Below are 56,193 nucleotides of genomic sequence, written 5' to 3'. Positions count from 1 at the left end.
GCCGTTCTGCATCATCGCGAGCTGGAAGGCGATCACCAACCGCGTCCGCGAATACATGATGGCGTTCCTGATCCTGGAAACGCTGATGATCGGCACCTTCTCGGCGCTCGATCTCGTGCTGTTCTACCTGTTCTTCGAGGGCGGCCTTATCCCGATGTTCCTGATCATCGGCGTCTGGGGCGGTCCGCGCCGGGTCTACGCGTCGTTCAAGTTCTTCCTCTACACGCTGCTCGGCTCGGTGCTGATGCTGCTCGCCATCATGGCGCTGTACTGGAATGGCGGCACCACCGACATCCCGACCCTGATGCACACCGCCGTGCCGCGCTCCCTGCAGACCTGGGCGTGGCTCGCCTTCTTCGCCTCGTTCGCGGTGAAGATGCCGATGTGGCCGGTGCACACCTGGCTCCCCGACGCCCACGTCGAGGCGCCGACCGCGGGCTCGGTGGTTCTGGCTGCGATCCTGCTGAAGATGGGCGGCTACGGCTTCCTGCGCTTCTCGCTGCCGATGTTCCCCCTGGCCTCGCACGACTTCGCGCCGCTGATCTTCACGCTCTCGGCCATCGCCATCATCTACACCTCGCTGGTCGCCCTGATGCAGGAGGACATGAAGAAGCTGATTGCGTACTCGTCAGTGGCGCATATGGGCTTCGTCACCATGGGCATCTTCGCCGGCACCATGCAGGGCGTCGCCGGCGGCATGTTCCAGATGATCTCGCACGGCATCGTCTCCGGCGCGCTGTTCCTCTGCGTCGGCATCGTCTACGACCGCATGCACACCCGCGAGATCGCGGCCTATGGCGGCCTCGTCAACCGGATGCCGCTCTACGCGCTGACCTTCATGATCTTCACCATGGCCAATGTCGGTCTGCCCGGCACCTCCGGCTTCGTCGGCGAGTTCATGACGCTGCTCGGCACCTTCAAGGTCTCGATCCCGACCGCGTTCTTCGCGACCTTCGGCGTGATCCTGTCGGCCTGCTACGCGCTGTGGCTGTACCGCAAGGTCGTGTTCGGGGCGCTGGTCAAGCCGTCGCTGGCGAGCATGAAGGATCTCACTTTCCGCGAGTGCGTGACGCTGTTCCCGCTGATCGCGCTGACGATCCTGTTCGGCGTCTATCCGAAGCCGGTGCTCGACATGTCGGCCGTCTCGGTCCAGCAACTCGTCAATAATTACAACACCGCTGTGACGGCCGTGAAGGCCGCCGCACTGCTCCAGTGATCGGGCAGGTCAGGATATCGCCATGAGCTTTGAGACTGCAGGTTATCAACTGGCGCCGGTGCTGCCCGAGATTGTGCTCGCGGTCGGCGCCATGGCACTCTTGATGCTGGGGGCCTATCGCGGGCAGGAGACCACCAAGACCGTCACGACGCTTTCGGTCCTGCTGCTGGTCGTGGTCGGCGTGCTCGTCTACGCACAGCCTGCGGGCAAGCACGTCACCTTCGGCGGCAGCTTCATCGTCGACGATTTTGCCCGCTTCATGAAGATCCTGGCCCTGATCGGCTCGGCGGTGACGCTGGTGCTGTCGACCGAGTTCCTGTCGGACCCGTCGCGCCGGATCTTCGAATACGCCATCCTGGTGCTGCTCTCGACGCTCGGCATGATGGTGCTGATCTCGGCCGGCGACTTGATCTCGCTCTATCTCGGCCTCGAGCTGATGTCGCTCGCGCTCTATGTCGTGGCGGCCTCGAACCGCGACAACGCCAAGTCGACCGAAGCCGGCCTGAAGTACTTCGTGCTCGGCGCGCTGTCCTCGGGCATGCTGCTCTACGGTTCCTCGCTGGTCTACGGCTTCACCGGCACGGTCAGCTTCACCGGCATCGCGGCGGCCGCGACGGTCTCGAATATCGGCCTGGTGTTCGGCCTGGTCTTCCTGCTCGCCGGCCTCTGCTTCAAGGTCTCGGCCGTGCCGTTCCACATGTGGACGCCTGACGTCTACGAGGGCGCCCCGACCCCCGTGACTGCCTTCTTCGCCTCGGCGCCGAAGGTGGCCGCGCTCGCGGTCTTCACCCGCGTCACGCTGACCGCATTCCCCGGCATCGTCTCGCAGTGGCAGCAGATCCTGGTGTTCGTGGCGATCGCCTCGATGGCGCTCGGCTCTTTCGCCGCGATCGGCCAGACCAACATCAAGCGCCTGATGGCCTATTCCTCGATCGGCCACATGGGCTTTGCCCTGGTCGGCCTCGCCTCCGGCACGGTCGAGGGCGCGCAGGGCGTCTTGATGTACATCGTGATCTATGTGGCGATGACGCTCGGCTCGTTCTCGGTCATTCTGGCGATGAAGCGCAACGGCCAGGCCGTCGAGAAGATCAGCGATTTCGCCGGTCTGTCGCGGACCAATCCGCTGCTCGCCTTCATGTTCGCGATGCTGCTGTTTTCGCTCGCCGGAATCCCGCCGCTCGCCGGCTTCTTCGCCAAATGGTACGTCTTCGTCGCCGCCATCAAGGCGAACCTGTTCACGCTCGCCGTCATCGGCGTGTTGACCAGCGTCGTGGGCGCCTACTACTACCTGACCATCGTCAAGACGATGTACTTCGACGAGCCGGCCGGTCAGGTCGATCCGGTGCGCGTCGAGGTGAAGACTGTGCTGGCTGTCTTTGGCCTGTTCAACATCCTCTTCGCGCTGTTCGCGGGCCCGGTGGTGAGCGTCGCCTCCGCCGCGGCAAAGTCGCTGTTTTAGGATGGGGTTCGCGCTCGGTCCTCGCGCACTCTCGGCGGGCTACAAGCTCGCGGCTTTCGAACGGACCGGCTCGACCAACACCGACGCCATCGAGCACGCGCGGGCCGGCGAACGCGGCCCGATGTGGTTCGTCACCTCCGACCAGACCGCCGGTCGTGGCCGGCGCCAGCGCGCCTGGATCGCGCCAAAGGGCAATCTCGCCGCGAGCGTCCTCGAGGTGCTGGATATTGCGCCTGCAGTTGCCGCCACCATCGGGTTTGCGGCGGGGCTTGCGGAAGAGGCGGCGCTGGAGAAGGTCAGCCTCGAGGCCGCGCTCCGGCTTGGTCCTGAGCGACCCAGATACGCCCTGAAATGGCCGAATGACGTCCTCGCGGGCGGCAAGAAGCTGGTCGGCATTGGCCTCGAAGCCGAGGCCGTCGGCGATCGTCTCGCCGTCGTCGTCGGCATCGGCACCAACGTCGTGGCGGCGCCGGAGAGGACGCCGACGCCGGCCGTGTCGCTGGCCGCACTCGGCGTCCAGATCAGCGCGGAAGAGCTGTTCTCGGCGCTGTCCGACGCCTGGGTCGAGTTCCTCGGCATCTGGGACAATGGCCGCGGCTTTGCGGAGATCCGCAAACTCTGGCTAGAGCGCGCCTGCGGCCTCGGCGAACGGGTCGCGATCAACACGGGAACGATGACGCTGGAAGGCATTTTCGACACCATCGACGACACCGGCTGCCTGATCGTCCGCACCGTTGACGGCCGACGCCTCCCGGTGGCGGCCGGCGAGGTGTTCTTCGGCTCGGCCGCCTCCGTGGGAGCTGCGTGATGGCGAAGCCTGACGAACTGGTATTTGCGCCGCTCGGCGGCGTCGGCGAGATCGGCATGAACTTGTCGATCTACGGCCTCGGCAACCGTCAGCAGCGCGCCTGGCTGGCGGTCGATCTCGGCGTCTCCTTCGGCGACGAGGAGCATCTGCCGGGCATCGACCTGATCATGCCCGACATCAGCTTCCTGGAGAAGGAACGCAAGAATCTGATGGGCCTCGTGCTCACCCATGCCCATGAGGACCATTTCGGCGCCATCATCGACCTCTGGCCGAAGCTGAAATGCCCGATCTATGCCACGCAGTTCAGCGCGGCGCTGTTCGAGGCCAAATGCGCCGCCGAGCGCAATGCGCCGAAAATCCCGGTGACGGTGGTGCCGTCGGGCGGCCGCGTCGATATCGGCCCGTTCAACGTCGAGTTCATTCCCGTCGCGCATTCGATTCCCGAGGCGCACGCGCTGGCGATCCACACTGACGTCGGCACGGTGCTGCACACCGGCGACTGGAAGATCGACCCGACCCCGACGCTCGGGAGCCCGACCGACGAGAAGCGGTTGCGCGAACTGGGCGAGGAGGGCGTGCTCGCCCTGATCGGTGATTCCACCAACGCCGTGCGTGACGGCCGCTCGCCCTCGGAAGCCGAGGTCGCGCGAACCATCATCGATCTGGTCAAGGCCGCCAAGGGCCGCGTCGCGGTGACGACCTTCGCCTCCAACGTCGCGCGCATCAAGGCCGTCGCCGCCGCGGCCAGGGCTGCCGATCGCGAGGTCGTCGTGGTCGGCCGCGCCATGGAGCGCGTGGTGCAGGTCGCGCGCGAGACCGGCTATCTCGACGGCGTGCAGAACTTCCGCTCGCCCGAGGTCTACGGCCATCTTCCGCAGGACAAGGTGCTGGCGCTGTGCACCGGCAGCCAGGGCGAGCCGCGCGCGGCACTGGCGCGCATCGCCAATGACGACCATCCCGAGATCACGCTCAACCGCGGCGACAGCGTGATCTTCTCCTCGCGCACCATCCCGGGCAACGAGAAGGCCGTCGGCTCCATCATCAACAATCTGGTGCTGCAGGGCGTCGAGGTCCTTACCGACCGCGACCATCTGGTCCACGTCTCCGGCCATCCCCGCCGCGACGAATTGCGCGACATGATCGCCTGGACCAAGCCGCAGCTCCTGATCCCCGTCCATGGCGAGGCGCTGCACCTGAACGAGCATGCCAAGCTCGCGCGCGCCGCCGGCGTGCCGCGCGTCCTGGTCGTTCGCAACGGCGACCTGATCAAGCTCGGCCCGGGTGATCCCGGCATCATCGGCGAGGTGCCCTCCGGCCGGATCTACAAGGACGGCACGATCTTGGAGGACTCCAAGTCCCGCGCCGTGGTCGAGCGTCGCCGCATGGCTTTCTCCGGCTGCGCCTTCGTCGCGGTCGCGATGACGGAGCAGGGCGAGCTTGCCGACGATCCCGAGGTCGATCTCGTCGGCATTCCCGAGAAGAACCGGGACGGCGAGCCCTTCGACGACATCGTCTTCGACGCCGTGGTCTCCACCATCGAGGGCCTGCCGAAGGCGCGCCGCCGCGATGCGGATGCCCTGGCTGAGTCGGTGCGACGCGCTGTCCGGGCCGTCATCAACGAACATTGGGGCAAAAAGCCCCCCTGTCTGGTACACGTCCTGACGGTGTAGTTGAGCATGGTCTTCGGATCATGCGCTGAGGGAGAAGAAACATGCTGGGTCGCCTCAACCACGTCGCGATCGCGACCAAGGACGCCGTCAAGTCCGCCAAGATCTATGGCGCCGCGTTCGGGGCGCAGATCTCGGAGGCGGTCGCGCTGCCCGAGCATGGCGTCACCACCGTGTTCGCGACGCTGCCCAATACCAAGATCGAGTTCATCGAGCCGCTCGGCGAGGCCTCGCCGATCGCGAAGTTCCTCGAGCGCAATGCCGACGGCGGCATCCACCATATCTGCTACGAGGTCGTCGACATCATCGCCTCGCGTGACACGCTGGTGAAGGAGGGCGCGCGGGTGCTCGGCGACGGCGTGCCGAAGATCGGCGCCCACGGCAAGCCGGTGCTGTTCCTGCACCCGAAGGACTTTTCCGGGGCGCTGGTCGAAATCGAGCAGGCGTAGGGCGCCGGATCATGGCCATCCAGATATCGACCGCGCTTGCGATCTACTTCGTCATCTGGTGGATCGCGCTGTTTCTGACGCTGCCGTTCGGCGTGCGCAGCCAGCACGAGGACGGCGTCGGCGCGCCCGGCACCGACCCCGGCGCACCGGTCCTGACGCGGATGAGAGGCAAGCTGATCTGGACCACGATCATCTCGGCGATCATCTACGGGATCGGCATCGCGGCCTATCATGCCGGCTATCTTTCGATCGAGCGCTTGTCCAGATTGATGGGAATGCCGTTCTAGACGTTTTTGCCGACAATATTGCTTTGGGGGAAACGAATGACTTTTCAGCGGATCGTCATCGCGCTTCTGGTGCTGATCGTCGCCGGCCTTGGCGCCATCGGCTATTTCGAGTGGAAGATGGCCGTGCAGGTCCGAACGCTGAAGGCGTTCGTCGAGGGCTCTGTCTTCAACGAAGCCGTGATGGCCTGCGAGCAGGCCAAGAGTTCGACGCCGTTCAAGTGGAACGGGGGCAAGAGCACCTCGGTGATCGGCCTCAACTCGGTCAAGCTGGACAAATACACCGTCAGCGCCAGCTACACGCTGGTGGCGGACAGCGTCTATTGTGATTACGATCCCATCAAAAGAAAGGCCGAGATCGGCTCAAGCTTCCTGGAGCGGGAGTAACGATCCGGCCATGCCAAGAGCATGATCCGGAAACGTGCGAAGCGGTTTTCCGATAAGATCGTGCTCAAATATCATGGGGTGGGATCGTCATGGCCGACGCGGGGGACTACCGGATTCTGCATGAGGCGGCCTTGCGGGACTATCTCGCGGGCATATCCGACCTGAAGGCACTGCTCGGTGGCGAGCCGGCCGCCTGGGAGATCACCGAGGTCGGCGACGGCAATCTCAATCTCGTCTTCATCGTCAAGGGCACGCGCGGCGGCGTCGCCGTGAAGCAGGCGCTGCCCTACGTTCGCCTCGTCGGCGAGAGCTGGCCGCTGCCGCTGTCGCGGGCCCATTACGAATATCTCGCCTTGTCGAAGCAGGCCCAGCTCGCGCCCGGCCTCGTGCCGGCCCTGCTGCACCACAACGAGACGCTGGCGCTGACGGTGATGGAGCTGCTCGAGCCCCACATCATCATGCGCAAGGGGATGGTCGCCGCAACGCAATATCCCGGTTTCGTGGACGACATCACCACCTTCATGGCGCGCACCCTGTTCTTCACCTCCGACCTCGCCCTGTCGGCGGCCGAGAAGAAGCAGGGCATCGCCGCCTTTGCCGGCAACCACGCGCTGTGCAAGATTACCGAGGATCTGATCTTCACCGATCCCTACCGCATTGCCGAGCAGAACCGGTGGACTGCGCCTTATCTCGACCGCCTGGCCGCAGGGCTGCGCGATGACATGGAGCTGCATGTCGCGATCTCCCGGCTGAAGCTGAAGTTCATGGCAAGTCCCGAGGCGCTGCTCCACGGCGATCTCCACACCGGCTCGATCATGGTGACGGAGAGCCAAACGCGGGTGATCGACCCCGAATTCGCGTTCTACGGCCCGATGGGATTCGACGTCGGCGCCGTGCTTGCGAACCTCCTGATGGCCTATTTCGCCTCCGCCGGCCACGAGCGCACGCCGGGTGAGCGGCAGGCGTTCGAAAGCTGGGTACTGGAGACGGTCGAGCAGGTCTGGAACGAGTTCGCCCGCAAGTTCCTCGATCTCTGGCGCGCTGGCGCCACCGGCGATGCCTATCCGGCATCGCTCTTTGCCGGCGAGAAGGGCGCTGCATGCCTGGAAGCCGAGCGGCAGGCTTACATGCAGCGGCTATTCACTGACACCGTCGGCTTCGCTGCCGCCAAAACCCTCCGCCGTATCTTCGGCCTGGCCCACAACATCGACTTCGAGCTGATCGAGGACCCGCGGAGGCGGGCGATCAGCGAGGCGCGCGCGGTGCGGCTGGCGAGGGCGATGATGGTGGAGGCGGGGGCATTTCCGAACATCTCGGACGTCACCGGCGCAGCGCGAAAACTGCGCGATTGGCAGCCGGAGTTTGCGAACGGCTAGGGGCCGATGCGCTTCAATAAAGCCGCATCGGCAGCAGGACGCCGTCCGTGCCGGCCAGCAGGCCCCAGGTCTCGTTGGCCGCGACCTCGAACTCCCGGCTCTGGACCGTGCCGCCCTCGATCTTGAGGGTGACCTTGTACTTGCCGGGCGGCAGATCGATCTTTTGGCTGTCCGGTATTTCGGCTGCGGCGGAGTCGGAGTGCGCCAGTTTCTCGCCGGCGTGCGCCGCCAGCTTGATGGTCTGGTCGGCGACGGTGATGACCGCCACCTCGTCCGACTTGTTGCCGAGCATCAGCTTTGCCTGCCTCGGCCTCGGCAGGAGGCCGGCATTCGCGATACCCGGCTTGCGCAGCGAAAGTTCGGCGATTGTCCTGTCGTCCTGACGGGAAAGCCGGACCAGGACCGGTCCACGGGCCGTCGTGAAGGTGATCACGGCCCGGTCCGGTTCGACCACCGTCTCGATCCAGCCACGCTTGCCGAGCTCGGCGCGATAGAAGCCGAGCACCGCCGTGAGATCGCGCGGGGTCTCGGCGTAGACTGACGCGATGAACGGCGAATTCTTCGCCGTAGCGATGCTCCAGCTCTCGGGCAGTGGCAGGCCGGTGCCCTGGGAAACCCTGGCTTCGAAACCCGCACCTGCGCCCCGCGCGACCGCTCTGACGGGGATGCTGAGCAGTCGTTCGACGAAATTATCCGGAGTGTCATGGCCCCGGACCGCCCACCACGTTTCGTCAAGATAGTCGTTCACGCCGGTGGTGCGACTCCAGCTGAACCGGATGCTGTCCGCCTCGCTGTACCGGCCGAGGCTGGCCGCGACCGGGCTTGCCAGCACGGCCGTGGCGGCGAGCAGTCCGCCCGCGAGCAAGATACCTAGCGTTCGGCGATTCATTTTTTCCGCGATCCCTGGGGCTCAGATAACGATCCTGAGCTTGGTCGCGTTGATCACGAAAAATGTTCACTGCCCTTGGTCGCTCATGATGCACCGCAATCGGCGGCTTGCACCGCTTGGGACGCAACCTGGCCTCCGAGGGTCTCGCGAGCGCCGCGTTCCGGAACCCGTCGCCATCAAAACGAAGCTTGCGTTCGACGGGCTACGAATGATCAAATCCCTGATCGGAATGCCTGCGTTGTTGGGGGACACATGATGTTCAGGATGATCGCGATCGTCGCTGGTTTGGGGCTGGCGCTCGCCACCTCGGCGGAGGCCCAGGCGCCGCGCAAGGGCGGAACCATCCGCATGACGGCGCCCTACGGTTCGAGTTTCACGAGCCTCGATATTCACACCACGCAGCGCGCCCAGGACGAGATCTACGCCAAGGCGCTGCATCGGTCGCTCTACATCTGGAATTCCGCGGAGGGCAAGCCGGTTCTGGAGCTCGCCAAGGAGGACGTGGTCTCGGGCGGCGGTCTCGTTCACACCTTCAAGCTGCGCGACGACGCCTATTTCCACAACGGCCGCAAGATGACCGCCGACGACGTCATCTGGTCCTACAACCGCATCATGGACGGCACCAAGGCCTATCCCGGCGCGCGCTTTGTCCGGGTGATCGAGGGCGCGGCCGCGGTCGAGAAGGGCCAGGCCAAGGAGATCTCCGGCCTGAAGAAGATCGACGACTTCACCCTCGAAATGAAGCTGACCGAGAAAGTCGATCCGGGCTTCTACTTCTTCACCGCGCTGACCTCGATCTATCCGGCCGACGAGGCCGCCAAGGAGAGCTTCATCCAGAAGCCGATCGGTCTCGGGCCGTTCAAATTCGTCGAGCACGTGCCGGGATCGCGCATCGTTCTGGAGCGGTGGGACCGGTTCTACAAGCCCGGCAAGCCCTACGCCGACAAGGTCATCGTGTCGATCATGGGTGAGGCCGCGGCGCGCGATGTCGCCTTCCGCAACAAGGAGATCGACACCTCGGTGCTCGGGCCCGCCCAGTATGTCGCCTATCAGTCCGACGCCGACCTCAAGGGCACCATCGTCGAGGTCGCCGAGGTCTTCACGCGCTATATGGGCATGAACCCCTCGTTCAAGCCGTTCACCGACAAGCGCGTCCGGCAGGCGATCAACTACGCGATCGATACCGACCTGATCATCAACAAGCTGGTCAAGGGCAAAGCCTATCGCGCCACCAGCTGGCTGCCGTTGACATCTCCAGCCTACGACAAGGCGATGAAGCCTTACCCCTACGATCCCGCCAAGGCCAAGCAGCTGCTCGCGGAGGCCGGCTATCCCTCCGGCTTCGAGTTCGAATGGACCACCAGCCAGAATGAAAGCTGGGGCCTGCCGATCGTCTCGGCCGTGATCCCGATGCTGGACAAGGTCGGCATCAAGGCGAAGGTCAAGCAGGTCGAGACCGCGGTGCTGGCCGAGGTGGTGCGCAGCGGCGACTACCAGGCCTTCATCTATTCCCAGGCGACCGGCCCGGATCCCCAGGCCGCGCTCAAATGCTTCCACTCCTCGACGCCGCAGCCGGCCTGCAACTACATGAACTACAAGAATGCCGATTTCGACAAGCTGATCGATGCGGCAGGGCAGGCCGACGATCCCGCAAAGCGCACCGAGCTGCTGCAAAAGGCCAATGCGCTGCTCTATGAGGAAGCGCCGGTCTGGTTCTTCAACTACAACAAGGCGGTCATGGCGGTGCAGCCGTGGCTCAAGGGCGTTCAGCTCAATGCGACGGAGCTGACCCATCAGAACGTCGAAGACCTCTGGGTCGACGAGACCTCGCCCGCGAAGTGACACGCGCTCTCGCGCTCCCTCCATCGCGACGAGCGGTGGGGGGAGAGAGGAAAAGCCTGGATGCTCTCGTTCCTGCTCCGCCGTCTTCTGCAAACCATTCCGACCGTGCTCGCTGTCGTGCTGCTGGTCTTCGTGCTGTTCAGCGTCGTTCCCGGCAGCATTGTCTCGAGCATGAGCGACGACAGCGATCCCCAGGTCGAGCTGCGCATGAAGAAGCAGCTCGGCCTCGACGATCCCCTCTATTGGCGTTTCGGCGCCTACATCGCCAAGCTCGCGACCGGTGACTTCGGCACCTCGTTCCGGACCCGCGAGCCTGTCACGACCATGATCGCCAAACGGGCCTGGCCGACGCTGCAGCTCATCTTCACGGCCATGACGTTTGCGATTTTGATCGGTGTTCCCCTTGGTTTCATCGCAGCGCTGAAACCCGGGGGCATCGTCGATACGCTCGCCATGGTGCTGGCGGTGTCGGGCCTTTCCATTGCCAAATTCTGGCTCGGGCTGGTGCTGATGTATCTGTTCGCGTTGAAGCTCGGCTGGCTGCCGAGCTTCGGCTATGGCGATGGAGGGCTGAAATATCTGCTTCTCCCAGCCGTGACGCTCGGCGTCTCGCCGATGGCGCTATTTGCCCGCACGACGCGCGCCGCGGTCCTCGAGATCATGACCGCTGATTTCGTCCGCACCGCGCGCTCGAAGGGCATGAGCGAGACGCGTGTCGTGAAGTGGCATGTGATGCGCAACGCGCTCGTCATCATTCTCACCACCGTCGGCCTTCAGTTCGGCGGGTTGATGGGGCAGGCGGTCGTGGTCGAGAAATTGTTCTCCTGGCCGGGCATCGGTTCGCTGCTGGTCGACAGTGTGCTCCAGCGTGACATTCCCGCCGTCCAGGGCTCCATTCTCGTGGTGGTGCTGGCCTTTCTCGCGATCAATCTGCTGATCGACGTGCTCTACGGCGTGATCGATCCCAGGATCAGATACGCATGAAGCTCCGCGCCAATCTCATCATCGGCGGCGCGCTGTTCGCGCTCGCGATCCTGGTCGGCCTGCTCGCGCCCTGGCTGGCGCACACCGATCCCGTCCTGGACGCCAACCTCATGAACGCGGAGGAGCCTCCGAGCTGGACCTGGTGGTTCGGCACCGACGACCAGGGCCGCGACATCTATTCCCGCGTCGTCTACGGCGCGCGCGTCTCGCTGACCGTCGGTATCGTCTCGCAGCTCATCAACAGCGTCATCGGCGTCGCGCTGGGCTTGAGCGCGGGCTATTGGGGCGGCTGGTGGGACGATGTCGTCAACGGCCTGACCAACCTGATGCTCGCGATCCCCTCGCTGATCTTCGCGCTCGCCATCATGGCAGTGCTTGGCCCCGGCCTCACGAGCCTGCTGATCGCGCTCGGCCTGACCAACTGGTCCTTTACCTGCCGGATCGCACGGGCTTCGGCGCTGTCGCTGAGGAGCCAGGGCTATGTGCAGGCGGCGACCGTGCTCGGCTACGGCGATCTGCGGATCATGGTCACGCAGCTCTTGCCGAACATGTTAGGGCCGATCGTCGTCATCGGCACGCTCGGCATGGGCAGCGCGGTGCTGTCCGAAGCCGCCTTGTCGTTCCTCGGCCTCGGCGTCCGCCCGCCGTTTCCAAGCTGGGGCAGCATGTTGTCGGATGCGCGCGAGCAGATCACGACGGCGCCGTGGCTCTCGGTCTTTCCGGGCCTTGCCATCTTCCTGACGGTGCTCGGCCTGAACCTGCTCGGCGACGGCCTGCGCGACATTCTCGATCCCCAGTCGCGGAGCCGGCGGACATGACCGGCGCGCCGCTGATCGAAGTCGAGGATTTGCGTATCGATCTCGACGACGGAGCGAGGTGCGTTGCGGCGGCCGAGGGCATTTCATTCCGCATCGATCGAGGCGAGACATTTGGGCTGGTCGGCGAATCCGGCTGCGGCAAGAGCATCACGGCGCTCGCCTTGATCGGCCTGTTGCGGCAACCGTTGTCGATCGGCGGCGGCGTCATCCGGTTTGAGGGGCGGGAGATCCAGCACCTTTCCGCGGCCAGGCAGCGGGACCTGCGCGGCAATCGCATCGCCATGATCTTCCAGGAGCCGATGACGGCGCTGAACCCGGTCTCGCCGGTAGGACGGCAGATCGCCGAGATGTTCGTGCTGCACAAGGGCAAGAGCTGGCGGGAAGCCAACCAGCTCGCGGTCGAGGCGCTGGCGAGCGTCCGCGTCCCCGCACCGGAGCGGCGCGTCAACGATTACCCGCACCAGCTGTCCGGCGGCATGCGTCAGCGCGTCATGATCGCCATCGCCCTCGCATGCGGTCCGGACCTCCTGATCGCCGACGAACCGACCACCGCGCTCGACGTGACCGTGCAGGCCGAAATCATCGAGCTGATGCGCAATCTGTGCGCCGAGAGGGGGACGGCGATCCTGATGATCAGCCACGATCTCGGCCTCGTCGCCAATGTCTGCCGCCGTGTCGCCGTCATGTATGCCGGCCGCATCGTCGAGGAGCGCGGCTCCGCCGATATTTTCCGGGCGCCTTCGCATCCCTATACGCAGGGCCTGGTCGCCTCGCTGCCGCGGCTGGGCAGTCGGGCCGCGCTTGGCCGCACCAGGCTCAAGGAGATCGCGGGCGTGGTTCCAGCCATCACGAATTTCCCGGATGGCTGCCGGTTCAATCCGCGCTGTACGCAGGCCACCGAGATCTGCCGCACGGTTGCGCCGCAAACGGATTTGCTGGAGGCCGGCGGTTTCGTCCGGTGTTACCACCATGCATGAGCCGCAAGCCATGCAAGGGGAAGCGAGGCCGGACGACGATCTCATTCTCAGCGTCGAGGATATCGCGGTTCATTTTCCGATGGGGGGCGGCTGGCTCGGCCGCGGCCGGCGGGTGCTCCGTGCCGTCGACGGTGTCGATCTCAGGCTGAGACGAGGCGAATGCCTCGGCCTCGTCGGCGAGTCCGGCTCGGGCAAGTCGACGGTCGCATTGTCGATCCTGGGTCTGTTGACGCCGACGCGCGGCCGCATCGTGCTGGACGGGCAGGTGGTGACGAACAGGCAATCCGGCGACCGAAAGTCGCTGGCCCGCACCGTGCAGATCGTCTTTCAGGATCCCTACGCCTCGCTCAATCCGCGCCAGACCGTCCGCCGCACGCTGGAAGATCCCCTGCGTGTGCATGGCGTGACCGCAAAAAGTGAGATCGAGGACCGTGTTGCGACGATGCTGCGGCACGTCGGCCTGCGGCCGGAACAGGCCGACCGCTATCCGCATGAATTCTCCGGCGGCCAGCGCCAGCGCATCGGGATTGCGCGCGCCCTGATCCTCAATCCCAGGATCGTCATCTGCGACGAGCCCGTGTCGGCGCTCGACGTCTCGATCCGCGCCCAGATCATCAACCTGCTGCTGGAATTGAAGGACACGCTCGGTCTTTCCTACATCATGATCAGCCACGACCTCGGCGTCGTCGAGCACATGAGCGACCGCGTCGCCGTCATGTATCTTGGCCGCATCGTCGAGAACGGCCACTGGCGCGAAATCTTCGAGCGGCCGGCGCACCCCTATACGCAAGCCCTGATCGCGGCCATCCCCGATCCGCTGCGTCATGCGCCGCTAGCAACGACAGGGGGCGACCTTCCCAACCCGCTCAATCCGCCGAACGGATGCGCCTTCAGCCCGCGTTGCCGGTACGCGGAGGCCGTGTGTCGCCACGAGCCCGGTCCGGTGCTGGAAACGCGCGCCGATGGACATGAGGTGAGGTGCTGGCGGGCTGACGAGATTGCGGGGCAGGCGGCATTGGCCTCGACCGGAGGCGGGCATCCCTAGGGATGGAAGACGCGTCCGTCGAGGTCAAAAGCGTCGCTCCAGTGGGCCGCTAGTCACGTCCGGTCTGTCCTGACAGGCGGACGATTTTTGGGATCCGCCCATAGGCCATCGCCTGGGGGTTGATCCTTGGCGCGGTCCAATCGCATACCGCCCCATTTTCATGTGTGCTACATGGTTGGGTAGCAAGATGTAGCAGGAAAGGCAGATCATGACTGACGATCAGGTCAATCTCGTCGTTCAGCACCTTTGCGAGCAATTGCACTTGGCGCTCCGGTTGAAGGGCAGCGAAGCACATCCACCAAACGCCAAAGATATTGGATTCGATCCGGCCTCTGTGAGAACCGTATTGCTGACCGGCTTGCGTTCGGCGGGTGTCACGACCCACCACGAGGCGGTCGGGAAGAGCGAAGAGCCGCCGTGGTCCTAAACACAAAACGCGGGACAGAAGCCCCGCGCCGATGTCTCAGCTGGGTCAGCAGCAGACAAATCCACGACAGCGTCCATAGGTCCGTTAAGGGCCAACAACCGACGTTCGATATATCGTCCGTTCGCATCTCGGAACCGCGTCGCGGACGCCGTAGTTAACTGCTCGATTGTATTCGCTTGACAAACGGCGGTCTCCACTGACCATCGAGGATGTTGCTCCCGCCCAGTAGACGCGGATGTAAAGCGAGAACTGGCCACTCGCAGGCGGCCAGTTGCTCTCTTTGTCTACGCTCGGTGATTTTGGGACCGGCGCGCAGCGTCAACGAACCGTCCCGACATTGAACGTTCGCTTCGCAGGGAACGTTGGCGGCATCTTGCCGCTCGCCTCAGCGCCAGGTTGCCGGTTCGCAGGGAGGCCTATTGAACGGACCTCCGGCATAACTGCCGACGTCTGGAGCCCGGACACAGTGAACGACGTTGGAGGTAGGGACGACTGCACCGCTTTTGTCGCGCCACGCCGACCTACGCCAGCTTGCCGGTTCGCAGGGAGGCTTATTGAACGGCCCTCCGGCAAAACTGCCAACGTCTGGAGCCCGGATGCAGTGAACGACGCGGGACGGATGGACGGCTGCGCCGTTTTGGTCGTACCACGCGGCCATGGCCGGATTAGCGAACATGGCCGCGGCGATCAGTCCTACCGAAGCAAGCTTCCTCATTTGCGCGTCTCCTTATGTGTCAATGATTGAACGACTGACTATCCTTTGCGGCTCATTCCTACCGAAGAGACTGCAAGCAACATTTGGCGGTATCGACTATGCACATCATCAAGGTTGATCTATATCAACTTCGCCCGAATACGGCGGCTGATGACCGTTCTGGGTCAAACTACGAAAAACTCAACCTGAGCAAATTCAGTCCGCTATGCCCTATTGATCGGACCTCAATGAGGCGTGCCGTCACTTCGCTGATGGGCCCAATTGCAGACAAGCTTTGTTGAGGAGCCTTCGAGAAGCTCATCAAAAATCAGCGCCGAGGTCATGCGCTACGGCAGCTACCGACCGCCTCGCCACGCAGTTAGGCGCGGGATCCAACGCGGCACATTGATGCAGAACGCTTCGTATTCCGCGCCGAATGACCTTTTCAGCGTCGGCTCTTCGTAGCCCACGACAAAAAGGTGGAAAGCGAGCCAGACGACTGCGCCGTAGGCGAATAGCCCCCAATCGCCGAACAGGAGCGCCTGGCCGAAAATGACGACGGCGACCGCCACGTAGATTGGATTGCGCACATAGCGATAGAGGCCGGTAACGACGAGATGTTGGGGCGGGGCGATCGGCGCCGGCGTGCCGAGCCCCTGCAGTGCGAAACGCGCGAATGAATCCACGAGCTCGGCTAAGCCGGCAAGAATTAGCGCGGCGCCGACGAAGCGCGTGAGCTCGACGCCGAGAAACGGCAACCTGAACTCCCAGCGTGAAATCCACCACGGGACCACCCCAGCCACCACGCAGGGCGCGAACACGAAGAAGATGGCGGTGCCGATGACAGCAGCAGTTCTTGGCATAGACACGATCCGTTCCCTGCTATTTTAACACACCGCACCGGGAGCGCGTCAGGTCCGCCTTGGGTCATGAACGACAAAGCTTGAACTGAGCACAATAGGTCTGCTTTCGGGCAAATTGCCACCAATCCGCGCTCGTTGTCCTGACAATGAGTGCAGCTAGCGCGCTACGGCGCGGAAGGCCCGGCGCGGACAACACCGGTGTTTCTGCTATAGTGCGATGTTCGAACTTGCGGGGCGGCTGCTTCAAGGGTTGAAATCATGCACAGAGCATCTGGATCATTACTACTTGCCTTCGTTTTTATTCTATTTGCTCCGCAAGTGCGGGCGCAGCAGATTCCGGCCGAAACCGTTCAGGGAATGCTTGCGGCCCAGATACGCACGCAAGGATTCACTTGCGAAAAGCCACTCGGCGCAAAGAAGAACACGAAGGCGTCTCGACCTGATCGCGACGTTTGGGTTCTTAGATGCAGCAACGCCATGTATAAGATCACGCGGGTTCCCGATATGGCGGCGAAGGTCGAACCGCTGCCGTGAGCTCGGTGGTCTCTACGGGACCAGCGCCATGATGGACTTGTGCCGGTGTTTTGCCTGACGTCTCAAACGTCCTAGCGGCGAGGGCTCAAGCCATGCCTCACGGTCGCCTTAGCTTCCGCTGATGCCGACCAGACGCGGGCGGCGGTTTGCAAGCGGGTTCTCGGCTGGCAGGGCGCGCAGCCAGTCGCGGAAGCTGACGATCTCGGGGCAATCCGCGGTGCCTTCAGGCGCGATCAGCCAATCACCGAGGCCTGATCCCTCATTGACCCGGTCGCAGCGATAGCCTGGATGGCGGCCGAGACCGCGGGCGATCAAGAGGTCGACCTTGCCCTCGACCAATTCGTGCAGGCCGGCCGGCTGCAGCACCCGCAAACCGATCTCCGCATGCGCGCTGCGAAACTCCGCCAATTCGAGCCGGCGCAGGTCGAAGCTGCCATGGACCCCCAACTGCAGCAGCACCGCGCCCGCCGGCTTCAACTGCGAGGTAGCCTCCGCAATGTGACGAAAACCTTCGGAGACCCCGGGCAGATAGGCCTGACCGGCCGCGGTGAGAATGAGCTGCTTATGCAGCCGCTCGAACAGCTGCACGCCGAGGCGTGCCTCCAGCGCCTTCACCTGCTGTCCCACGGCGGCAGGTGTCACGTGCAGCTCGTGCGCGGCCAGCTTGAAGCTGAGATGCCGGGCGGCGGCCTCAAAAGCGCGGAGCGCGTTGAGCGGGGGAAGGGCGTAGGTCATCGCAGCACAGTTTGACACCGATGGGCCTTGGCCTTGCAATAGATTTTCTTGCGCTGAACCGCAGCAACAATGCTTTGATCGGCGCCGTCATCGCCGGATACGGTCGGCCCGCAATCCGGAGACTCCCCATGCCCCGTCGTTTAGATCATCTCGTCATTTGCGTCCGCGATCTGGAGCAGGCTGCGCTGGATTGGCAGCGGCTTGGCTTCAACCTCACACCGACCGGTGTGCATCCGTTCGGAACCAGCAACCGCCTGGCGCAGTTCGCCGACAATTTTCTGGAGTTGCTGGCCGTCACCGATAATGCGTTGGTGCCGCCAGCCACGCCGGGCCATTTCAGCTTCGCGGCCCACAACCGCGATTTTCTTGAGACCGCCGAGGGGATGTCGATGCTGGTCTTGCACAGCACCGACGCCCATGCCGATGCCGTGCGTTTCAGGGCCGACCGCATCGGCGATTATGCGCCGTTCGATTTCGGCCGCGACGCGGTGCTCCCGGGCGGAGGCACGGCGCGCGTCGCGTTTTCGCTGGCCTTTGCCACCGATCCCGCCATGCCCGGGATCGCGTTCTTCACCTGCCAGCAGCGTCACCCGCCGGAACTGTTCTGGAAGGCGCAGTATCAGCGTCATCCCAACGGCGCCCTCCGCGTGGTCGAGGTGGTGATGTCGGCGGCGGAGCCGGTGGCGCATCGAGATTTCCTCGAGCGCCTCACGGAAAGCGCGGCCGAGCTTGCGCCCGGGCGGCTGACGATTGGTGAGCGCGGCAATCAGATCACCTTGCTCGGCCCGTCCGAACTGGCGCGCCGGCTACCGGGCCTCGCGAACAGCGCTTCGCCGCGCTTTTGCGCGGCGCGTCTGGCGGTCGCTGATCTGGATGCGACAGGGCGAACACTGAAACACAACGGCGTCGGCTTCGCGATGACCGGTGCCGTGCTGTTGGTGCCACCCGCCACCGCGCATGGTCTGGCGCTCGAATTCGTCGAACAGGAGGCAAGCTGACATGGCTCACATCGTCAACCACAATCCCGCAACGGTCCATCCTCCCGCCGGCGGTTACAGCATGGGACTTGAATTGACGCAGCATCGCCGACTGTTGTTCGTCAGCGGCCAGGTGCCCGAGAAAACCGACGGCACCGTGCCCGAAGGTTTCGAGGCGCAATGCGAGCAGGCCTGGCGCAACGTGATCGAGGTGCTCGCCGCCGCGGGGCTTGGCGTCGAGCATCTGGTCAAGGTCACCACGTTCCTGACTGACCGGACTCAAGTCGTGACCAACCGCACCATTCGCAGCAAGGTGCTCGGCGAACATCGGCCGGCGCTGACGGTCGTGGTCGTCGAGACCGTCGACAGCAAATGGCTGCTAGAGATCGAGGCGATCGCCGCGGAATGAAACCGGCTTCGCCAACCCTGCAATGAGCCCTCAGGTGTCCAATGGCTGAGAACATCCATCCCTTCTACGAGACGCATCGGAGCGCCATGGAGACCGCCATGCGCGATCGGCTCGAGTTTGCCGAAGCGATGTTGCGCGAGCGCACGCATGTCACCGACATCGACGGGATCAGGCGGGAGGTGATGGACGAATTCGAGATTGTCCTCACCCAGATGCCCTATGTCGGCGGCGCGGCAAGCCGCATGAGCGATTTCTTCATGCGCCTGATGGGATTCATGGCCATCAGCCGGGTGCTACGACGACACGGCGTGCCGGTGCCTGTGATTGGCGAGATCGAGCGAGACACCTACAAGGCGCAATTGCTGACCGTATCAGAAGCGGAGCGTCTCGCCTCAGGGCGGCAATTCATGTCGCCGGAGAACCAGGACTTGCTGCGCGAGCAGGCGGCAGGGAGCGTCACAAAGGCTCATCAGGAAGAGTTTCCGGAAGACTTCGTCTACGATTTCGTAGAGCCGGGTCCGCAAGACAGCTTCGAATTCGGCATCAACTACAAGGCCTGCGGCTTCTGCAAGCTCGCAGCGCGCCACGGGGACAAGGACATCCTGCCGAACATCTGCGGCCTCGATTTCGTCGCCTACGCAGCGCGAGGCATCCGTCTGGAGCGCACACAAACATTGGCGGGCGGCGCGAGCCACTGCAATTTCCGCTTCTCGCGGCTACCGCCGGATGAGGCTTTGAACCCATAAATCGGCCGCGCTGGCGGCTCGCGAAAGTCCGCTATGCCCCGGTAGCGATCAAATTGCGCATCGCATGCTTTGAGCCAGATCAAGGTAGAACTTCAGGCCGGCCATATCCTCAATGCTTGCCGACGTGGCGATGCAAAGTAGTTTGCGGCAGTGTGTCCGTCCTTGCGCTGGATCACGACATTGCAAGGAGATCGCCGATGATGGAGCCGCGCAATCGAGTTGTTCAAGTCAGCCTCTTCGGTGATCCCAAGAGGCTGGAGGTGGTCGACGCTCCCTTGCCGACCGCCAGCCGGGGCGAGATACGGGTCCGTGTACTTGCGTCGAGCCTCAACTACACCGAGGTGTTGATCAGGCGCCATCTATACCCGCAAACGATGGGCCCCCGGCCGCCGTTCGTAATGGGCTACGACGTGGTCGGGGCAATCGACCAGCTCGGTGAAGGCGTGCACGACTTTCGGATTGGCGACCGCGTGGCCGACATGACGGTGGTCGGGTCAAACGCCGACTATCGAACGCTTCGGGCGGACGACGTGGTCCGCGTGCCGGAGGGCGTAGACGCGGCGGAGGCGGCCACGTTGATCTTGACCTGGACGACCGCGTACCAGCTTCTGCACCGCGCGGCCCGGGTCCAGCGAGGCCAGCGCGTGCTCGTGCACGGCGCCGCCGGCGCCGTCGGCCAGGCGCTGCTCATGCTCGGGAGACTGGCCGGCATCGAGCTGTGGGGCACCGCGCGCGGCGAGCACATGGCGCTCGTCCGAGAGCTAGGGGCAACGCCGATCGACTACCAGCATGAGGACTTCACGCGGGTCCTGCCGGGCGGGTTCGACGTTATCGTCGACGGCGTTGGCGAAGACGGCTATCGCCGCTCATACGCGGCGCTCAAGCCAGGCGGCCTGCTCTGTGCCATCGGTTTCTCGGCAAGCGTGCAAGCGCAGCGTCGCATGCTCCCTATCGTGATGGAGATCGCGCGCCTTTACCTGTGGAGATTGTTGCCCGGCGGCAAGCGGGCCCGGTTCTACTCGGTAAATGCCATGCGGGCGCGACATCCCACCTGGTTCAAGGAGGACTTGGAGCGTCTGTTCGGGCTTTTGGCAACTGGTGCCATCCGGCCGCGCATCGCCGAGCGGATCTCCTTCGACGAGGTCGCCGATGCTCACCGTCGCCTCGAGACTGGTGGCCTCGAGGGCAAGCTCGTGCTGTGCCCGGATCTCTCGTCGCGACACAACCAGCGCGCCGCCTGAAACGGCGCTCCAGACATGTATCCGCGGATAGATTCCTGGATTGCTTCGCTGCGCTCGCAATGACGGAGTTTGGGTCGCGGTCCTGAGCCCATCGGCCTTAAAGGCACGGCGCCATGATGACGTTGTGCTCCTGTTTTGCCCGACGTGTCAAACGTCGTTGCGGCGGGGGCTCAAGCCACCTCGCGCCAAATTCTTCAATGATTTGTACTGTGCATGGGGTTGTTTTCGCGTTTTTGTTTTGAGGGCTGCCTACTCCGCCGCTTTTTCCCTGAGCCGCTGCGCGTAGACGTTGATGACCAGCGCCGCGAGCAGGATCAGGCCGCGGATCAGGATCTTCAGGAAGCTGTCGATGTTGACGTGGTCGAGGCCGTTATTGAGGACGCCGAGAACGAAGAGCCCGACGATGGTGTTGCCGATGCCGCCGCGGCCGCCGAACAGGCTGGTACCGCCGACGACGACGGCGGCGATGGAGTCGAGCAGATAGGTGTCGAACTCGTTCTGCTGCGCGCTGCCGAAATGGGCGACGCCGAGCATGCCGCCGATCCCCGAGCACACCGCCGAGATCACCATGACGGCGCCGAGGATGAGCTTGACGTTGAGGCCGGAATATTCGGCCGCCTCGCGGTTGCCGCCTACCATGTAGACGTAGCGGCCGAAGCGCGTGTAGGTCAGCACCAGATGGCCGCCAAGCAGCATGATCGCCGCGACGATGACGATCCAGGGGATCCCGCCGATCGAGCCCGAGCCGAGCGTGGCGATCAGGCCGGGCACCTTGTAGGCGATCTGGCCGCGCACCAGCAGCGCCGAGACGCCGGCCGCGATCTGCATCATGGCCAGCGTCATGATGAAGGAGGGGATGCCGATCACGGTCAGGCCGAGCGCGTTGACGAGGCCGAGCAGCGCGCAGAGCAGGATCGACAGGATGATCGCGACCGCGCCGGGCAGGGGGATGTTGGCGATGTTGACGTAGGATTCCTGCAGCGTGAAGTAGGCGACCGCGATGCCGGTGACGTTGGCGATGCTGGCGATCGAGAGGTCGATCTCGGCGCAGAGGATCACGAAGGTGAGGCCGACCGCGATGATGCCGGTCACCGACACCTGCGTCAGGATGTTGCCGAGATTGTCCAACGTCGCGAAGGAGGGGCTGGCAAGGGCGAAGAAGGCGGAGAGGAAGATCAGGGTGAGGAACGGCGCGATGTTGCGCATCTGCGAGCGCAGGAAGGGCGCAACGCCGCGCGGCCGCTGACCCGCCGCCAAAGCCGTCTCACTGCTCGCCATGGTGCTTCTCCGTCACGCCGCTTCCAGCAGGCGGTCCTTGCTGACCGGCTCGTTCTTGAATTCCCGCACCAATGCGCCGCGCTTGAGCACGAGGATGCGGTCGGCCAGCGACAGCACCGTTTCCGGCTCGGTCGACAGCACGATGACCGCGAGCCCCTTGGCGCGGAGATCGCGGACGATGTTGATGACGTCATTCTTGGCGCCGACATCCATGCCCCGGGTCGGCTCGCACAGCACCAGCAGCTTCGGCGGATAGGTCAGCCATTTTGCCAGCGCCACCTTCTGCTGGTTGCCGCCGGAGAGCATGCCGAGGTCGAGACCGACCACCGGCGGCCTGATCTGCAACTGTTCGACCTGGCGCTTGGCGATGTCGCGCTCCTGCGCTGGCTTGAGCAGCAGCGACGAGATGCGGTCGAGAATGCTGATCGAGATGTTCTTGTAGACCGGCTCCTGATGAAACAGCATAGCGCGCCGGCTCTCCGGCACCAGCGCCACGCCGGCGCGCCGCGCCGCCGCCGTGCTGGCGAAGGTTTTTGGCTTGCCCTCGACGGCGAGCGTGCCGCCGTCCGGCTTCAGCTTGCCGAACAGGATGCGCGACAGCTCCTGCTGGCCGCAGCCCATGAAACCGTAGATGCCGAGCACCTCGCCGGCGCGCGCCTCGAAGGAGATGTCCTTCAGGCTGCGGGCCAGCGACAATTGGTCGACCTTCAGGACCACGGAGCGTTCGCTCGACCGTGGCAGCATGAGGTCATCGGTGTAGCTGTGCTCGAGCGCTTCGCCGCCGCGGCCGATCATGGCCTCGATCAGAGCGCCCTTGCTGGTCGCAGCCGCCGCGGTCTCGGCGACCTTCCGCCCGTTGCGGAACACGGTCACCGTGTCGGACACGAGCAGGATGTCCTCGATGAAATGCGAGATGAAGACGATCGCAGTGCCTTCCTCGCGCAGCCGCCGGAGCGTCGCGAACAGCCGCTCGACCTCGGGCGGGGAGAGGGCGGAGGTCGGCTCGTCCAGGATGACGATGCGGGCGCCGGAGAACAGCACCCGGGCGATCTCGATCAGCTGCTGGAGCCCGATCGGGAGGTCGCCGAGCCTGGACATCGGATCGACGTCGATGCCGAAGCGGGCGAGCTGCTCGCCGGCCTCGCGCGCCATGCGCCGCCATTGCACGAGGCCGAACCGGTTGGTCGGCTGGTTGCCCAGGAACACGTTCTCGGCGACGGTGAGATCGGGCGCGACGCTGAGCTCCTGATGCACCATGGCGATACCGGCCGCGTGTGCATCGCGGGCGGAGCGGAAATGCGTCTCCTTCCCGTCGATCAGGAAGCGGCCGGAGAATTCGCTGTGCACGCCGGCGATGATCTTCATCAGCGTGCTTTTGCCGGCGCCGTTCTCGCCGACGAGACCGTGGATCTCGCCGGGTGAGAGCGCGAAGTCGACACCACGAAGCGCCTCGACGCCGCCGAAGCTCTTCGTGATGCCTTGCAGTTCCAGGATGGGCGAACGAACCTCAGGCATGGAGGCTCAGATCAGGAAGTGATCTTCCATCCATTGCATGCCGGCGGCGTTGGCCTTGGTCACGACCGGGCCGTCGGTGATGACGTGCTTGGGAATGCCCTGTCCGCTCTTCTCGCCGCCGACGACCGCGGAAACACCCGCGATGATCGCGCCGCCGTGGATGCGGCAGGACGGATTGCGCACTGTCGCGAACATGCGGCCCTCGCTCACCGCCTGGATCGCCGGTGGCATCGCATCGACGCCGCCGATCAGGATGTTGGTGCGATTGCGCGCCTTCATGATGTTGGCGGCGGCGAGCGCCATGTCGTCATTGTGGAAGAACGCCGCGTCGATCTGCGGATATTTGGTCAGATAGGTTTCCCAGAGGCGCGCGGTTTTCGACACGTCCCAGTCGGCAGGCTGGGTGTCGAGCACCTCGATGTTCGGGAACTGCTTGACGACGGTGTTGAAGCCCTTCGCACGGCCTTGCGCCCCGGTATGGCCGAGCGCGCCCTGCGTCATGATGATCTTGCCTTTGCCGCCCATGGCGTTGCACAGCGCCTGCGTCACCGAGGCGCCCATGAACTCGTTGTCGGGGGCAAGGAAAGAGTGGACGTTGATCTGGTCGAGCGGGGCAATCAGCGTGTCCATGTCGATCACCGGCGTGCCGGCATCGATCATCTTCTGCACGGGCTGGGTGAGGGTGCCGATACCGAAGGCCTGGATCGCGACGAAGTCCCACTTTTGCGAGGCCATGTTGTCGATCGCCGCGCGCTGCTTCACCGCATCGAGCTGGCCGTCGAACCAGGTCACCTCGACATTGAACAGCTTGCCCCAGAATTCCGCCGCCTGCTTGCCCTGGGCGCACCAGGTGGCCTGGAGGCCCGCATTGGAGAAGGCCGCCTTCAGCGGCTTCTCGGATCGTCCGACCTCGGCTGCAAGGGCGGGGTTTATACCCATGCTGCCGAGAAGGGCAGTCGCGGCGCCGGCGGTCGCCGCCGCCTGAAGAAGATCGCGCCTCGTCGTCGAGAAATCTTTCGTCCCGGACATCGCTCGCTCCCATAAAATTTTCGTCGGCGCGTCATTGATTGCGCGACCGATGTCCGAAAGTCTCTCACAAGAGTTCCTGCCACTCAATCTGCAATCGATCGCGAGATCGCCGCAGCTCGTGTTGGTGCAGCGCAAAGCGTCAGGCCGGAATAGTGGCGAAGGCGTCGATCTCGACGAGCAGCTGGTCCCAGGCCTGTGCGATTTCCGGCGACCATTCGTCGCCGAGGAGGTCGCGCAGCGCATCCCTGATGACGGCGAAGAACGCGATGAACAGCTCGCGCGGGGTGCCGTAGCCATCGTGCGAGGCGACCTCGCAGGCGATCAGCCTGAAATGGCCCCGACGCTCACCGGCGAAGTCGAGGATCGCCTCGATCGTCAGCGCAAGCATTGATCCCATCACCAGCTCGCTGCCCTGCGAGCGGAACATGGTCTGCGTTTCGGGATGCTGTTCGAACAGCCGTTGGTAGACGAGCGGCGTGAGATCCGCGCAGCGCGAGGCTGCGAGTTCGAAGCTGTTTTCGATTGGATTAGAGGGAGCGCTCATCGGCATCGAAGCCATGCGGGCAAAAGAAGCCTTGCGGGCAAAAAAAGAGCGGGGCCCTAGCCCCGCTCGAAAATTGTGTCGACCCTATTATCCCCGATTCTAAGATTTGCTCTTGATTGACGGGGCGACGCTGCGTTTTGCGCGCCAGGGGCTCCTCCCGAGACTTGGACCACCAGACTTCGACCTCGCGGCCAGCCTGAGCAAAAGGGATGCTAGATCAACTTTTCTCACTTGTCATCATTTTCGGCAACGATTGTTCAAAATTAGAGCAGCTGACGAAATGATCGGGCTGTTTGCCCCGTAAGCATATGACAAATATAAGAAATCTGTGGACGAGGCGGGTTGCCGGACTGCCTCAAATGCCGGACGTCCCATCCCGTGGGGCGGCAGGAGCACAGTTTTCGAGAAATTTGCGCTGCGCCAAGAAGCCGGCGGAACTGACCTCGACTCAGGTCTCGGCGAGGTGTTTAGTTCGTAGGCGAACGAATGGCTCGGCGGATGCGCGCACGGCTGCAAAAATTCCTACCCCTGGTCCTGCTCGCTTTGGCGATGCAGGTGCTGGCGCCGATTGCCGCCTGTCTGGCGGCCGGCCAGGCCGTGGCCGATCCGTTGTCTGCCGGCGTCATCTGCCACAGCGCCAGCGAGCAGGGCGGTCTGAACGACCAGACCGGCGCGCCGACCGCACATGGCGCCGCGTGCGCGCTGTGCTGCCTGGCGCAGGCAGGCGCATCGCTCGATTCGCCGCCGCACGTTGCACTCGCCATTCCCTTCCGCCACGCCGCGCGCGTGGTGTGGCATGCGGCGGATGTATCCGCCGTCGCGATCCATAAGGGCACAAGCGCCCAGGCGCGCGCACCACCTCAATTTTCCTGACGACCCTCGTGATTGCCGCGGTCCGTCCGCTGGCGATCGATGCTGTCGAAGGGCCGGAGAGAAAGCCGGCGTCAGGAATGCCCCATGTTACGTTGTCATGCCCGCCGTGGCGTGAGCGTCGTCGCGGTCCAGGCCGCGCTGCTTGCGTCGTCGAGCGGAGTCTTTGCCCAAAGCACGAACACGGAGCTGCCGGCGGTGACCGTTGAGGCGCCGCAGACTGCCCGTGCCAAACCAGTCACCCGGCCTTCGCAACCGCGATCCGCTTCGGCCGGCCGCGTAGCGAGGCCCGTTTCGCCGAGTGCGAGCGTCGGCGCGTCGACCCCAAACCGGGCCGTGACGGCCAGCGCGGCGCGAGACGGTCTCAATCAGGCGCCAACCGGCCAGACCGAGACGACCATCTATCGCAGCCAGTTCGACAACCGGCCGGCGGTTACCGTGGCCGACGTGCTGCGCGAGAGCCCCGGCATATCGGTGAAGCAGGGCAACGGACCCCGCGATATCGGCATCTCGATCCGCGGCTCCAACGCCCGCAATGGCTTCGGCATCCGCAATCTCGTGATCTTCGACGACGGTTTTCCGGTGACGCAGCCGGACGGCCTGTCGCGCAGTGACCTGATCGATCCGCGCGCCTATGCCGCCATCGACGTGATCCGCGGCCCCTCGTCGGCGCTCTACGGCAATTACGCGACCGGCGGCGCGCTCAATTTCCGCACACGGCCGGGCGGCGCGATCGACGGCGTCGAATATGGCGTCGACGGCGGCAGCTACGGCTATCTCAACAATTATCTCGCGGCCGGCAAAAAGGTCGGGAACTTCGAGGGCTCGCTGTTCGCAAGCGACACGCGAGGCGACGGCTATATCGGCAATAGCTGGTTCAATACGCAGACCGTCAACTTCCTCGGCACGCTCAAGGCGACGCCGGACGATCGTTTCACGGTCAAGATCATCAACAACGATCTCAGCACGCGGCTGCCGATCCGGCAGTCGCTGAACCAGTACTATCAAAACCCTTTCCAGCAGGGCTGTGCGACCGGCGTCTCGGCCGCCGCCGGATGCGGCACGGTCACACTGTTCAACAACGGCTTCAATGCAACCGCTGGAACCGACAAGGAGACGGCCGTGCAGGCCGGGCTTGGCCGCAACGACCGCCGCACCATCGTCGGCGGCCGCTGGGAGCACGATTTCGACAACACCACGACCTGGCGCAACCAGTTCGTGTTCGACGACAGGAACATCAATCAGCCGACCGGCACGACCAGCGCGATCGGAGATTTTCCCTCGTACAATTTCATGAGCGACGTCACCAAGCGGGGCGAGATTCTCGGCCTGGAATCGACCACGTTCTTCGGTGCCTTCTACAACACCCTGACGGCCTCGAGCGACACGCGGAACGTCATGCCGGGGGGCAATGCCACACTCGGCAGTCTGTCGAGCAATCTTTATAGCCAGACGACCAATTACGGCGTTCGCGCGCGGGAAGAGCTCAAGCTGACGACATCCTTGACGGCTGTCGCAGGCATCGGCTGGGAAACTACCGTTCTCAAGGGGATCAACACTGCGTATGCGTACGCTGGCCCCACTGGCATTACCACGACGACGCTGACGACCGCGGACAGGCAATTCCAGAACACTGCGCCTGAACTAGCGTTGCTCTATACGGTGAACAACGAGTGGGTGCTCAGGGGGCGGGTTGCTACGGGGTACGGCACTCCGCAGGTTTCGAACCTGTTTGTCCTGCCGAGTGGGCTGTCGGGCAACAATACCCAGCTCCAGGCTCAGAAAAATCTGGGCTACGACCTCGGTTTCGACTGGACACCGAACAACACGCTCAAAGTCAGCGCGACGGGCTTCTACGAGTTCTTCCGCGACGAACTTGTATCGCAGGCAACACCTGTCAATTCACCTAACCCGAGCTACACGTTCAACGCGCCGCGCTCGGAGCATCGCGGCATCGAGCTTGCGGCCGATTGGAAGTTCTATCCGGGCTGGAGGTTCATGGCGGCGTACACCTACCTCGACGAGGTCTATACCGAGTATGTCGAGAACATCACCAATGGCGCAGTGTTCAGCTTCAACCGGGCCGGCAACAAGATCCCCGGCATTTCGCCCAACGAGCTGACAGCCCGCGTTGGCTACGACGAGTTTGCGGGGCCACTGGCAGGTCTCGGTGGCTTTGTTGAGGTCCAGTGGAAGGACTCCTTCTACATGGACAATGCAAATCTGTTGAAGGCGCCGGGTTATGAGCTGGTCAATCTGAACGTCCACTACAAGACCGATCTGGTGTCCGACACTTTCAGATCCCTGAACCTGTTCCTCGAAGTCAGGAATGTTTTCGACCGCACCTACGTCGCGTCGGCAAACAACATCGCCAATACGGTGACGGCGGCCGGCCTTCAAAATCCTGCGAGCGTGCTCGCAAACACGACGGGATCGATCTACGCGGGCTCGCCGCGCCTGTTCGTTGCGGGTATGAAGGTGGCATTCAGATGATCCGGGCTCTCGAAGGGAATAGGGCCATGGTCCGAAGTGGCTTGCTTGGGATAGTCGCTCTTGCATTCCTGCAAGGGGCGGCGCTCGCGCAGATGCACGGCCAACATGCCTCCGAAGCGGCGTGCGAGGAGCCGACGCTGCGCTGCGCAACCAAGGTGACGCCCGCATTCGGACCGGACGGAACGCTGTGGCTGGCCTGGATGGCGGGCGGGCAGGTGTCGGTTGCGAGTTCGCCGGATGCGGGGCGCAGTTTCTCGGCGCCCACCCAGGTCACGACGAAGCGGCTGAACCTTGATTGGGGACCGGATGCGCGGCCTAAGATCGTGGTCGACCGCAAGGGCGGCATCGCGCTCGCATTTTCGATCTTCAGGGATGAGGCCTTCAACGGACAGGTGCTCTACACGCGATCCAGCGACGGCGGGAAGAGCTTTGCGGAGCTGAGGCCCATCACCGCCAACAATGAGAGCCAGCGCTTTGAGGCGCTGGCGCTCGATCAGGACGGAACGGTCTTTGCGGCATGGCTGGACAAGCGCAATCGCGTTCCCGCGAAGGAGGCGGGACGGAGGTACGAGGGAGCGGGGCTGTTCTTCGCCTCGTCGCGCGATGGCGGCGCCACCTACGCGGAGGCGAAGCTTGCGCGTGACAACACTTGCGAATGCTGCCGGTTGGGGCTGACATTCGCGGCGCCCGGGCGGCCGGCCGTGATCTTCAGAAATATCTTCGAGGGCGGCGTGCGCGATCACGCGGTCATGACCTTCGCCGACGTCTCGACGCCGGGGGAAATCCATCGGGTCAGCAATGACGACTGGCAGATCAACGCCTGCCCGCATCACGGACCGAGCCTCACCGTTGCGCCGAACGGGACCTATCACGTCGCCTGGTACACGAACGGCAAGGCGCGCAAGGGACTGTTCTACGCCCACTCGCGCGACGAAGGCCGCACCTTCTCTGCACCCATGGCGCTGGGGCAGCCGGGCCGCAATCCGACGCGTCCTTACGTGCTCGCAAGTGCTGTGGGAACGGTGATGGTCTGGAAGGAGTTCGACGGCGAGAAGACCTCGGTCCAGATGATGATTTCCCGCGACGATGGCGAAAGCTGGTCGCCGCCGAAGACGATATCGAGCACGACCGACACATCCGATCATCCCTTGCTCGTTTCCAATGGCCAACAGGTCTATTTGTCATGGATGACGAAAGCGGATGGCTATCGGCTCACAGCAATCGAGGACCAGCCATGAGACGTCGATTTGCAGGCATTCTGGGTCTGGGTCTCCTGATCGCGTCAACGGCTACGCTGGGAGCAGCGCCGGCCCTGAAACCGTTCGAGCGCGGCACCTGGCAAGGCGTCCTTAGGGGTCATGCGGGCCGCCCGACGCTCGTGCATTTCTGGGGCGTGACCTGCGGGCCCTGCAAGGTCGAGCTGCCGCTGCTCGGGCAGTTTGCGAAGGACCATCCCGGGATCGACGTGGTCACGATCAGCGCCGATCTCGTGCCGAACTTGCCGGCGGCAACGCAGTCGATGCTTGACAAGGCGGGGCTGTCGTCGACCGAGAACTTCATCTTCAACGACGGTTTTGTCGAGCGTTTGAGGTTCGAGATCGACCCCGCCTGGCAGGGCGACATTCCCCGGACCATGCTCATCTCCCGCGACGGGACAATCACGACGATCGAAGGCTCGGCCGAGATGGCCGATCTCGAAAAATGGTCGGGCCAACAGCTCGCCACACACTGAAATTCAATCTGCAAACGGGAATACCGATATGAAGACCATGTTGAAAGATGTGCTGCTCGCAGCGTTCGCTCTCGCACTCTGCGCAGCACCAGCGGCGGCCGAGGACGTCAAGGCCGGCGATCTCGTCATCTCGCAGGCCTGGAGCCGGGCGACGCCGGGCGGCGCCAAGGTCGCCGGCGGCTATCTCACCATCGAGAACAAGGGGACAACGGCGGACAGGCTGGTCAGCGTTTCCGCCGACATCGCGGGGAAGACCGAGGTCCATGAGATGGCGATGGACAACGGTGTGATGAAGATGCGTCCGCTCGACAAGGGGCTCGTGATCGATGCCGGCAAGACGGTGAAGCTCGCGCCCGGCGGCAATCATCTGATGCTCCAGGAGCTGAAGGGTCCGTTCAAGCAGGGTGACAAGGTACCGGTGACGCTGGAATTCGAGAAGGCCGGCAAGGTCGCCGTCTCCCTCGACGTCCAGGGCGTCGGTGCGCAGGCGCCCGGTGACGGCGGGCACATGATGAAGAAAATGCCGGATCATTCGGGAATGAAGATGTGATGAAACAGATCAAGTCTCCGATGACCTCGCGTCGATCCCTCACAGGCCTTGCGCTCGCGATGGCTGCGTTGCTGTCGGTTGCCGCCACACCGCTTGCGGCGGCGACGGACGACGACAGCTTTTTCACGCACCTGCACACCGAGAAGGCCATGGCCAATGTCACGGTCTCGCCGGGCCGCGCCGGCCCGGTCGAGATCGCCATCCAGCTCGAAACCACGGACGAGACGCCACTCACGGCCAAAGCCGTGTCGGTGACGCTCGTGGACACGCAGTCCGGCCGGAAGCTCGCGCCGGTCGAGGCTTCGCGCGACGGCGAGGACGGCTGGCACGTGAAGGTCGCGCAATTGACGCCCGGACGCTGGATGCTGGGTCTCGGAATTTCGATCTCCGAGGCCGATCATGTCAACGTGGAATCGCCGATCCTGATCAAATGACGAAGTCGAAGGGGCCAAACATGTCGAAGAAATCCTGCCTGTTCCTGATCGCCGCCGCGCTGGCCGTGCCGCCTGCATCGGCGCATATCACGCTCGAGACCAAGCAGGCGACGGTTGGTTCCTACTACAAGGCCGTCTTCGCCGTGCCTCACGGCTGCGCGGGTTCGCCCACGGTGAAGATCAGGGTGCAGATTCCGGAAGGCGTGATTGCGGTGAAGCCGATGCCGAAGGCGGGCTGGAGCGTCGATGTCGTCGAAGGCAAGTACGCCAATGAATACGACTATCACGGCAACAAGCTTGCCTCCGGCGTCAGGGAGGTCGCCTGGTCCGGCGGCAAGCTGCCGGACCACAATTACGACGAGTTCGTCATCAGCAGCTTCCTGACAGACAGCCTGAAGCCGAACACGACGCTGTATTTCCCTGTCGTCCAGGAGTGCGAGACCGGCGTCAGCCGCTGGATCGAGATCCCGGCGGACGGGGCAGGGCATTCGCATGAGGGCAAGTCGCCGGCACCGGGCGTGAAGCTCCTGCCAAAGCCCTGATGCGCTTTCTCGCCGCGCTCGCGACGCTCCTCTGCGTTGTCGGCTTCACGACCGGCGCGTCTGCGCATGCGGCGCTGGTCGCAGTCGAACCGACGAGCGGCAGCATGCTTGCGAGCGCGCCGAAGGCGGTGGAGCTGCGCTTCAACGAGGCGGTGACGCCTGGTGCAATCCGCTTGATCGACGGCGCGGGCAGGGCGCGGGACGATGCGCGCGTCAGCGCGTCGGGCGAAACGATCTCGGTCGTGATGCCGCCAGACCTGCCGCAGGGCACTGCGGTCGTCAGCTACCGCGTGATCTCGCAGGACGGCCATCCCGTCGCGGGATCGGTGATCTTCTCGATCGGCATGCCGACGGGGACGCAACCTCCCGCCAATGCCGATCGCGGGTTGAACGTGCTGATCTGGCTTGCGCGGGTCGGTCTTTATCTCGGGCTGTTCGTCGGTGTCGGAGGCGTGTTCTTTGCGCGCTGGGTTGCGTGGTCGACGACGGGCATGACCGTTCCACGCGTAGCGCTCGCCATCGGCATTCCGAGCGCCGCTGTCTCTCTCGGGGTGTTAGGCTTGGATCTTCTCGGGCTGCCGCCAGCGGCTCTCGCGACGGCCGCCCCCTGGAAAGTCGCGTTCGCGACCAGTGCCGGCCCCGCGCTGCTGGTTGCGATTGCTGCGATGCTGTTCGCGTTGATGGCGCTGCGCAGCGCATGGTACGCGCGCGCTCTTGCGATCATCGCGCTGGTCGGCGTCGGCCTGTCGCTTGCCATGACCGGGCACGCCGCAACGGCCCCGCCGGAGGCTTTGACCCGGCCGGCGATCTTTCTCCACGGCCTCGGCGTCACCATCTGGATCGGTGCTCTCGCGCCGCTGGTCGCGCTGGTGTCGAAGCCGACGACTGCGACGCTCCCCGTCGTGAACCGCTTTTCCCGCATCGCTGCGCTGGCGGTCGGCGTGCTGGCCTTGACCGGCCTCGCACTCGCGATCGTTCAACTCGAAAAGCCGGTCGCGCTGGTCGAGACCCGCTACGGACTCATCCTCTCGATCAAGCTTGCATTGGTCACGGGGTTGCTGGCCCTTGCCGCGCTCAATCGGTTCAGGCTGACACCGGCCCTGGCCCTGGCCCGGGACGAGACAGGGACGCCCGCGCTCAAGCGCTCGATCCTGCTGGAAGGCGCGATCGCACTCGCCATCCTTGCCGTCGTCGCCGGCTGGCGCTTCACCCCGCCGCCGCGGACGATCATTCCCGAGACGCCTTTGGCGATCCACATCCACAGCGACAAGGCGATGTTCCAGGTTCTGGTGTCTCCTGGGAAACCCGGCGTCGACGATTTCGTGCTCCAGCTCATGACCGGCGAGGCCACGCCGCTGATCGCGAAGGAGGTGACGCTGACCCTGAGCCTGCCGGAGCGCGGCATCGAGCCGATGGAGCGGGGCGCCTCGCTCGAGCCGGACGGCTACTGGCACGTGCGCAAGGTCGAGCTTCCCTTCGCGGGCCGCTGGCATGTGCGGATCGACGCGCTGGTGACCGATTTCGAGAAGGTCACGCTGGAGGACGAGCTCGATCTGGGGCTACCTTAAAGCGCGCCGGTGCAGTTCATGCTGAACCTGAAGGCAACGGAAAAATGACAGGAATTTCGTCGCCTTAGCGGCTTTTCCTCATTCCCGGTCTTGTGTTTTCGTTCCCAATCCGCTTTCACTGCAGGCGATCACTGATTCCCAGAGTATTGCCATGCGGCTGTCGCGATTCTTTCTGCCCATCCTGAAGGAAAATCCGAAAGAGGCGGAGATCGTCTCGCATCGGCTGATGCTGCGCGCCGGCATGATCCGGCAGGAGGCGGCCGGTATCTATGCCTGGCTGCCGCTTGGCTTCCGCGTGCTGAAGAAGATCGAGCAGATCGTGCGCGAGGAGCAGGACCGCTCCGGCGCGCTGGAACTGTTGATGCCGACGCTCCAGCTGGCCGACCTCTGGCGCGAGAGCGGCCGTTACGACGCCTACGGCCCGGAAATGCTGCGCATCGCCGACCGCCACAAGCGTGAGCTGCTGTACGGGCCGACCAACGAGGAAATGATCACCGAGATCTTCCGCGCCTACGTCAAGTCCTACAAGAACCTGCCGCTCAACCTTTATCATATCCAATGGAAATTCCGCGACGAGCAGCGTCCGCGTTTCGGCGTGATGCGTGGCCGCGAGTTCCTGATGAAGGACGCCTATTCCTTCGACCTCAACGAGGCGGCTGCGCGGATCTCCTACAACAAGATGTTCGTCGCCTATTTGCGCACCTTCGCGCGGATGGGGCTGAAGGCGATCCCGATGCGCGCCGAGACCGGCCCGATCGGCGGCGATCTCAGCCACGAGTTCATCGTACTTGCGGAGACCGGTGAATCCGGCGTTTTCATCAATCGCGACGTGCTGGACCTGCCGGTGCCGGGCGAGGACGTCGACTATGACAGCGACCTGACACCAATCATCAAGCAATGGACCTCGGTCTATGCGGCGACGGAAGACGTGCACGACGCCGCGCGCTTCGAGCAGGAAGTGCCTGCGGACAAGCGGGTGAACACCCGCGGCATCGAGGTCGGGCAGATCTTCTATTTCGGCACGAAGTATTCCGATGCGATGAAGGCACTGGTTGCGGGCCCCGACGGTGTCGATGTGCCGATCCATGGCGGCTCCTACGGCGTCGGCGTCTCGCGCCTGCTGGGCGCCATCATCGAGGCCTGCCATGACGATGCCGGCATCAAATGGCCGGAGGCGGTGGCCCCGTTCCGCGTGTCGATTCTCAACCTCAAGCAGGGCGATGCCGCGGTCGATGCGGCCTGCGAGAAGCTCTACGCCGAGCTCACCGCCAAGGGCGTCGACGTGCTCTACGACGACACCGACCAGCGCGCCGGCGCCAAATTCGCCGCCGCCGACCTGATCGGCATCCCCTGGCAGATCATGATCGGGCCGAAGGGCCTCGCCGAAGGCAAGGTCGAGATCAAGAAGCGCAGTGACGGCTCCCGCGAGACGATGTCGCCTGCGGACGCGGTCGCCCGGCTGGTCGGCTGAATATTGTTCATCGCGCGATATCGCGGCCGCCAATCCGGCCACAATTGACCCCGAATCATGGGATTATCGAGCGATGGATGAGACCATGACCGAGACCAAGCAAACCGCGCCTTTTGCGCCATTCGAGTGGATGCTGTCGGCGCGCTATCTGCGGGCGCGCCGCAAGGAGGGATTCATCTCGGTCATCGCCGGGTTCTCCTTCCTCGGCATCATGCTCGGCGTGGCGACGCTGATCATCGTCATGGCGGTCATGAACGGCTTCCGCAAAGAGCTGCTCGACAAGATTTTGGGCCTCAACGGCCACATCCTGGTGCAGCCGCTGGAATCGCCGCTGACCGACTGGAAGGACGTCGCCGACCGCCTCAGCCAGGTCCAGGGCATCCGGCTGGCAGCGCCCGTGGTCGACGGCCAGGCGCTGGCGTCCTCGCCGTGGAACGCCTCGGGCGTCCTGGTGCGCGGCATCCGCTCCGACGACCTCAACAACCTCACCTCGATCGCCAAGAACATCAAGCAGGGCTCGCTCGAGGGCTTTGACGACGGGCAGGGGGTCGCGATCGGCCGGCGCCTGGCCGACCAGCTCTCGTTGCATGCCGGCGACAGCGTGACGCTGGTGGCGCCGAAGGGCGCGGTCACCCCGATGGGCACGACGCCGCGCATAAAACCCTACAAGATCGTGGCGGTGTTCGAGATCGGCATGTCCGAATACGATCTCGGCTTCGTGTTCATGCCTCTGGCTGAAGCTCAGGCCTATTTCAACCGCAGCAACGACGTCACCTCGATCGAGGTGTTCACCACCAACCCCGACAAGATCGACGCCTTCCGCAAGGCGGTGACGGAGGCCGCGGGCCGGCCGGTGTTCCTGGTCGACTGGCGGCAGCGCAACTCGACCTTCTTCAACGCGCTCCAGGTCGAGCGCAACGTGATGTTCCTGATCCTGACCATGATCGTGCTGGTCGCCGCGCTCAACATCGTCTCCGGCCTGATCATGCTGGTGAAGGACAAGGGCAGCGACATCGCGATCCTGCGCACGATGGGCGCCTCGCAAGGCTCGATCATGCGCGTCTTCCTGATCACGGGCGCCTCGATCGGCGTGGTCGGGACGCTGGTCGGCTTCTTTGTCGGCCTCGTGATCTGCCTCAACATCGAGTCCATCAGGCAATTCCTGTCCTGGCTGACCAGCACCGAGCTGTTCTCGCCGGAGCTCTACTTCCTGTCGAAGCTGCCCGCCGAGATCGACGTCGGCGAGACCACGGCGGTCGTCATCATGGCGCTGACGCTGTCGTTCCTTGCGACGCTGTACCCGTCGTGGCGCGCCGCGCGCCTCGATCCCGTCGAAGCGCTGCGGTACGAGTGAGGGGCTGATGGAGAGCCAGCAGGGGGCGGAAGATGTACCGGTCATTTATCTCCACGAGATAAAGCGGCAGTACTTGCAGGGCGAGGTGCCGCTGACGATCCTCGACAACGCCAAGCTCGCGCTGTGGGCCGGGCAATCGGTGGCGCTGGTCGCACCGTCGGGCTCGGGCAAATCGACGTTGCTGCACATCGCAGGGCTGCTTGAGGCGCCCGATTCCGGCGAGGTCTACGTCAACGGCGCGCCGACCTCGCAGCTGCCCGACATCGAGCGTACCCAGCTCCGCCGCACCGATATCGGCTTCGTCTACCAGTCGCACCGGCTGCTGCCGGAGTTCTCGGCGCTCGAGAACGTGATGATGCCGCAGATGATCCGCGGCCTGAAGAAGTCGGAGAGCGTCAAGCGCGCCAAGGAGATCCTTGGCTATCTCGGCCTCGGCGACCGCATCACCCATCGGCCCGCGGAACTGTCGGGCGGCGAGCAGCAGCGCGTCGCGATTGCGCGCGCGGTCGCCAACGCGCCGCGCGTGCTGTTCGCGGACGAGCCGACCGGCAACCTCGATCCGCACACGGCCGATCACGTCTTCCAGGCCCTGATGCAGCTGGTCAAGGCGACCAAGGTCTCCATGCTGATCGCGACCCACAACATGGAGCTCGCCGGCCGCATGGACCGGCGCGTGTCGCTGTCGAACGGCCAGGTCGTCGAGCTCGAATAATAAAAACTGCGAAAATAACCCCATGCACAGTAGCCGGCCCGGGCCGGCTGCGATCGGGGTGACGCCTTTCAGCCATTTGACATGTCGGACCTATCGGCTGCGACGGCGCATCGCCGCAGCGGAGGGGCCGTTACGGCCTGATCACCGTCAATTTGAACGGTCCCGCATTGGCCGCGGCGTGTTCCACCGCCTCGTTGACGTGGTCGAGGTCGAAATCCGTCGTCGCGTATTCGTCGAGCCGCAACAATCCCGCGCGCACCAGTGCGATCAGGCGGCTCGCTGCATCCGGCGGATACATCCAGACGCCGTGGATGCTGATGCAGTTGCGCATGATCCAGGGGTAGGGCAGATCGAGGCCCGCGCCGCCCGCCATGCCGACGCCGCCCATCAGCACGACGCGGCCGTAAGCGCGTACCGTCATGATCGCCGCGCGTACGACGGTCGTGCTGACCGAGGGCGGCATGATGTCGAACACGCAATCGATCGGCCCCGGTGCGGCGCGCTTCATGCTTTCGCAGTCGTCGCTCTCGTTGCCGGTGAGTTTCACCGGCTTCACCCGATCGCCGAAGCGGCGGACGAGGTCGGCCAAAATCCTGTCGTTGCGACCGGGCGCGACCACGCAGGCCGCGCCCATCGCAAGCGCGACCGAGACGGCCGCGCTGCCGAAATTGCCGGTGGCGCCGCTTACCAGCACGGTCTCGCCGGGCTGAAGGTTGGCGGCGAGGAAGCCGCCATAGGGCACCAGCAGCGTGCCCAGCGCGCACCATTGCGTGGCTTCCGCGGACGTGATCGCGCCAAGCCGCTTCACATTCTCGGTCGGCACGCGCATCCGCTCGGCATAGGAGCCGTGGCGAAAATGCCGTTGCAGACGCATACCGCCGGGGCCGGCGGCCGTGAGCCCTTGCAGGGCGATATCGGGCGCCACGATGTCATCGCGCGAACGCACCGTCGGGTCGCAGAACACCCAGTCGCCAACGGCGAGCTTGGTCGCGTCCGGGCCGATCGCGCGCACCCGGCCGATGCCGCCGGGACCCGGGATGATCGGCAGGTCGAGCGCGTAGTTTCGTTCGCCGCTGAAAACCTCGTTCATGTAGGACAGGACGCGCGTGGCGACGACGTCGACGATGACCTCGCCGGTGCCGAGCACCGGCTCCGGCACATTCTCGATCACCAGCGGCGATCCGAAGGATTTGAGTATTGCAGCTTTCATGATGTTCACCTCAAAGTAGGGTGAAAAGGCATATGCGCCGCCCTGGAAAGGTCAGGAAGGCCTGGTATTATCCTAGTATTACAAAGGCCCTCTATCGGAGCACAACATCATGGCCGACCCGCGCCGCATCGAATTCGGCGACTTCCTGCGGTCCCGCCGCGAAAAGCTGACGCCGAAGACGGTCGGTCTTCCCACGGGCAGCCGCCGGCGCACCGCGGGCCTGCGCCGCGAGGAGGTCGCCCAGCTCGCCGGCATCGGTGTCGACTGGTACATCCGTCTCGAGCAGGGCCGCACCGTCAGCCCCTCGATCACCACCGTCGATGCGTTGGCGCGCGCACTTCGCCTCAGCAAGACCGAGCACGCGCACCTGAAGGCCCTGGCGCGCGACGGCGACAGGCGCACCTTCACGCGCGAGATCGTGCCGCCGCCGATCCTGCGGCTGATCGAGAGCCTGCCGCATCCGGCCTATATCACCGGGCGGCGCTGGGACGTGCTGGCCTGGAACGAGGCCGCCGAGCAGGTCTTTGCGTTCGGCCGGTTGCCGGAGGAGGATCGCAACACGATGCTCCTGATGATGACCAACAAGCAGACGCGCAAGGCTTACGGCGCGGGCTGGGCGGAGGTCGCCAAGCGCATGGTCGCGATGTTTCGCGCCACCCACGACGTCTGGGCCGGCGATCCCGCCTTTGCGGAGTTGCTGACACGGCTGCGGCAGGGCAGCCCGGAATTCGTCAAATGGTGGGAAGCCCACGAGATACGCAGCACCGCCTCGGGCCTCAAGACGATGTCTCATCCAACTCTGGGCGTGCTCCATTTCGAGCACACGAGTTTTCAGGCCAACGACGATCCCGCGCTGAAGCTCGTGATCTATACGCCGGTCGGGGCGTAGAACGCAGTCATCAGATCGGGAAGGCCACCGGCATATGTCCGGCGGCCTCCGCGCTTATTGTGGTTTGCGGGGCGGCGCCCCGACTAGAGATCGATGCTGACGGCGATGTTGCGGCCCTGCAGTTCGGCAATCTTCATTCCATCAGCCTGCAGCTGCGCGAACTCCGGGTCCTTTGCCACGGCCTCCTGCACCTTGCCGTAGACTTCCCAATTGGAGTAGCGCGTCGTAACCAGCAACTCTCCTGCCCAGTGACCGGTGTGGAAACGGGAGAGCCGAAGAAACTCGGCACCGTGTTTTTCAAAGATTTTCTTCGCCTGCCGGATGATCTGGACCGTTTCCTCGACCTTGTCGGTTTTGAAGCGAGTAAATTGAACGATCGGCATGGGCTACCTCCATAGCTGTGTAAACTGTCCAAGAGGCATGTATCGAGCGACGTTTGAGGAGCGAACCTCCCGTTCGATCTCGATGAAGGTTCGTCTTCGGCGGCGTGATCCTGGTTCAGGCTTCGCGAGCGGAATCAACTCTGCCCCTTCTCGGGCGCTTTAAATGCGCCGCGCGTGCCTTGCCCAGCCGGGCTCCCTTGGCATTGTCATTGCTGCCGGCCAACGGTTTCACTATCGACCCGCTTGATGGCGGGTGGATTCCACACGCCGGTCAATGCCTCCGACTTTGGCGCATAAAGACGCATGGTGAGGTTGAACGGGCTTTTGTGCGCGGGCAGCCAGTTGGCTTCGCGATCGCCGCCCGGATTGTCATTCTGGACGTAGAGCGTGAGCGATCCGTCGGCGTCGCGCTTGAACGGCATCCAGCTGCTCACCGCAAAGCGATTGAGTGGATTGGCAACCTGGAAGCCTTCATCGTCATACAGGGTGATTGACCAGAATGCCTCGACCGGCGGCACCGCGTCCTTGGCAAAGCGGACGATGTATTTGTTTGCGCCGTCGAGCGGCTTGCCGTTTTCATCGCCAACACTGTTCGGGTAGATCGCGTCCTCCGGCAGATTAGCGCCGAGTCCGAGCTGCGCGACGATCGCGCGCTTCAAGTAGTAGTTCCCGTAAACGCCCATCGTGTCCGTGTTCATGGACCAGTGATTTGCGACGCGTGCCAGCGTTGGGATTTTCCATGCCATCAGTTTTTGCGCCTGAGCCGGCGCATCCTCGATAGCTTTCCGTACCGTGGCATCGGCTTTGGTCATATCGAAGTTCTTGCCCGGTTCGAGACCTATCCGCGCCATGCGCGCGATGATCGGCTCATCTGTGATGTGTGGCGGGTGGACTTTGGATAGCTCCGCCGCATAGGCAAAAAACTTATCGCCTGCCATCGTGTCGACTTGCAGCTTCGGCGGCGTCTTGACGTCAACGTTGGGATCGATGGTCTGTGTCACGGCGACCGGGGGCTTACCCCATCCAGATAGCGGTGTGATCTTGTACCCCTTCTGTACCTCGTGAACCGCAGCATAGTCGGCAGGACCATCGGTCTTGGTGCGGCCGATGATCCAGACATAAGGCGTCGGCGCGTCGATACGCGCGAAGCCCGCCGGCACGTTTCCGTTCCAGCCCGGCGGCACGACCAGGAAATTCGCTGCCTTGGTGCCTGTCGTACGCCATCCCGGCGACGCGAACACATCGGTCCACATGTCGAGCATCGGCAGCAGGTAGTAGCGGCCACCGGTATCAGGAACCGAAACGACCATGGGTTCGCGGGTTAGGTCGAGCCAGGCGCTCGAATACAGCGTGTCGAAATTGGGCCGCACCACCGCCTTCATGTCTGCGGTCGGGTAGGCCTGGATATTGTCGAACGTGTTGGGAGGGCCGCCTATTGCCGCAGTTTTGGGATCGGAATTGATGAGCTGCTTGCGCGTCAGGTCCATCGTCACAAGCGGATAGAAGTAAACATACGCCTCTGCAGCGATCGCTTGTGCCTCTTCCGCAGAAATCGATTGAGCGGCGCTCGGGGTCGATGTCGATACGATGAGACTCAAACCCGACAGGATCGCAGCAAGCGACAACAGATGCTTTTGCATAAGGGTACTCCTGAAAATTCGCTGCATTGGCCGAGTGGGGCGATGTAGTGCCCCACTGCGGGTGTTTTCCTATCTCCTTCCAACTCAGGCAAAGGAGGATGAGCCAGCTAAGCGGCGAAGCCCCGCGTTCTGGTTGATCTAGATCAAGGGACGTCCGCCGACGGGTCACGAGCGGCGTTGCTCTGACGAATCGCTGCGCTCCGCTTGGCCCTCAAAAGCGGACGCCAGGCGATCTTGAGCCGACGCCCGAGACCGGCGTTTAGATGACGAGCTTCAGCGCCGGATCGTCATTGGATTGCAACCTCGTGTGCTCGAAATGGAGCAGCTCTTCATCCGATGATTCATCGTCTTGAGGTCGGACGCTGACGATGTGAGCCCATCTGCCGAGAATAGCTCGATGAATACTCCGGCGTCTGCGCGCGGTCGATTGTGATAGGCACAGGGATCGTCACGTTGCCCGGTGAAATACGGAGTGGCGATGCGGGCGAGGGCGCGGCCGACGGACGCGCGATGGCGCGATCGCGCGATTGTCGCCGATGAGCTTGCGGCGAACAGTCGCGGCTTGTGACCTATGACAAACGACTGCGGCCTCAGAGTGGTGTTCGCGGCGAAGCGCGATCGAGTGATCGCAATGCACGCTGGTGGGCGGAGTTGCTGATTGTACCGAGGGACTCGTGGTGCTACGTTTGAGCACGTCATTCCGTTTCGGTTTGATGCGGCGGGCGATCGGGCTTACGGACCGCCGCCCGTTTATTTGAAGTTGGAATAGTTGAGCCAATCGTGTCCCGCCTCCGGCCCCCCTTTTGAGTGCGGTCGGACGATGTTTTTCATTGGCCTCCGTTCTTCCCATTGACTCGGAGGCGGGCTTTTTTCAGTTGAATTTTGCAGTAAGTCGATCTTCGACATGTGCATACTGACAAGCCACGCGGATCGTGCCGCACCACATCACCATCTGAACGCGAGGTGGGGCAGCCATTGCTTGATGGTTGCATTGCTCTGTGCCGCTTCCTTGTTTCAGTTCGCGCCCAGGGCGTGGGGACAATGCTCGGCGCGCGACGTGTTACAGAATCAACTGAAACTCGGCAAAGTTCGTGCAGTTGATTTGCCGCAAAAACTCATCGGGTCCGCCCGCGACGTTCCGACTTGGAAGACGATTGCGGTCGGCACTTTTGGCAACTCCTTCGCGTTGCGCAATGCATTGGATGCCGTGGGTTGCAATATCGGCGGGTTGGCCGCGGAAGTTCTCGCTCGACCGGCATTTACCGTCAGTTCTAACAAGATGGACGTGGAGCTTTTGGCGGTATCCGCGGTCCAGCTCGGCTTTAAAACCGATAGCGTGCCTCTGGCCGTCGTTTACGCGCGGGCCCGGCAACTTGGCTTTGAACTTGCGGCAGCGGAGGTCGGTCCGCAATTGCGCCTTCAATATCTCGATCAGCCCATGGGTGAATTCCTCATCGTGGGAATGCAGCCGATCAAGACGTGGAGCGGAGAGCCCGTGGTTCTCAACGTGGCAAATGGCGGAGCCGGATTGATCCTGATCGGCCAGGACGGCCGAGATGACGCTGAAATACCGGCGACCTCCCGTTTTCTTTTCGTGCGGCCGCCTGACCTTAGCGGCGGAATCGCGGCCGCTCTGCTGCCACCATGAAGACGAACAACCAAGTTTCGAGCAGCGCTGACTGCGGAGAAAAATTCCTTGCGTCAGATCAAGGGAGACTTCCTGTCCATGGAGAACAACGAGGCTGCCGGCTCAAGTGCAGCGGCGTCGGGAGTTCACGGGGATGGAGGCAGGCCTCGTCTCAAGTCTCGTCTGGAGCGGCGTCAACAGTAGGGAGTGACATCATGCGCGGATTCGGAGCTGTTTGTATCTCGCTGTTACTATCGGCAATTCCTGCGACTGCGTCAGATCAAAATCTCAAGGAAGAACTTGGAAAGATAGGTTCAGCATACGAGCAGTACTTCAGCAGCAAGGACGCTGCCGGGATTACTTCGCTTTACACCAAGAACTATATGCGTGTGACGGAAGACGGCGTCGTGGACAATGCCAGATACTATGAGAACGCTTTCAAGGCGGGAGTTAGTCGCCTCGAGGTCAAGACGACCGAGGTTCAGTCATTGTCAGAAAGCATGGCTCTGGTCACCGGCGAATCTCGCATTACCGGCAACAGCGAGACAGGCGCTCCTATAGACTTCACCGTTGTTTGGACCGCTCTCGATGTTCGTGAAGACGGGCAATGGAAGATTCGCATGCTCACGTCGGTCCCCAAACCGCCGCCGCCCCAGCCGCAGCAGGCCGCAAAATAACTCAAGGCATAGCCTGCTCTGCCCGCAATCGTTCTCTGCGCCACCTCAAAGGGAGTCAACGATGGCCATTTTGCACGCAAGCCTCGCATTGCTTTCAGTCGCATCGGTTCTGGCAACGACGAGTGTCCAGGCTCAGAGCATGCCGCCGGAGGGCCCCGTCTCGGTCATATTCACCGCGACGCCGATTCCTGCTCCCAAGCCGATGGCGATCGGCGGCGGCAGAGAATTTGCTGTCATGAACCAAGCCATGGCAGCCTCAAACGAGGCGGGAAATCCTGTACTCAACAACATGGGTGGACGTTGTCAGCTCAGCCGCCTGACGGATCCGTCTGCGAAGACCGCCGAAATTCGCGGGTTCTGTACTTACGTCGACAAGGACGGCGACCAGTTGTTCGAGCAATGCGACTGGATGCCCGCATCCCCCAACAATTGCAACATAACGGGTGGGACCGGCAAATTCGAAGGTCTCCAGGCCGCGCTCGTCGTCACCACCGACCCTCTCAAGAGCAACTTCGATGGCATCAGTCAGGTCATTGGCCACAAGAAGGGGACGTACAAGTTCGTCAAGACGAACTAGGTTCGTTTCCAGCAGCCGCGAACGGCCTCGATTGCTGCAGTTCGGGATGCCGAAGGCAGCAACGTCTTCTGAACGGTTTGCCCGGCGCCCACGTCCGCTACCACGCCCTAGCGACGTGGTTCCGTCGTCTGCTGAACGGCCGGCCGGTGTCCCGGTGAAGTACGAGGCACGCCGCTCGCCCGCATGTTCGGTGACCGGCGGCGTTGTGAGTTCTTTGGGTGTGAATGGGTTCACAACGACATGGCCAGGCGAATGCTATGTTCCAGCCATTCAATTGCCGACTGATTTTTTGAAGAGTGTCTTTTTCGGACAGCCTCTGAGGAGAGGGTCATGTTCAAGCAATTCCTCTTGGTCGCGGCGATAGCCTCCCTAACGTTAGCCACATCCTCTAAAGCCGATTGCGAATATGCTTTGGAGCGCGGCGCGTCCGCCGAGTCGCGTTCGGTTTCGTTGCATTCTGATGCAGCTCAACTTGCGGAAGCCCTGTTGGATGACATTGTGACTTGGCTCTCATCGAATTTCGACCTGCCTGCCATCAAGCAGCGTCCCGTCGTTGAATTTGCGTCGAAGATGGAGCTTGCGAGGTTGCGTGCAAGGGACCGTACTTCTTCGCAAGGCTTCATGGAAAGCGATGGGCAACTAGCTCAGCGCGAGGTCGTTGCACTTTACGACAACGAGACGAGAACGATCCTGCTTCCTGATGATTGGGGCGGCACTTCGCCAGCCGATCAATCGGTCCTGGTACACGAAATGGTCCATCACCTTCAGAATGTTGGAGGGCTCAAATTTGTCTGCCCACAGGCGCGAGAGAAGTTGGCCTACCTGGCTCAGGATAAATGGCTGGAGCGGTTCGGGCTTAGCCTGGAGAACGAGTTCGACGTCGACATGTTCACGGTGCTGATTACTTCAGCATGCATGTATTGAGTGTGACCGGTCGATCCAAGTCGCTGTCGAACGGTTGCCTTTCCAAAGGAGCGCAAAGCCAAGCTCATCTCGTACGTACCAACAAGATCTTCAGCGGATTTGATTGATGGCCAGACTCTTGGCGGTCCTCGCAATTGCATTGGCGATCCTGGCGATGGCTCGGGGGCAGCAGAATCAGTTTGTACCGCTGCCGACAGGACTAATGCCAGCGGTGCTTGTTCCCTGAGTTCTCTTGAGGTGACGGGTTCATCCATTCAGCCGGTGGCGCACAGGTCCGCTCGTGGCCCGCGGCGATCTGCAAGGCGGACGGGCGCCGGCATCCGCACGCTATTCAGGCGTCAGCCCCAATGCCTTCACGGCAGCCAACAAAGGAGGCGTTTCGCTGTCGTACAGCTTTCTGAACGCGACATGTCCTTGAGCGGACTCATCGATGCCGTACGAGTCGAGCAGCTTCTGTATCTTGTCGGTCTTGCCAGCTTCTACCATCAGGCCGGAAACACGCTCCACGATGTCCTGCGGCATGCCGATGGGACCGGCAAGAAAGACGTAACCGGTCATAGCAAAGAGCTCGGACTCGGCACCCTGCTCGAAGAATGTGGGAACGTCGGGAAGCTTTCTGCTCCGCGTCCTCGTCTGCACGGCGATTGCCCTCCCAACTCCGGATTCCAGCGCGTTGACGGCATTGGCGTAACTCCCCATCGCCGCCTGGAGCACGCCGGCCGCGAGGTCCTGCCACATCGGCGCTTCGCCGCGGTAGTGCACGGCTTTCATCTGCAGCCCGTACTGCTTGTTGAGCTCTGCAACGACGATATGAGGGTAGGAGCCTGCGCCGAAGGTCCCGACGTTGGTCACGTTCCTGCGGGCGTATTCGACGAACTCCTTTAAATTGGTGGCGTTGGTCGCCTTATAGGCGACCAATGGCAGATATCCTGCCGACATGCTGGAAATGAGCGCGAAGTCCTTGTCGGCGTCGTATGGCAAAGTCTTAAATAGCACGCGGCTTTGCACCAGAGTTGCGGTGATGGCGAGGAGTAACGTGTAACCGTCCGGTGGCGATTGCTTCACGGCTGCTGCAGCGATCGAACCGCTGGCACCCGCCTTATTCTCAACTATCACCGGCTGGCCGAGCTTCTGGGAGAGGTATTCGCCGTAGACGCGCGCGAGGGTGTCCGCAAGTCCGCCGGCGGGATAGGCGCAAACAATCTTGATCGGCCGGGAGGGCCAGGTCTGCGTCCACCCGCTATCATGATACGACAAAGCGATGGTGGCTGCGCCGGTTGCGATGAAGGCGCGGCGCGTGATCTTCAATGCCATCACGGTCTCCATCATGTTTGTATTCCGAGGACGCGCGTCGTGGCGTTGCTGCCAGTCCTTCAAGCGGACGGCCCTACGTTGAATCCTGAGCCGCTGCTCGGGGCACTGCTGCGCGGTACGGCAAGCCGTTGGTCGTGCTCATGGATTGCTTCCTGAGCAAATTGTGCCGTCCCGAGGATGGTAGCAGGCCATGGGCGGGCGCTCTTGACATTCTGCTTACATTCTCTTCACCGCCGGCTTATTCTTGCGCTGCAACCGGCGCGAGAGTTCGACGGGGGAAAGCCACCCAGGGAATTGCCAGCTTGCGGTATCTCTTCGACGAGTACGCATTCGACACCGACCTTCGCGAGCTTTACCGCGGGGCGCACGTGGTCTCGGTTGCGCCGCAGGTGTTCGACCTGCTCGACTACCTGATCCGCAACAGGGAACGGGTCGTAAGCAAGGACGACCTCATCAAGACCATCTGGAACGGCCGTGTCGTGTCCGATGCGGCACTGACGACGCGGCTGAACGTCGCTCGGAGTGTGATTGGCGATTCCGGCGAAAAACAGCGTCTCATCAAAACCCTGCAGCGCAAGGGCTTCCGTTTCGTTGGAACGGTGCAGGAAGTGCAGAGGTCCGCAGACGCGGCGCCCACAGCCGATTCTGGTGAACAGTTTCAGGGTACCGCTGATCCAGATCGGTCCGATGCCGCGACAGTTGCGATGTCGATTCCTGCGCCACGCCTTTCCATCGTCGTACTGCCGTTCGCGAACTTCGGAGGCGATCCCGAGCAGGACTATTTCGTTGATGGCGTGACCGACAGCCTGACCACGGACCTTTCGCGCATCAGTGGCTCATTCGTGATCGCGCGTAACACCGCTTTCACCTTCAAAGGCAAAGCCGTCGATGTAAAGCAAGTCGGACGCGAGTTGAAAGTCCGCTATGTGCTCGAAGGTTCCGTGCAACGAGGCGGCAATCGGCTTCGGGTGAATGTTCAGCTGATCGATGCCGAAACCGGCAATCACCTATGGGCCGAGAGGTTCGAGAAACCCGTCGCCGACCTGTTCGACATGCAGGACGAGATCGTATCGCGGCTCGCAAACACGCTAAATGCCCAGCTCATTCAGGTTGAAGCGCGGCGAGCGGAACGTTCAACCCATCCCGATGCAATGGACCTGTATTTCCAGGGCTGGGCTTACGAGAACAATGGGACGACCCCGCAATACATGACGCAAGCGCAGGCCTTTTTCGACCGCGCCCTGGCACTCGATCCCGACAATATCGAGGCGCTGGTCGGCTCGGCGCGGGTTGAAGCGGCGCTTGGGGCCAATCTTGTCACCGACGACTGGAAAGCGCACTTGGCGGCGGCCGAGGCAGCCTCAACCAAGGCTCTGTCCCTTGCGCCAAACCATGCTCGGGCCCGTAGCATCCTGGGTCTGGTCCAATCATTTAGCAACCCGGCCCGAGCCATCGCTGAATGCGAGCGGGCGTTGGCACTGGATCACAATTTGGCCGACGCTCATGCCTTCATCGGTCTCGCCAAGTTTTTTCTCGGTCGCAGTAGCGAGACCGAGGCCCATATCCGCGAGGCGCTTCGCCTCTCTCCTCGCGATTCCTACGCCTACCGGTGGTTCATGTTTGTCGGTCTCGCCAAATTGTTTCTCGGCGCCGACGTGGAAGCGGTTGCCTGGCTGCGCCGGAGCATCGAGGCCAACCGAAATCATCCCCTCCCGCATTACTATCTCGCCGCTGCGCTGTCGCTGCTCGGCTCACCGGACGAGGCGCGGGCCGCCGCACAGGCCGGCCTTGTGCTCAATCCGACCTTCACTCTCCGCCGCTACCGGGGCCGCGTGACGAGCGACCATCCGGCTTATCTCGCCGGGCGCGAGCGTGTGTATGAGGGCATGCGCATGGCCGGGGTGCCGGAGGGATGAACGGCAGGAGGTTGCCGGTGCGCGCCCAACAAGGATCGGGCGCTCCTGCGCTTACGGCGACGGCACGGCCGAGGGCGGCGCGGTGACGTTCGGCAGCGGAGTTGCTGGCCAAGGGCTTGCCGGCCAGGGACCTTTCGGCTTGGCGTCGACCGACGAGCACGCCGCCGCAAGCTGCGTCCGCATCGACGCCAGGCCCGTCAGGTCGATGTCGAATTTCGCGACGTCCACCTTTTCGTCCGGCATCGGCGTGGTCCGCCGGACATGGAGGGAGCGGGACGCGATGATCGCCTTGACCATGTCAGGGTCGATGCTGCCGCTCCACATCTCGTACTTCGCGGCTCGCACCGGAAACCCGCCGGCCTCCTGGTCCTTGTCGGAGTCCGCCGTCATCATGATCGTACTTTTGCCGACGCTCGCCTCGTCGATCTCGCCCGCGAACAGCAGCGGCACGCGATTCCTGGTTTCGCAAAACATGCGCCACTCCATCGTCCGGAACGAAGAGCCGCTTTCCTTCTTCATCACCGCGATCTTGCTGATGAACGGCCGCGTTGCCTTCTCCAGCCTCCACATCCCTTCGGCAAACGGTCGCGTGTCGATTCCGAAACGATAGAGCTCGGCTCGCGTCAGCATATGTAGGTTTTCGAACTTCACGATACGGATGAGACCGTCGAGCGCGCGGCTGATCCCCATCGCCGCGATGAACGCAGCGCGGTCGCGGTCGGCGTTCGCGATCCGGCGCTGCCTGTATTCCGCGACCGCCTGCGGCGCCGGATGCCCGTGAAAGACGAGGACCAGCCTGGAGTTATGGACCGCCAGGGCGGCGTCGGGAGCGACCTCGCGTGATGTCGCGCCGAGAAACAGGTAACCGCAGGCCGAGTTGCACATCGCATGGTAGGTCGTGAGCTCCGCCTCGACCTCGCCGCCTGCGGCCTTGGTCTTCAGGCATGCGGCGTCCACCTGTGTGCCGGCGGCGCACGCCGTCGCGATCGTCCGACCGACCCGCGCGACCGCCTTGCGACTGCGCAGCAGCCGGCCGATGACGTAGGACTGCTCCACGTTCTTGCCGGGCGAATGAAGGTAGATCGGACGCTGAGTGTCCTTGACGCCGGCCAGGAAGCGGCGAATGCGCTGGCTTGCGTCCCCATCGATCTCGCCCTCGATGGCGATCCAGCGGTCGCAGCCCGGCCCGCACGCGTCCGGTGCCCCCTTGGCAAGATAGATCGTCAGCCTATGCGCAAATCCGGGATTTTCGGCCGGCGTTTCCTCGGCATGCAGCGCGCATGGAAGCAGCATGGCCACGAGAAACAAAATACGGGCAAGCATGTAACGACTGGGCCACGCGCGGTGAGGATAGACGTCGATGTTACATGATGATCGGCGCGCTTACAACTTTCGGTGGCATGCCGGCCCGCGTTTATTCGGCCGGGCGGCACATCGTGCTGTCTCGAAATACAGCGTTCGTCACGTCAGACGATCGATGATTTCGAAGAGCCTCTCGCAGGAAGCCTCGATCCGCTTTTGCGGAGATGTGGCGATACCCAGCAACAGACCGGGGCGCGCCGAAGCCGTTGACGCATACCACAGCGACAGCGGGGTAGGCGCCAGTCCGAACGATGCCGCTTCCCTGGCGATGGCGAGATCGGGCGCTCCATCCGGCAGCCGCAGGACCGCTGCCAATCCGGCAAGCGCAACGTTCGCGGTGCGCGTCCGAAGCTGTTTCAGCAATGCATCGCCTTGCGCGGCGTAGACCCGCTTCGTGCGCCGGAGATGCCGCAGATAATGGCCCTCGCTCATGAAATCGGCGGTCGCGAGCTGCACCGCGGGCCCGGGCGCCGGTGCGAGGCAAGCCGCGGCTTCGGCAAATCGCGCCGCCAGAGCCGCCGGTGCAACGACAAAGCCGAGCCGCAAGGCAGGGGTCACGGTCTTGCTGAAAGAGCCGATGTGGATGACGCGGCCCGCGCGATCGAGCGAGGCAAGCGCCGGCGTGGCCCGGCCCTTGAGCTGAAGCTCGCTGAGATAGTCATCCTCGATCACCCACGCCTTGCGTCGGGTGGCCCAGTCGAGCAGGCGCGAACGCCTCGTCAGCGACAATGTGGATCCGAGTGGCGCCTGCTGTCCGGGCGTCACGACAACCAGCGCCGCGTCGGGAGCATGTTTCACGCCGTAATCGACATCGATGCCGTCAGCGTCGACCGGGATCGGCGCGATCGACAGTCTTGCAAGCGCGAGACCGTGCCGCGTGAAGGGAAAGCCCGGATTCTCCACCCAGACCTTCGTCTTTGGCTCGGGGCCGAGGACACGGAGCGCCAATCCGAGGCCGCCGCTGAAACCACTGGTGATGATGATCTGCGACGGCGCGCACGCGATCCCGCGCGCCAGCGCAAGGTAGGCTGCGATCTCGCGCCGCAAGTCGAGCTCGCCGCGCGGATCCGGATAGATCGCCGGCGCGCTCATTTCGGCGCGAACCGCCTGCGCGCGCATCCTTGAGAGCAGCGTCGCAGGAAAGGTCTCTTGCGCAGGCACGCCCATCTGGAAAATTGCCGGCCCCGCCGTGAGCTCCTGGTACATCTCCATGAACGAGCCGGGAGCCGGGGCTTTGTCCTTGCGAACGGGAAAGGACGGCCGATCCGCGACATGCGTGCCGGTCGCGCGTGACGCGACAATCAGTTGGGCGGAGGACAGCTTTTCATACGCCGCGCGCACAGTGCCCCGCGCGACGCCAAGCTGGGCTGCCAGATCCTGCCAGGAGGGCAGGCGCGCTCCGGGTGCGAGCACGCCGTTCTCGATGGCGGCCCTGATGCCCCCATGGATCTGCTCGGCCAGCGGCGTCTTCGCAGATCGATCCAGTTCGAGCCGCAGCGGTTTGGTCATGCCCCTTGGTACACGATTTTCGTGCATTCTTGGTGCTTTTTTGTGGACCAGGGCAGGGCCATTTATGGCGGAGACAAGGGCCGGGCATTGATCATCAAGGAGCAGGACAATGACAGGGCGTCTCGACTACGACCGTATCGCGCCGGCGGGTGTGAAAGCGCTGGGCGGCGTGTACGGCTACATCATGCAGAGCAATCTTCCTGCGGGGTTGATCAACCTCGTCTATCTGCGCGTATCCCAGATCAACAACTGCGCCTACTGCCTCGACATGCATATGCGCGATCTGCTCAAGAGCGGGGTGAAGATCGAAAAGCTCGCTCTGCTGCAGGCGTGGGAGGAAGCCGGCAATCTGTTCGACGCGCGCGAGCGCGCCGCCCTCGCATGGGCCGAAACGGTGACCCGCGTCGCGGATACCGGCGTGCCGGATCAGGCCTATGAAGCCGCGCGCGGGGTCTTCGAGGAGCGCGAACTCGTCGATCTCACCATCGCGATCGGCCTGATGAACACGTATAATCGTATGGCGATCAGCTTCCGTAAGACGCCGCAGGCCGCCGTCGAGAAGACAGCCTGACGGGCCACGAACGGCATCGGCCGACGTCAATGCAAGGCAGGAGTTAGAAAATGACGAGCGTGATTTCCGGCGTGAAAATTCCCGACAGCAAGCTGGCGCGCGAGGCCGCCGAGCTGGTGCGCAGCTACGAAGACGAGATGCTGTTCAACCATTCGGTCCGCGTCTACGTGTTCGGCGCGATGAAGGGGCTGCGTCAGAAGCTGAAATTCGATTCCGAGTTGCTTTATGTCGCGGCGCTGTTTCACGACCTCGGCCTGGTCGATCACTACCACACCGAAACAAAGCGATTTGAGGTCGACGGTGCCGACGCCGCGCGGGACTTTCTCCGGGCACGCGGCATCGCCGAGCCGCAGGCCGATCTGGTCTGGGAGGCGATTGCGCTGCACACCACACCCGGTATTCCGGAATATATGAGACCGGAAATCGCCCTCACGAGGGCAGGAGTTGTGGTGGACGTCGGGGCCGTTGGATATGACGAGTACACGCCGGAGCAGCGCGATCAGGTGATCGCTGCGTTCCCGCGCGGCGATTTCAAGAACGAGTTTCTGAAGGTGCAGACCTGCTCAGCGCTGAAGAAGCCGCAGACGACATTCGGGACCGTCAATTTCGACTATATCCAGGATCACGATCCCAGCTTCCACAAGCCAAACGTGTGTACGCGCATCCGCAACACGCCCTGGCAAAGCTGAGCTGCCGCTCAAGCCACCGGGTCGCTCGCGCGGCTGCGGTGATCCGGCGCCAGCGGCGGCGCCGCGCGCGCGGGCGCGTTCGCCGGCGGAGCGGCGTGCCTGCTCGCGGTGACCGCGACCGGTACAGACCTGGCGTCGCGCCAGGCGACGATCCAGATCAGGAAGCCGAGCAGTGCGAGCACGGCGCCGACCGGGCCGGTGGAGGTCCAGCCGAGCCCCTCGCGAATGGCGATGCCACCCAGGAACGGGCCGAGAGCATTGGCGGTGTTGAACGCCGAATGGTTCAGCGCAGCAGCGAGCGCCTGCGCGTCTCCCGCGACGTCCATCAGCCGCGTCTGCAGGACGGCGCCGAGCGAGACGCTGGCGCCGATCGCGAAGACGTCGGCCGCGAGCAGCCAGGGATTGCCGGCGGCAAGCGGAAACAGCAGCAGCGCGACCGCGGCGAACAGCAGGATGACGCCTGCCGTCGGCATCAAGGCACGGTCGGCAAAGCGCGGCACGAACAGATTGCCGAGCGTGGCGCCGATGCCGAACACGGCGAGGAAGAACGGGATGACCGCGGTGCTGACCTTGGTGACCTCGATCAGCGTCGTCGCGAGATATGTATAGACGGCGAACATGCCGCCAAAGCCGATGGCGCCGATCGCCAGCGTGATCCAGATGCGGCCGTTTCGGAGCGCACCGAGCTCGCGCAGCGGGTCGGACCGGCCGGCCGCATCGCGCGGCGCGAACAGGGCGCACAGCACGACCGTGATCAACGCCAGCACCGACACGAAGCCAAAACTCGCGCGCCAGCCGACCGCCTGGCCGATCAGATTGGCCAGGGGCACGCCGATGATCGTGGCAGAGGTCAGGCCGAGCATCACCTGGCCGATCGCCTGCGAACGGCGGTGCTGCGGAACGAGCGAGGCCGCGACCAGCGCGGCGATGCCGAAATAGGCACCATGCGGCAATCCCGACAGAAATCGCGCCGCGATCATCCAGCCGAAGCCCGGCGCGAGCGCGGTGAGCGCGTTGCCGAGCGCGAACACGGCCATCAGGGCCAGCAACTGGGTGCGCCGGGCGAACCGCGCGCCAAGCACGGCGATCAGCGGCGCGCCCAGCACCACGCCGAGCGCGTAGGCACTGATCGCGTGCCCCGCGGTCGGCTCGTCGATCCCGAGGTCGGCAGCGAAGAACGGCAGCAAGCTCATCGATGCGAATTCGGTGGTTCCGATCGCAAAGCCACCCATCGCGAGCGAGAACAGGACGATGGCGAGGTGAGGGGGCGCTGAGGCGCGGGGCGAGGTCGCGTGAGGCGAGGTCGTCATGTGTCCTGCATTGGTGGCGTCAACGGGAATCAGCCCAGCGAACGTCGCCACCCCTGCAAGATTTGTCGTCGTACTTAAACCCGCACCAGCCCGCGTCAACATCGGAGGCGCGATGCAAGGCATGCCGCATATCAGCGTCCCGATTTAAGTGTGGCGCCATCTGGACGCGTCGCGCATGAGGCCTGTGGCCTCATCGGTGCGCTTCGGCCTTCCCGCGACCTTCGCTATCCACTCTACAGATGGGGTCGACACGCCTGAGGGCAAAACAGTTGCATAGCTGCAGCAAAGTGTATTGGCGGTTGAAGCGGTCGGCGCGACCTTTTGCCATCGCGCCCGGCGCGAGGGCTTCCATGTCGGGGCCCGGCGCAAGTGGAAATTCGCGAATGCTGTCGAAATTCAAAAGGAATACATAAGGAATTCAAAAGGAATTCGAAAGGTAGAGTGCATTGATTGGGTGCCTTATTCCAGTGCGAGCCGCTCATCGCCAAGATGAGGTAATCCGAAGAACCCCTTTTACTCTCCGCCGCGACTTGTTGTGGCGCTGCCGCTCCAAGCCATTCGGGTGATTTTGGTAGCGCCTCAACCGAATTGCGTTTAGCGTGTTGCAGATTGGTTCAACGACGAGACTCTGCTCGGCAAGAGGCTTTATTCGCCGCTGAGGGATCAATGAAGTCGGAGCCTACGAGCGTCCCCCCGTCGTCGCCGAACACCGCCAACGACAGTGGTGCGAGGTTGGTTGGTGCTGCCGAACAGGACTTTAATTCCCAAGTCGGTACGATCCTCGAATTCGAAAGACCTTTCCGCGCCGTCCTCGTGGCGGACGTCGTCAGCTATACCAGACTTATGGAAGCTGCTGAGGTCGAGACGCATAGTCGCTATCGGGCTCTTCGCGTGAGCGTCATCGATCCCGCCTTGATCGGTCGACGAGGCGAGATCGTGAAGAACACCGGCGACGGCTTCGTCGCGGTGTTCGAGAGCCCGCTCGATGCCCTTCGCTGTGCCTCCGAGTTGCAGCGTGAAGTCACCGGGCTTGAAACCTTGCAACCTCCCGAGCGCCGCATAGCCTTTCGCATCGGCGTCCATTGGGAGCCTGTCATCTTTGATCTGAACGATGTCTACGGCCATGGCGTCAATATCGCAGCACGCTTGCAGTCTGTCGCTCCCGCGGGCGGCGTTGTGGTGTCGTCGGCCCTTTTGCGAGTAGTCGCCGATCTGAGCGAATTCAAGTTTGACGACCTGGGTGAGCTTCATCTCAAGAACCTGTCGCGGCCGGTTCATGCCTTTCTCCTGCTCTCGCCGGGAGTGGACCGCCGCACGGTGATCGGCGCTTCCACCAAATCCTCGAGACGAACCAAACTGCCCTCGATCGCCGTTCTTCCGTTTGCGAACAGCTCTTCGGAGGTCGACGACAGCTATTTTGCCGAAGGCTTCGTCGAAGACATCATTGTCAGCCTGAGTAATATTCAGGAGCTTCTGGTGGTGTCTCGCGGGTCGACGATGCCGTTTCGTCAGCGCGAGATCGATCCCGTCGAAATCGGCGAGAAGCTTGGCGTTCGCTATTACGTCAGCGGTCACGTTCGCCGATCGGGCAAGCGATTCCGGTTTTCGGTTGAGCTGGTCGATGTAGCGACTGGCTCCGTGGTGTGGGCCGAGAAATACGACACGGACCTCGCGGACGTTTTCGAAGTCCAGGACGAGATCGCCATTGGTGTCGTTGAGAAGATCGCCGCCTATGTGCGTCGCGCGGAGATCAAGCGGGCGCTGCGAAAGCCGCCGAAGAGCCTCAATGCGTATGACTATCTCCTGCGGGCGCTTGAGCTGCTCTACAAATTCGATTTCGCGAGCTTCTCGCGCGCCAAAGGGCTGCTCGAGAAAGCCAGCGAGGAAGACCCCGAATACGCGGCGCCGTACGCGTTCGCTGCGAAGTGGCACAATTTCAAGATCGCGGAGGGGTGGTCGTCGGATTTCGATGCGGATTCGGCCGACGTGATCCGGCTGTCCAATTGTGCCATCGAAAGAGACCCGCAAAATGCTCTCGCGCTCGCGATACAGGGGCACGGCAAGAGCATGTTCTTTCGTGACTACGACAGCGGATTGGACCTGTGTGAGCGGGCTCTTGCCATATCCCCCAGCAATTCGTGGGCATGGGTGTTCGGGAGCGGGACCCCCGGGTTCATCGGCGATGCTTCAACAGGAATTGCCCGTGCGGAGCGCGCCATCCGGCTTTCACCACTTGGCCAACAGGCCTTTTTCAATTTCTGCCTGCTCGGCCAAAATCATTATCTGAACGGAACGTTTGACGATGCCATTCGCTGGTCGAAGAAGTCTTTGACCCTCAGCCCGCGTTTTGGAAACGCCGCGCGCGTCCTCGCCGCAAGCCTCGTCGCGGTTGGTCGCCTGGAGGAAGCGCGGCAGGTTTCGCAGCACCATAAGAACATCCTGCCCGGCTTCAGAGTATCGGACTATGCGCGCCGTTGTCCGTTCAAGGAGCCCCAGGGGTCTTTGTATGTCGAGCGATTAGGAGCAGCTGGGTTGCCGGATTGATGGGGCCAGGAGCCCGGTTCAAATTATTAGCCCCTCGATGGAGAGCACAATGCCTGGTGTTGCAGGAGGAGGCGGTGGCGGCGGTGCCGGGCGAGCGGCGGGCGGTGGCGGCGTCGGCCTCGCCACGGCCTG

General features: G+C 63.3%; 53 protein-coding genes (1 of these 53 only partly in view). 39 read left to right on the top strand and 14 right to left on the bottom strand.

The window, feature by feature from the left end; translation table 11 throughout:
• The 8 genes from AC0L3X_RS17170 to mtnK all read left to right on the top strand — a co-directional run.
• A protein-coding gene (locus AC0L3X_RS17170; RefSeq protein ID WP_071913375.1) for an NADH-quinone oxidoreductase subunit M crosses the window boundary here: on the top strand, nt 1-1,216 show its 3' portion. Its footprint begins 293 nt before the window's first position; the window shows 1,216 of its 1,509 coding nt (coding positions 294-1,509); its start codon lies beyond the left edge, outside the window; its stop codon occupies nt 1,214-1,216.
• A gap of 22 nt (nt 1,217-1,238) precedes the next feature.
• Entirely contained in the window at nt 1,239-2,675 is a 1,437-nt protein-coding gene (gene nuoN, locus AC0L3X_RS17165) for an NADH-quinone oxidoreductase subunit NuoN (RefSeq protein ID WP_283016691.1), read from the top strand.
• Between the two features lies 1 nt (nt 2,676).
• Nucleotides 2,677-3,483, top strand: a complete 807-nt coding sequence (locus AC0L3X_RS17160) for a biotin--[acetyl-CoA-carboxylase] ligase (protein ID WP_283016690.1) — start codon at nt 2,677-2,679, stop codon at nt 3,481-3,483.
• Nucleotides 3,483-5,153 carry a ribonuclease J gene (locus tag AC0L3X_RS17155; RefSeq protein WP_354131588.1) on the top strand — a complete coding sequence of 557 codons (1,671 nt, stop codon included), beginning with the start codon at nt 3,483-3,485 and terminating at the stop codon, nt 5,151-5,153. The genes AC0L3X_RS17160 and AC0L3X_RS17155 overlap by 1 nt, the downstream gene beginning before the upstream one ends.
• Nucleotides 5,154-5,194: 41 nt before the next feature.
• Nucleotides 5,195-5,599: a methylmalonyl-CoA epimerase gene (gene mce, locus AC0L3X_RS17150; protein ID WP_028149063.1), complete on the top strand. Its 405-nt coding sequence runs from the start codon at nt 5,195-5,197 to the stop codon at nt 5,597-5,599.
• Nucleotides 5,600-5,610: 11 nt separating this feature from the next.
• Entirely contained in the window at nt 5,611-5,886 is a 276-nt protein-coding gene (locus tag AC0L3X_RS17145; RefSeq protein ID WP_063982987.1) for a DUF1467 family protein, read from the top strand.
• A 36-nt stretch (nt 5,887-5,922) separates the two neighbouring features.
• Nucleotides 5,923-6,270 (top strand): hypothetical protein, encoded by a 348-nt coding sequence (locus AC0L3X_RS17140; RefSeq protein ID WP_014494873.1) that lies wholly within the window; start codon nt 5,923-5,925, stop codon nt 6,268-6,270.
• A gap of 89 nt (nt 6,271-6,359) precedes the next feature.
• Entirely contained in the window at nt 6,360-7,646 is a 1,287-nt protein-coding gene (mtnK, locus tag AC0L3X_RS17135; protein ID WP_063982988.1) for an S-methyl-5-thioribose kinase, read from the top strand.
• A 13-nt stretch (nt 7,647-7,659) separates the two neighbouring features.
• Here the strand turns inward: mtnK and AC0L3X_RS17130 are convergent, their stop codons facing one another.
• Nucleotides 7,660-8,535 carry a hypothetical protein gene (locus AC0L3X_RS17130; protein WP_354131587.1) on the bottom strand — a complete coding sequence of 292 codons (876 nt, stop codon included), beginning with the start codon at nt 8,533-8,535 and terminating at the stop codon, nt 7,660-7,662.
• A gap of 252 nt (nt 8,536-8,787) precedes the next feature.
• Between AC0L3X_RS17130 and AC0L3X_RS17125 the strand changes: the two genes are divergently transcribed.
• From AC0L3X_RS17125 to AC0L3X_RS17100, 6 genes are all read left to right on the top strand, one after another.
• Nucleotides 8,788-10,377, top strand: a complete 1,590-nt coding sequence (locus AC0L3X_RS17125; protein WP_473316533.1) for an ABC transporter substrate-binding protein — start codon at nt 8,788-8,790, stop codon at nt 10,375-10,377.
• A 60-nt stretch (nt 10,378-10,437) separates the two neighbouring features.
• Entirely contained in the window at nt 10,438-11,361 is a 924-nt protein-coding gene (locus AC0L3X_RS17120; RefSeq protein ID WP_063982990.1) for an ABC transporter permease, read from the top strand.
• Nucleotides 11,358-12,179: an ABC transporter permease gene (locus AC0L3X_RS17115; RefSeq protein WP_283016687.1), complete on the top strand. Its 822-nt coding sequence runs from the start codon at nt 11,358-11,360 to the stop codon at nt 12,177-12,179. The genes AC0L3X_RS17120 and AC0L3X_RS17115 overlap by 4 nt, the downstream gene beginning before the upstream one ends.
• Nucleotides 12,176-13,156: an ABC transporter ATP-binding protein gene (locus AC0L3X_RS17110; protein WP_063982991.1), complete on the top strand. Its 981-nt coding sequence runs from the start codon at nt 12,176-12,178 to the stop codon at nt 13,154-13,156. Before AC0L3X_RS17115 ends, AC0L3X_RS17110 begins: the two co-directional genes overlap by 4 nt.
• Nucleotides 13,149-14,201, top strand: a complete 1,053-nt coding sequence (locus AC0L3X_RS17105) for an ABC transporter ATP-binding protein (protein WP_283016686.1) — start codon at nt 13,149-13,151, stop codon at nt 14,199-14,201. Before AC0L3X_RS17110 ends, AC0L3X_RS17105 begins: the two co-directional genes overlap by 8 nt.
• A gap of 208 nt (nt 14,202-14,409) precedes the next feature.
• Nucleotides 14,410-14,628 (top strand): hypothetical protein, encoded by a 219-nt coding sequence (locus AC0L3X_RS17100; RefSeq protein WP_063982993.1) that lies wholly within the window; start codon nt 14,410-14,412, stop codon nt 14,626-14,628.
• Between the two features lie 1,050 nt (nt 14,629-15,678).
• Here AC0L3X_RS17100 and AC0L3X_RS17095 read toward each other — a convergent pair.
• Entirely contained in the window at nt 15,679-16,185 is a 507-nt protein-coding gene (locus tag AC0L3X_RS17095) for a methyltransferase family protein (protein ID WP_473316566.1), read from the bottom strand.
• Between the two features lie 258 nt (nt 16,186-16,443).
• Between AC0L3X_RS17095 and AC0L3X_RS17090 the strand changes: the two genes are divergently transcribed.
• Nucleotides 16,444-16,719: a hypothetical protein gene (locus AC0L3X_RS17090; RefSeq protein WP_167767920.1), complete on the top strand. Its 276-nt coding sequence runs from the start codon at nt 16,444-16,446 to the stop codon at nt 16,717-16,719.
• 108 nt (nt 16,720-16,827) lie between these two features.
• Here the strand turns inward: AC0L3X_RS17090 and AC0L3X_RS17085 are convergent, their stop codons facing one another.
• Nucleotides 16,828-17,454 (bottom strand): LysR family transcriptional regulator, encoded by a 627-nt coding sequence (locus AC0L3X_RS17085; protein WP_208087122.1) that lies wholly within the window; start codon nt 17,452-17,454, stop codon nt 16,828-16,830.
• A 20-nt stretch (nt 17,455-17,474) separates the two neighbouring features.
• Between AC0L3X_RS17085 and AC0L3X_RS17080 the strand changes: the two genes are divergently transcribed.
• From AC0L3X_RS17080 to AC0L3X_RS17065, 4 genes are all read left to right on the top strand, one after another.
• On the top strand, nt 17,475-18,452 hold the full coding sequence (locus tag AC0L3X_RS17080) for a VOC family protein (RefSeq protein WP_354131604.1): 978 nt from the start codon (nt 17,475-17,477) through the stop codon (nt 18,450-18,452).
• A gap of 1 nt (nt 18,453) precedes the next feature.
• Entirely contained in the window at nt 18,454-18,840 is a 387-nt protein-coding gene (locus tag AC0L3X_RS17075) for a RidA family protein (protein WP_063982996.1), read from the top strand.
• A gap of 41 nt (nt 18,841-18,881) precedes the next feature.
• The gene (locus AC0L3X_RS17070; RefSeq protein ID WP_063982997.1) at nt 18,882-19,586 is read left to right on the top strand and encodes an L-2-amino-thiazoline-4-carboxylic acid hydrolase; all 705 of its coding nucleotides are present in this window, start codon (nt 18,882-18,884) and stop codon (nt 19,584-19,586) included.
• A 197-nt stretch (nt 19,587-19,783) separates the two neighbouring features.
• On the top strand, nt 19,784-20,827 hold the full coding sequence (locus tag AC0L3X_RS17065) for a medium chain dehydrogenase/reductase family protein (protein ID WP_063982998.1): 1,044 nt from the start codon (nt 19,784-19,786) through the stop codon (nt 20,825-20,827).
• A gap of 249 nt (nt 20,828-21,076) precedes the next feature.
• Here the strand turns inward: AC0L3X_RS17065 and AC0L3X_RS17060 are convergent, their stop codons facing one another.
• From AC0L3X_RS17060 to AC0L3X_RS17045, 4 genes are all read right to left on the bottom strand, one after another.
• On the bottom strand, nt 21,077-22,105 hold the full coding sequence (locus AC0L3X_RS17060; protein WP_063982999.1) for an ABC transporter permease: 1,029 nt from the start codon (nt 22,103-22,105) through the stop codon (nt 21,077-21,079).
• Nucleotides 22,106-22,117: 12 nt separating this feature from the next.
• On the bottom strand, nt 22,118-23,620 hold the full coding sequence (locus AC0L3X_RS17055) for a sugar ABC transporter ATP-binding protein (protein WP_231142085.1): 1,503 nt from the start codon (nt 23,618-23,620) through the stop codon (nt 22,118-22,120).
• Nucleotides 23,621-23,626: 6 nt separating this feature from the next.
• Nucleotides 23,627-24,649 carry a sugar ABC transporter substrate-binding protein gene (locus AC0L3X_RS17050; protein ID WP_063983001.1) on the bottom strand — a complete coding sequence of 341 codons (1,023 nt, stop codon included), beginning with the start codon at nt 24,647-24,649 and terminating at the stop codon, nt 23,627-23,629.
• Nucleotides 24,650-24,788: 139 nt separating this feature from the next.
• Nucleotides 24,789-25,193 (bottom strand): globin, encoded by a 405-nt coding sequence (locus AC0L3X_RS17045; protein WP_063986333.1) that lies wholly within the window; start codon nt 25,191-25,193, stop codon nt 24,789-24,791.
• 498 nt (nt 25,194-25,691) lie between these two features.
• Here AC0L3X_RS17045 and AC0L3X_RS17040 point away from each other — a divergent pair, with 498 nt between their 5' ends.
• From AC0L3X_RS17040 to AC0L3X_RS16990, 11 genes are all read left to right on the top strand, one after another.
• Entirely contained in the window at nt 25,692-26,066 is a 375-nt protein-coding gene (locus AC0L3X_RS17040) for a DUF2946 domain-containing protein (protein WP_028155966.1), read from the top strand.
• An 84-nt stretch (nt 26,067-26,150) separates the two neighbouring features.
• Complete coding sequence (locus AC0L3X_RS17035) at nt 26,151-28,556, top strand: TonB-dependent receptor family protein (RefSeq protein WP_283016680.1); 2,406 nt, start codon at nt 26,151-26,153, stop codon at nt 28,554-28,556.
• A gap of 26 nt (nt 28,557-28,582) precedes the next feature.
• Complete coding sequence (locus AC0L3X_RS17030) at nt 28,583-29,794, top strand: sialidase family protein (RefSeq protein WP_354123704.1); 1,212 nt, start codon at nt 28,583-28,585, stop codon at nt 29,792-29,794.
• Nucleotides 29,791-30,288 (top strand): TlpA family protein disulfide reductase, encoded by a 498-nt coding sequence (locus tag AC0L3X_RS17025; RefSeq protein ID WP_071913412.1) that lies wholly within the window; start codon nt 29,791-29,793, stop codon nt 30,286-30,288. Before AC0L3X_RS17030 ends, AC0L3X_RS17025 begins: the two co-directional genes overlap by 4 nt.
• 28 nt (nt 30,289-30,316) lie before the next feature.
• The gene (locus AC0L3X_RS17020; RefSeq protein WP_063983006.1) at nt 30,317-30,838 is read left to right on the top strand and encodes a copper chaperone PCu(A)C; all 522 of its coding nucleotides are present in this window, start codon (nt 30,317-30,319) and stop codon (nt 30,836-30,838) included.
• Nucleotides 30,838-31,272 (top strand): hypothetical protein, encoded by a 435-nt coding sequence (locus AC0L3X_RS17015; protein ID WP_283016678.1) that lies wholly within the window; start codon nt 30,838-30,840, stop codon nt 31,270-31,272. The genes AC0L3X_RS17020 and AC0L3X_RS17015 overlap by 1 nt, the downstream gene beginning before the upstream one ends.
• Before the next feature lie 20 nt (nt 31,273-31,292).
• Nucleotides 31,293-31,814 carry a YcnI family copper-binding membrane protein gene (locus AC0L3X_RS17010; RefSeq protein ID WP_283016677.1) on the top strand — a complete coding sequence of 174 codons (522 nt, stop codon included), beginning with the start codon at nt 31,293-31,295 and terminating at the stop codon, nt 31,812-31,814.
• Nucleotides 31,814-33,382 (top strand): copper resistance CopC/CopD family protein, encoded by a 1,569-nt coding sequence (locus AC0L3X_RS17005; RefSeq protein WP_283016676.1) that lies wholly within the window; start codon nt 31,814-31,816, stop codon nt 33,380-33,382. The genes AC0L3X_RS17010 and AC0L3X_RS17005 overlap by 1 nt, the downstream gene beginning before the upstream one ends.
• Before the next feature lie 151 nt (nt 33,383-33,533).
• A complete protein-coding gene (gene proS, locus AC0L3X_RS17000) occupies nt 33,534-34,853 on the top strand; it encodes a proline--tRNA ligase (RefSeq protein WP_283016675.1) in 1,320 nt (439 codons plus the stop codon).
• 73 nt (nt 34,854-34,926) lie between these two features.
• Nucleotides 34,927-36,207, top strand: coding sequence for a lipoprotein-releasing ABC transporter permease subunit (locus AC0L3X_RS16995; protein WP_014494909.1), 1,281 nt, complete (start codon nt 34,927-34,929; stop codon nt 36,205-36,207).
• Between the two features lie 7 nt (nt 36,208-36,214).
• Nucleotides 36,215-36,919, top strand: coding sequence for an ABC transporter ATP-binding protein (locus AC0L3X_RS16990; protein WP_028153958.1), 705 nt, complete (start codon nt 36,215-36,217; stop codon nt 36,917-36,919).
• A 130-nt stretch (nt 36,920-37,049) separates the two neighbouring features.
• Here the strand turns inward: AC0L3X_RS16990 and AC0L3X_RS16985 are convergent, their stop codons facing one another.
• A complete protein-coding gene (locus AC0L3X_RS16985; protein ID WP_283016674.1) occupies nt 37,050-38,129 on the bottom strand; it encodes an alcohol dehydrogenase catalytic domain-containing protein in 1,080 nt (359 codons plus the stop codon).
• A gap of 109 nt (nt 38,130-38,238) precedes the next feature.
• On the opposite strand from AC0L3X_RS16985, the gene AC0L3X_RS16980 reads away from it, so the two are divergent.
• On the top strand, nt 38,239-39,018 hold the full coding sequence (locus AC0L3X_RS16980) for a helix-turn-helix transcriptional regulator (RefSeq protein ID WP_283016673.1): 780 nt from the start codon (nt 38,239-38,241) through the stop codon (nt 39,016-39,018).
• A gap of 83 nt (nt 39,019-39,101) precedes the next feature.
• On the opposite strand, the gene AC0L3X_RS16975 is transcribed toward AC0L3X_RS16980, so the two are convergent.
• Nucleotides 39,102-39,401 (bottom strand): hypothetical protein, encoded by a 300-nt coding sequence (locus tag AC0L3X_RS16975; RefSeq protein ID WP_063983013.1) that lies wholly within the window; start codon nt 39,399-39,401, stop codon nt 39,102-39,104.
• A gap of 206 nt (nt 39,402-39,607) precedes the next feature.
• A complete protein-coding gene (locus tag AC0L3X_RS16970) occupies nt 39,608-41,041 on the bottom strand; it encodes a DUF1254 domain-containing protein (protein ID WP_283016672.1) in 1,434 nt (477 codons plus the stop codon).
• 982 nt (nt 41,042-42,023) lie between these two features.
• Between AC0L3X_RS16970 and AC0L3X_RS16965 the strand changes: the two genes are divergently transcribed.
• The 4 genes from AC0L3X_RS16965 to AC0L3X_RS16950 all read left to right on the top strand — a co-directional run bounded on the left by AC0L3X_RS16965 (nt 42,024) and on the right by AC0L3X_RS16950 (nt 44,846).
• Nucleotides 42,024-42,689, top strand: a complete 666-nt coding sequence (locus AC0L3X_RS16965) for a hypothetical protein (RefSeq protein ID WP_283016671.1) — start codon at nt 42,024-42,026, stop codon at nt 42,687-42,689.
• Nucleotides 42,690-42,883: 194 nt separating this feature from the next.
• The gene (locus AC0L3X_RS16960) at nt 42,884-43,345 is read left to right on the top strand and encodes a YybH family protein (RefSeq protein WP_473316532.1); all 462 of its coding nucleotides are present in this window, start codon (nt 42,884-42,886) and stop codon (nt 43,343-43,345) included.
• A 61-nt stretch (nt 43,346-43,406) separates the two neighbouring features.
• Complete coding sequence (locus tag AC0L3X_RS16955; protein WP_473316531.1) at nt 43,407-43,922, top strand: hypothetical protein; 516 nt, start codon at nt 43,407-43,409, stop codon at nt 43,920-43,922.
• Between the two features lie 330 nt (nt 43,923-44,252).
• Entirely contained in the window at nt 44,253-44,846 is a 594-nt protein-coding gene (locus AC0L3X_RS16950) for a DUF6647 family protein (RefSeq protein ID WP_283016668.1), read from the top strand.
• Nucleotides 44,847-45,173: 327 nt separating this feature from the next.
• Here AC0L3X_RS16950 and AC0L3X_RS16945 read toward each other — a convergent pair whose 3' ends face one another.
• A complete protein-coding gene (locus AC0L3X_RS16945) occupies nt 45,174-46,175 on the bottom strand; it encodes a Bug family tripartite tricarboxylate transporter substrate binding protein (RefSeq protein WP_283016667.1) in 1,002 nt (333 codons plus the stop codon).
• A gap of 287 nt (nt 46,176-46,462) precedes the next feature.
• Here AC0L3X_RS16945 and AC0L3X_RS16940 point away from each other — a divergent pair, with 287 nt between their 5' ends.
• Complete coding sequence (locus AC0L3X_RS16940; protein WP_283016666.1) at nt 46,463-48,076, top strand: winged helix-turn-helix domain-containing tetratricopeptide repeat protein; 1,614 nt, start codon at nt 46,463-46,465, stop codon at nt 48,074-48,076.
• A 51-nt stretch (nt 48,077-48,127) separates the two neighbouring features.
• Here AC0L3X_RS16940 and AC0L3X_RS16935 read toward each other — a convergent pair whose 3' ends face one another.
• Both AC0L3X_RS16935 and pdxR read right to left on the bottom strand, forming a co-directional pair.
• Nucleotides 48,128-49,399, bottom strand: coding sequence for a hypothetical protein (locus AC0L3X_RS16935; RefSeq protein WP_283016665.1), 1,272 nt, complete (start codon nt 49,397-49,399; stop codon nt 48,128-48,130).
• 138 nt (nt 49,400-49,537) lie between these two features.
• Entirely contained in the window at nt 49,538-50,947 is a 1,410-nt protein-coding gene (pdxR, locus tag AC0L3X_RS16930; RefSeq protein WP_283016664.1) for a MocR-like pyridoxine biosynthesis transcription factor PdxR, read from the bottom strand.
• Between the two features lie 109 nt (nt 50,948-51,056).
• Here pdxR and AC0L3X_RS16925 point away from each other — a divergent pair, with 109 nt between their 5' ends.
• Nucleotides 51,057-51,518, top strand: coding sequence for a carboxymuconolactone decarboxylase family protein (locus AC0L3X_RS16925; RefSeq protein ID WP_259257335.1), 462 nt, complete (start codon nt 51,057-51,059; stop codon nt 51,516-51,518).
• A 50-nt stretch (nt 51,519-51,568) separates the two neighbouring features.
• A complete protein-coding gene (locus AC0L3X_RS16920) occupies nt 51,569-52,207 on the top strand; it encodes an HD domain-containing protein (RefSeq protein ID WP_166341989.1) in 639 nt (212 codons plus the stop codon).
• 8 nt (nt 52,208-52,215) lie between these two features.
• On the opposite strand, the gene AC0L3X_RS16915 is transcribed toward AC0L3X_RS16920, so the two are convergent.
• Nucleotides 52,216-53,517, bottom strand: a complete 1,302-nt coding sequence (locus AC0L3X_RS16915; RefSeq protein WP_283016663.1) for an MFS transporter — start codon at nt 53,515-53,517, stop codon at nt 52,216-52,218.
• A gap of 666 nt (nt 53,518-54,183) precedes the next feature.
• Here AC0L3X_RS16915 and AC0L3X_RS16910 point away from each other — a divergent pair.
• Nucleotides 54,184-56,061, top strand: coding sequence for an adenylate/guanylate cyclase domain-containing protein (locus tag AC0L3X_RS16910; protein ID WP_135213824.1), 1,878 nt, complete (start codon nt 54,184-54,186; stop codon nt 56,059-56,061).
• The last annotated feature ends 132 nt before the right edge of the window (nt 56,062-56,193 follow it).

This window comes from Bradyrhizobium sp. MI1.7, assembly GCF_055811795.1.
This window is presented reverse-complemented; position numbering and strand designations above follow the sequence as displayed.

Bases quoted from the DNA above. Each gene is read 5' to 3' on its own strand.
- AC0L3X_RS17015 (WP_283016678.1), top strand. From the start codon at position 30,838: ATGAAACAGATCAAGTCTCCGATGACCTCGCGTCGATCCCTCACAGGC.
- AC0L3X_RS16965 (WP_283016671.1), top strand. From the start codon at position 42,024: ATGGTTGCATTGCTCTGTGCCGCTTCCTTGTTTCAGTTCGCGCCCAGG.
- AC0L3X_RS17070 (WP_063982997.1), top strand. From the start codon at position 18,882: ATGGCTGAGAACATCCATCCCTTCTACGAGACGCATCGGAGCGCCATG.
- AC0L3X_RS17095 (WP_473316566.1), bottom strand. From the start codon at position 16,185: ATGCCAAGAACTGCTGCTGTCATCGGCACCGCCATCTTCTTCGTGTTC.
- AC0L3X_RS17035 (WP_283016680.1), top strand. From the start codon at position 26,151: ATGTTACGTTGTCATGCCCGCCGTGGCGTGAGCGTCGTCGCGGTCCAG.
- pdxR (WP_283016664.1), bottom strand. From the start codon at position 50,947: ATGACCAAACCGCTGCGGCTCGAACTGGATCGATCTGCGAAGACGCCG.
- AC0L3X_RS17005 (WP_283016676.1), top strand. From the start codon at position 31,814: ATGCGCTTTCTCGCCGCGCTCGCGACGCTCCTCTGCGTTGTCGGCTTC.
- AC0L3X_RS17145 (WP_063982987.1), top strand. From the start codon at position 5,611: ATGGCCATCCAGATATCGACCGCGCTTGCGATCTACTTCGTCATCTGG.
- AC0L3X_RS16975 (WP_063983013.1), bottom strand. From the start codon at position 39,401: ATGCCGATCGTTCAATTTACTCGCTTCAAAACCGACAAGGTCGAGGAA.
- AC0L3X_RS17130 (WP_354131587.1), bottom strand. From the start codon at position 8,535: ATGAATCGCCGAACGCTAGGTATCTTGCTCGCGGGCGGACTGCTCGCC.
- AC0L3X_RS16995 (WP_014494909.1), top strand. From the start codon at position 34,927: ATGGATGAGACCATGACCGAGACCAAGCAAACCGCGCCTTTTGCGCCA.
- AC0L3X_RS17120 (WP_063982990.1), top strand. From the start codon at position 10,438: ATGCTCTCGTTCCTGCTCCGCCGTCTTCTGCAAACCATTCCGACCGTG.
- AC0L3X_RS16910 (WP_135213824.1), top strand. From the start codon at position 54,184: ATGAAGTCGGAGCCTACGAGCGTCCCCCCGTCGTCGCCGAACACCGCC.
- AC0L3X_RS16970 (WP_283016672.1), bottom strand. From the start codon at position 41,041: ATGCAAAAGCATCTGTTGTCGCTTGCTGCGATCCTGTCGGGTTTGAGT.
- AC0L3X_RS17100 (WP_063982993.1), top strand. From the start codon at position 14,410: ATGACTGACGATCAGGTCAATCTCGTCGTTCAGCACCTTTGCGAGCAA.
- AC0L3X_RS16960 (WP_473316532.1), top strand. From the start codon at position 42,884: ATGCGCGGATTCGGAGCTGTTTGTATCTCGCTGTTACTATCGGCAATT.
- AC0L3X_RS17045 (WP_063986333.1), bottom strand. From the start codon at position 25,193: ATGAGCGCTCCCTCTAATCCAATCGAAAACAGCTTCGAACTCGCAGCC.
- AC0L3X_RS17085 (WP_208087122.1), bottom strand. From the start codon at position 17,454: ATGACCTACGCCCTTCCCCCGCTCAACGCGCTCCGCGCTTTTGAGGCC.
- AC0L3X_RS16955 (WP_473316531.1), top strand. From the start codon at position 43,407: ATGGCCATTTTGCACGCAAGCCTCGCATTGCTTTCAGTCGCATCGGTT.
- AC0L3X_RS17050 (WP_063983001.1), bottom strand. From the start codon at position 24,649: ATGTCCGGGACGAAAGATTTCTCGACGACGAGGCGCGATCTTCTTCAG.
- AC0L3X_RS17010 (WP_283016677.1), top strand. From the start codon at position 31,293: ATGTCGAAGAAATCCTGCCTGTTCCTGATCGCCGCCGCGCTGGCCGTG.
- AC0L3X_RS16915 (WP_283016663.1), bottom strand. From the start codon at position 53,517: ATGACGACCTCGCCTCACGCGACCTCGCCCCGCGCCTCAGCGCCCCCT.
- AC0L3X_RS16945 (WP_283016667.1), bottom strand. From the start codon at position 46,175: ATGATGGAGACCGTGATGGCATTGAAGATCACGCGCCGCGCCTTCATC.
- AC0L3X_RS16990 (WP_028153958.1), top strand. From the start codon at position 36,215: ATGGAGAGCCAGCAGGGGGCGGAAGATGTACCGGTCATTTATCTCCAC.
- AC0L3X_RS16980 (WP_283016673.1), top strand. From the start codon at position 38,239: ATGGCCGACCCGCGCCGCATCGAATTCGGCGACTTCCTGCGGTCCCGC.
- AC0L3X_RS17155 (WP_354131588.1), top strand. From the start codon at position 3,483: ATGGCGAAGCCTGACGAACTGGTATTTGCGCCGCTCGGCGGCGTCGGC.
- AC0L3X_RS17055 (WP_231142085.1), bottom strand. From the start codon at position 23,620: ATGCCTGAGGTTCGTTCGCCCATCCTGGAACTGCAAGGCATCACGAAG.
- AC0L3X_RS17025 (WP_071913412.1), top strand. From the start codon at position 29,791: ATGAGACGTCGATTTGCAGGCATTCTGGGTCTGGGTCTCCTGATCGCG.
- proS (WP_283016675.1), top strand. From the start codon at position 33,534: ATGCGGCTGTCGCGATTCTTTCTGCCCATCCTGAAGGAAAATCCGAAA.
- AC0L3X_RS17140 (WP_014494873.1), top strand. From the start codon at position 5,923: ATGACTTTTCAGCGGATCGTCATCGCGCTTCTGGTGCTGATCGTCGCC.
- AC0L3X_RS17040 (WP_028155966.1), top strand. From the start codon at position 25,692: ATGCGCGCACGGCTGCAAAAATTCCTACCCCTGGTCCTGCTCGCTTTG.
- AC0L3X_RS16935 (WP_283016665.1), bottom strand. From the start codon at position 49,399: ATGCTTGCCCGTATTTTGTTTCTCGTGGCCATGCTGCTTCCATGCGCG.
- AC0L3X_RS17075 (WP_063982996.1), top strand. From the start codon at position 18,454: ATGGCTCACATCGTCAACCACAATCCCGCAACGGTCCATCCTCCCGCC.
- AC0L3X_RS17110 (WP_063982991.1), top strand. From the start codon at position 12,176: ATGACCGGCGCGCCGCTGATCGAAGTCGAGGATTTGCGTATCGATCTC.
- AC0L3X_RS16985 (WP_283016674.1), bottom strand. From the start codon at position 38,129: ATGAAAGCTGCAATACTCAAATCCTTCGGATCGCCGCTGGTGATCGAG.
- AC0L3X_RS17080 (WP_354131604.1), top strand. From the start codon at position 17,475: ATGGGCCTTGGCCTTGCAATAGATTTTCTTGCGCTGAACCGCAGCAAC.
- mce (WP_028149063.1), top strand. From the start codon at position 5,195: ATGCTGGGTCGCCTCAACCACGTCGCGATCGCGACCAAGGACGCCGTC.
- AC0L3X_RS17160 (WP_283016690.1), top strand. From the start codon at position 2,677: ATGGGGTTCGCGCTCGGTCCTCGCGCACTCTCGGCGGGCTACAAGCTC.
- AC0L3X_RS17115 (WP_283016687.1), top strand. From the start codon at position 11,358: ATGAAGCTCCGCGCCAATCTCATCATCGGCGGCGCGCTGTTCGCGCTC.
- AC0L3X_RS17030 (WP_354123704.1), top strand. From the start codon at position 28,583: ATGGTCCGAAGTGGCTTGCTTGGGATAGTCGCTCTTGCATTCCTGCAA.
- AC0L3X_RS16950 (WP_283016668.1), top strand. From the start codon at position 44,253: ATGTTCAAGCAATTCCTCTTGGTCGCGGCGATAGCCTCCCTAACGTTA.
- AC0L3X_RS17060 (WP_063982999.1), bottom strand. From the start codon at position 22,105: ATGGCGAGCAGTGAGACGGCTTTGGCGGCGGGTCAGCGGCCGCGCGGC.
- AC0L3X_RS16925 (WP_259257335.1), top strand. From the start codon at position 51,057: ATGACAGGGCGTCTCGACTACGACCGTATCGCGCCGGCGGGTGTGAAA.
- nuoN (WP_283016691.1), top strand. From the start codon at position 1,239: ATGAGCTTTGAGACTGCAGGTTATCAACTGGCGCCGGTGCTGCCCGAG.
- mtnK (WP_063982988.1), top strand. From the start codon at position 6,360: ATGGCCGACGCGGGGGACTACCGGATTCTGCATGAGGCGGCCTTGCGG.
- AC0L3X_RS17020 (WP_063983006.1), top strand. From the start codon at position 30,317: ATGAAGACCATGTTGAAAGATGTGCTGCTCGCAGCGTTCGCTCTCGCA.
- AC0L3X_RS17125 (WP_473316533.1), top strand. From the start codon at position 8,788: ATGATGTTCAGGATGATCGCGATCGTCGCTGGTTTGGGGCTGGCGCTC.
- AC0L3X_RS16920 (WP_166341989.1), top strand. From the start codon at position 51,569: ATGACGAGCGTGATTTCCGGCGTGAAAATTCCCGACAGCAAGCTGGCG.
- AC0L3X_RS17105 (WP_283016686.1), top strand. From the start codon at position 13,149: ATGCATGAGCCGCAAGCCATGCAAGGGGAAGCGAGGCCGGACGACGAT.
- AC0L3X_RS17065 (WP_063982998.1), top strand. From the start codon at position 19,784: ATGATGGAGCCGCGCAATCGAGTTGTTCAAGTCAGCCTCTTCGGTGAT.
- AC0L3X_RS17090 (WP_167767920.1), top strand. From the start codon at position 16,444: ATGCACAGAGCATCTGGATCATTACTACTTGCCTTCGTTTTTATTCTA.